Origin of the sequence: Pseudomonas sp. ENNP23, from assembly GCF_001728945.1 — a bacterium.
Lineage (GTDB): Bacteria > Pseudomonadota > Gammaproteobacteria > Pseudomonadales > Pseudomonadaceae > Metapseudomonas > Metapseudomonas otitidis.
The window spans coordinates 1-56,878 of record NZ_LYSP01000041.1; the positions used below are offsets into that span (position 1 = coordinate 1).

49 protein-coding genes (1 of these 49 cut by a window edge) are annotated in these 56,878 nt (G+C 68.0%); 33 read left to right on the forward strand and 16 right to left on the reverse strand.

The features are described 5' to 3' along the window. Window positions 1–40: 40 nt before the first annotated feature. Complete coding sequence (gene paaX, locus A9G05_RS20750) at window positions 41–964, reverse strand: phenylacetic acid degradation operon negative regulatory protein PaaX (protein ID WP_069562789.1); 924 nt, start codon at window positions 962–964, stop codon at window positions 41–43. 74 nt (window positions 965–1,038) lie between these two features. Further along, the gene (gene paaY, locus A9G05_RS20755; protein ID WP_069562750.1) at window positions 1,039–1,635 is read right to left on the reverse strand and encodes a phenylacetic acid degradation protein PaaY; all 597 of its coding nucleotides are present in this window, start codon (window positions 1,633–1,635) and stop codon (window positions 1,039–1,041) included. A gap of 335 nt (window positions 1,636–1,970) precedes the next feature. On the opposite strand from paaY, the gene paaF reads away from it, so the two are divergent. From paaF to paaK, 6 genes are all read left to right on the forward strand, one after another. Beyond that, window positions 1,971–2,744 carry a 2,3-dehydroadipyl-CoA hydratase PaaF gene (gene paaF / locus A9G05_RS20760; protein ID WP_069562751.1) on the forward strand — a complete coding sequence of 258 codons (774 nt, stop codon included), beginning with the start codon at window positions 1,971–1,973 and terminating at the stop codon, window positions 2,742–2,744. Window positions 2,745–2,785: 41 nt separating this feature from the next. Beyond that, window positions 2,786–3,577 (forward strand): 2-(1,2-epoxy-1,2-dihydrophenyl)acetyl-CoA isomerase PaaG, encoded by a 792-nt coding sequence (gene paaG, locus A9G05_RS20765; protein WP_044403980.1) that lies wholly within the window; start codon window positions 2,786–2,788, stop codon window positions 3,575–3,577. A 4-nt stretch (window positions 3,578–3,581) separates the two neighbouring features. Continuing rightward, a complete protein-coding gene (gene paaH, locus A9G05_RS20770) occupies window positions 3,582–5,105 on the forward strand; it encodes a 3-hydroxyacyl-CoA dehydrogenase PaaH (protein WP_069562752.1) in 1,524 nt (507 codons plus the stop codon). Further along, a complete protein-coding gene (paaI, locus tag A9G05_RS20775; RefSeq protein WP_069562753.1) occupies window positions 5,092–5,541 on the forward strand; it encodes a hydroxyphenylacetyl-CoA thioesterase PaaI in 450 nt (149 codons plus the stop codon). Before paaH ends, paaI begins: the two co-directional genes overlap by 14 nt. Before the next feature lie 7 nt (window positions 5,542–5,548). Next, window positions 5,549–6,754, forward strand: coding sequence for a 3-oxoadipyl-CoA thiolase (gene pcaF / locus A9G05_RS20780; RefSeq protein ID WP_218187204.1), 1,206 nt, complete (start codon window positions 5,549–5,551; stop codon window positions 6,752–6,754). A 104-nt stretch (window positions 6,755–6,858) separates the two neighbouring features. Next, window positions 6,859–8,172 (forward strand): phenylacetate--CoA ligase PaaK, encoded by a 1,314-nt coding sequence (gene paaK / locus A9G05_RS20785; protein ID WP_044404129.1) that lies wholly within the window; start codon window positions 6,859–6,861, stop codon window positions 8,170–8,172. A gap of 36 nt (window positions 8,173–8,208) precedes the next feature. Here paaK and A9G05_RS20790 read toward each other — a convergent pair whose 3' ends face one another. Beyond that, window positions 8,209–8,940 carry a hypothetical protein gene (locus A9G05_RS20790; RefSeq protein ID WP_069562755.1) on the reverse strand — a complete coding sequence of 244 codons (732 nt, stop codon included), beginning with the start codon at window positions 8,938–8,940 and terminating at the stop codon, window positions 8,209–8,211. Between the two features lies 1 nt (window position 8,941). Continuing rightward, the gene (locus A9G05_RS20795) at window positions 8,942–9,334 is read right to left on the reverse strand and encodes a VOC family protein (RefSeq protein WP_069562756.1); all 393 of its coding nucleotides are present in this window, start codon (window positions 9,332–9,334) and stop codon (window positions 8,942–8,944) included. A 165-nt stretch (window positions 9,335–9,499) separates the two neighbouring features. Here A9G05_RS20795 and A9G05_RS20800 point away from each other — a divergent pair, with 165 nt between their 5' ends. Beyond that, entirely contained in the window at window positions 9,500–9,856 is a 357-nt protein-coding gene (locus A9G05_RS20800; RefSeq protein WP_044403997.1) for a DUF1428 domain-containing protein, read from the forward strand. A gap of 8 nt (window positions 9,857–9,864) precedes the next feature. Here the strand turns inward: A9G05_RS20800 and tssA are convergent, their stop codons facing one another. From tssA to A9G05_RS20825, 5 genes are all read right to left on the reverse strand, one after another. Continuing rightward, window positions 9,865–10,941 carry a type VI secretion system protein TssA gene (gene tssA / locus A9G05_RS20805; RefSeq protein ID WP_069562757.1) on the reverse strand — a complete coding sequence of 359 codons (1,077 nt, stop codon included), beginning with the start codon at window positions 10,939–10,941 and terminating at the stop codon, window positions 9,865–9,867. Continuing rightward, window positions 10,938–14,759 (reverse strand): type VI secretion protein IcmF/TssM N-terminal domain-containing protein, encoded by a 3,822-nt coding sequence (locus tag A9G05_RS20810; RefSeq protein ID WP_069562758.1) that lies wholly within the window; start codon window positions 14,757–14,759, stop codon window positions 10,938–10,940. The genes tssA and A9G05_RS20810 overlap by 4 nt, the downstream gene beginning before the upstream one ends. Further along, entirely contained in the window at window positions 14,756–15,526 is a 771-nt protein-coding gene (locus tag A9G05_RS20815) for a DotU family type IV/VI secretion system protein (protein WP_069562759.1), read from the reverse strand. The genes A9G05_RS20810 and A9G05_RS20815 overlap by 4 nt, the downstream gene beginning before the upstream one ends. Before the next feature lie 18 nt (window positions 15,527–15,544). After that, a complete protein-coding gene (gene tssK / locus A9G05_RS20820) occupies window positions 15,545–16,879 on the reverse strand; it encodes a type VI secretion system baseplate subunit TssK (protein WP_069562760.1) in 1,335 nt (444 codons plus the stop codon). A 66-nt stretch (window positions 16,880–16,945) separates the two neighbouring features. Next, window positions 16,946–17,422, reverse strand: coding sequence for a type VI secretion protein (locus tag A9G05_RS20825; protein WP_069562761.1), 477 nt, complete (start codon window positions 17,420–17,422; stop codon window positions 16,946–16,948). A gap of 203 nt (window positions 17,423–17,625) precedes the next feature. On the opposite strand from A9G05_RS20825, the gene tssB reads away from it, so the two are divergent. The 12 genes from tssB (at window position 17,626) to A9G05_RS20870 (ending at window position 31,305) form a co-directional block, all read left to right on the forward strand. Next, window positions 17,626–18,183, forward strand: coding sequence for a type VI secretion system contractile sheath small subunit (tssB, locus tag A9G05_RS20830; protein ID WP_069562762.1), 558 nt, complete (start codon window positions 17,626–17,628; stop codon window positions 18,181–18,183). A 29-nt stretch (window positions 18,184–18,212) separates the two neighbouring features. Then, complete coding sequence (gene tssC, locus A9G05_RS20835) at window positions 18,213–19,691, forward strand: type VI secretion system contractile sheath large subunit (protein ID WP_069562763.1); 1,479 nt, start codon at window positions 18,213–18,215, stop codon at window positions 19,689–19,691. An 82-nt stretch (window positions 19,692–19,773) separates the two neighbouring features. Continuing rightward, on the forward strand, window positions 19,774–20,271 hold the full coding sequence (locus A9G05_RS20840; protein ID WP_069562764.1) for an Hcp family type VI secretion system effector: 498 nt from the start codon (window positions 19,774–19,776) through the stop codon (window positions 20,269–20,271). A 15-nt stretch (window positions 20,272–20,286) separates the two neighbouring features. Continuing rightward, window positions 20,287–20,727, forward strand: coding sequence for a type VI secretion system baseplate subunit TssE (gene tssE / locus A9G05_RS20845; RefSeq protein WP_069562765.1), 441 nt, complete (start codon window positions 20,287–20,289; stop codon window positions 20,725–20,727). Beyond that, a complete protein-coding gene (gene tssF, locus A9G05_RS20850) occupies window positions 20,711–22,498 on the forward strand; it encodes a type VI secretion system baseplate subunit TssF (protein WP_069562766.1) in 1,788 nt (595 codons plus the stop codon). Before tssE ends, tssF begins: the two co-directional genes overlap by 17 nt. Beyond that, the gene (gene tssG, locus A9G05_RS20855; protein ID WP_069562767.1) at window positions 22,462–23,502 is read left to right on the forward strand and encodes a type VI secretion system baseplate subunit TssG; all 1,041 of its coding nucleotides are present in this window, start codon (window positions 22,462–22,464) and stop codon (window positions 23,500–23,502) included. The genes tssF and tssG overlap by 37 nt, the downstream gene beginning before the upstream one ends. Continuing rightward, complete coding sequence (tssH, locus tag A9G05_RS20860; protein WP_069562768.1) at window positions 23,502–26,051, forward strand: type VI secretion system ATPase TssH; 2,550 nt, start codon at window positions 23,502–23,504, stop codon at window positions 26,049–26,051. Before tssG ends, tssH begins: the two co-directional genes overlap by 1 nt. Window positions 26,052–26,096: 45 nt before the next feature. After that, on the forward strand, window positions 26,097–26,585 hold the full coding sequence (locus A9G05_RS27405) for a hypothetical protein (protein ID WP_139131205.1): 489 nt from the start codon (window positions 26,097–26,099) through the stop codon (window positions 26,583–26,585). A gap of 269 nt (window positions 26,586–26,854) precedes the next feature. After that, window positions 26,855–27,502: a hypothetical protein gene (locus A9G05_RS27410; protein WP_139131206.1), complete on the forward strand. Its 648-nt coding sequence runs from the start codon at window positions 26,855–26,857 to the stop codon at window positions 27,500–27,502. A gap of 204 nt (window positions 27,503–27,706) precedes the next feature. Then, window positions 27,707–28,582 (forward strand): hypothetical protein, encoded by an 876-nt coding sequence (locus tag A9G05_RS27415; RefSeq protein ID WP_139131207.1) that lies wholly within the window; start codon window positions 27,707–27,709, stop codon window positions 28,580–28,582. Between the two features lie 166 nt (window positions 28,583–28,748). Further along, on the forward strand, window positions 28,749–30,755 hold the full coding sequence (gene tssI, locus A9G05_RS20865) for a type VI secretion system tip protein VgrG (protein WP_069562769.1): 2,007 nt from the start codon (window positions 28,749–28,751) through the stop codon (window positions 30,753–30,755). A gap of 7 nt (window positions 30,756–30,762) precedes the next feature. Further along, the gene (locus A9G05_RS20870) at window positions 30,763–31,305 is read left to right on the forward strand and encodes a toxin-antitoxin system YwqK family antitoxin (RefSeq protein ID WP_069562770.1); all 543 of its coding nucleotides are present in this window, start codon (window positions 30,763–30,765) and stop codon (window positions 31,303–31,305) included. Window positions 31,306–31,323: 18 nt separating this feature from the next. Here A9G05_RS20870 and A9G05_RS20875 read toward each other — a convergent pair whose 3' ends face one another. Continuing rightward, window positions 31,324–31,716, reverse strand: coding sequence for a DUF4280 domain-containing protein (locus A9G05_RS20875; protein WP_069562771.1), 393 nt, complete (start codon window positions 31,714–31,716; stop codon window positions 31,324–31,326). 369 nt (window positions 31,717–32,085) lie between these two features. Here A9G05_RS20875 and paaA point away from each other — a divergent pair, with 369 nt between their 5' ends. From paaA to paaZ, 8 genes are all read left to right on the forward strand, one after another. Continuing rightward, a complete protein-coding gene (gene paaA, locus A9G05_RS20880) occupies window positions 32,086–33,075 on the forward strand; it encodes a 1,2-phenylacetyl-CoA epoxidase subunit PaaA (RefSeq protein ID WP_044404043.1) in 990 nt (329 codons plus the stop codon). A 53-nt stretch (window positions 33,076–33,128) separates the two neighbouring features. Further along, entirely contained in the window at window positions 33,129–33,410 is a 282-nt protein-coding gene (gene paaB / locus A9G05_RS20885) for a 1,2-phenylacetyl-CoA epoxidase subunit PaaB (RefSeq protein WP_069562772.1), read from the forward strand. 10 nt (window positions 33,411–33,420) lie between these two features. Then, window positions 33,421–34,182 carry a 1,2-phenylacetyl-CoA epoxidase subunit PaaC gene (gene paaC, locus A9G05_RS20890; protein ID WP_069562773.1) on the forward strand — a complete coding sequence of 254 codons (762 nt, stop codon included), beginning with the start codon at window positions 33,421–33,423 and terminating at the stop codon, window positions 34,180–34,182. After that, window positions 34,169–34,693: a 1,2-phenylacetyl-CoA epoxidase subunit PaaD gene (gene paaD / locus A9G05_RS20895; RefSeq protein WP_069562774.1), complete on the forward strand. Its 525-nt coding sequence runs from the start codon at window positions 34,169–34,171 to the stop codon at window positions 34,691–34,693. The genes paaC and paaD overlap by 14 nt, the downstream gene beginning before the upstream one ends. A 64-nt stretch (window positions 34,694–34,757) precedes the next feature. After that, window positions 34,758–35,834, forward strand: a complete 1,077-nt coding sequence (paaE, locus tag A9G05_RS20900) for a 1,2-phenylacetyl-CoA epoxidase subunit PaaE (protein WP_069562775.1) — start codon at window positions 34,758–34,760, stop codon at window positions 35,832–35,834. A 143-nt stretch (window positions 35,835–35,977) separates the two neighbouring features. Continuing rightward, window positions 35,978–36,286 (forward strand): DUF485 domain-containing protein, encoded by a 309-nt coding sequence (locus tag A9G05_RS20905; RefSeq protein ID WP_069562776.1) that lies wholly within the window; start codon window positions 35,978–35,980, stop codon window positions 36,284–36,286. After that, window positions 36,283–37,926 (forward strand): cation acetate symporter, encoded by a 1,644-nt coding sequence (locus A9G05_RS20910; protein WP_069562777.1) that lies wholly within the window; start codon window positions 36,283–36,285, stop codon window positions 37,924–37,926. Before A9G05_RS20905 ends, A9G05_RS20910 begins: the two co-directional genes overlap by 4 nt. Before the next feature lie 140 nt (window positions 37,927–38,066). Beyond that, the gene (gene paaZ, locus A9G05_RS20915) at window positions 38,067–40,127 is read left to right on the forward strand and encodes a phenylacetic acid degradation bifunctional protein PaaZ (RefSeq protein ID WP_069562778.1); all 2,061 of its coding nucleotides are present in this window, start codon (window positions 38,067–38,069) and stop codon (window positions 40,125–40,127) included. 213 nt (window positions 40,128–40,340) lie between these two features. On the opposite strand, the gene zapE is transcribed toward paaZ, so the two are convergent. Then, window positions 40,341–41,444, reverse strand: a complete 1,104-nt coding sequence (gene zapE / locus A9G05_RS20920) for a cell division protein ZapE (RefSeq protein WP_069562779.1) — start codon at window positions 41,442–41,444, stop codon at window positions 40,341–40,343. Window positions 41,445–41,631: 187 nt separating this feature from the next. Between zapE and A9G05_RS20925 the strand changes: the two genes are divergently transcribed. From A9G05_RS20925 to A9G05_RS27720, 5 genes are all read left to right on the forward strand, one after another. Beyond that, window positions 41,632–42,189 carry a hypothetical protein gene (locus tag A9G05_RS20925; RefSeq protein WP_069562780.1) on the forward strand — a complete coding sequence of 186 codons (558 nt, stop codon included), beginning with the start codon at window positions 41,632–41,634 and terminating at the stop codon, window positions 42,187–42,189. Window positions 42,190–42,287: 98 nt separating this feature from the next. Next, entirely contained in the window at window positions 42,288–43,433 is a 1,146-nt protein-coding gene (locus tag A9G05_RS20930) for a tetratricopeptide repeat protein (RefSeq protein ID WP_069562781.1), read from the forward strand. A gap of 194 nt (window positions 43,434–43,627) precedes the next feature. After that, window positions 43,628–44,269 carry a response regulator gene (locus A9G05_RS20935; RefSeq protein WP_069562782.1) on the forward strand — a complete coding sequence of 214 codons (642 nt, stop codon included), beginning with the start codon at window positions 43,628–43,630 and terminating at the stop codon, window positions 44,267–44,269. Further along, entirely contained in the window at window positions 44,263–47,814 is a 3,552-nt protein-coding gene (locus tag A9G05_RS20940; RefSeq protein ID WP_083272625.1) for an ATP-binding protein, read from the forward strand. Before A9G05_RS20935 ends, A9G05_RS20940 begins: the two co-directional genes overlap by 7 nt. A gap of 106 nt (window positions 47,815–47,920) precedes the next feature. Then, window positions 47,921–49,558 (forward strand): hypothetical protein, encoded by a 1,638-nt coding sequence (locus A9G05_RS27720; RefSeq protein ID WP_083272626.1) that lies wholly within the window; start codon window positions 47,921–47,923, stop codon window positions 49,556–49,558. Between the two features lie 370 nt (window positions 49,559–49,928). Here the strand turns inward: A9G05_RS27720 and A9G05_RS20950 are convergent, their stop codons facing one another. From A9G05_RS20950 to A9G05_RS20960, 3 genes are all read right to left on the reverse strand, one after another. Next, window positions 49,929–50,216, reverse strand: a complete 288-nt coding sequence (locus A9G05_RS20950) for a hypothetical protein (protein ID WP_044404077.1) — start codon at window positions 50,214–50,216, stop codon at window positions 49,929–49,931. A 100-nt stretch (window positions 50,217–50,316) separates the two neighbouring features. Then, on the reverse strand, window positions 50,317–52,677 hold the full coding sequence (locus tag A9G05_RS20955; RefSeq protein ID WP_139131208.1) for a DNA polymerase II: 2,361 nt from the start codon (window positions 52,675–52,677) through the stop codon (window positions 50,317–50,319). A 57-nt stretch (window positions 52,678–52,734) separates the two neighbouring features. After that, window positions 52,735–52,989, reverse strand: coding sequence for a hypothetical protein (locus A9G05_RS20960; RefSeq protein WP_069562784.1), 255 nt, complete (start codon window positions 52,987–52,989; stop codon window positions 52,735–52,737). A gap of 307 nt (window positions 52,990–53,296) precedes the next feature. Here A9G05_RS20960 and ppnN point away from each other — a divergent pair, with 307 nt between their 5' ends. Further along, a complete protein-coding gene (gene ppnN, locus A9G05_RS20965; protein ID WP_069562785.1) occupies window positions 53,297–54,679 on the forward strand; it encodes a nucleotide 5'-monophosphate nucleosidase PpnN in 1,383 nt (460 codons plus the stop codon). A 289-nt stretch (window positions 54,680–54,968) separates the two neighbouring features. On the opposite strand, the gene A9G05_RS20970 is transcribed toward ppnN, so the two are convergent. Together A9G05_RS20970 and chrA are read right to left on the reverse strand one after the other, a co-directional pair. Beyond that, window positions 54,969–55,751, reverse strand: a complete 783-nt coding sequence (locus A9G05_RS20970; protein WP_069562786.1) for an APH(3') family aminoglycoside O-phosphotransferase — start codon at window positions 55,749–55,751, stop codon at window positions 54,969–54,971. 111 nt (window positions 55,752–55,862) lie between these two features. Next, window positions 55,863–56,878: the 3' portion of a chromate efflux transporter gene (gene chrA / locus A9G05_RS20975; RefSeq protein WP_069562792.1), read on the reverse strand. Its footprint extends 340 nt past the window's final position; 1,016 of the gene's 1,356 nt are visible here — the last part of the coding sequence; its start codon lies beyond the right edge, outside the window — the gene reads right to left on this strand; the stop codon is at window positions 55,863–55,865.

Consider the following 56,878-nt stretch of genomic DNA (forward strand, 5'->3'; position numbering starts at 1 on the left):
CGCTGTGAGCCAAATGCGAAAGCAGCCATGACCTATCCACTCAACGCAGACCGCCAAAGCGCCGGTAGAAGCCTTCGCTGGCGTCGGGCAGCGGGCCGTCGGCGGTTTCCAGGTTGGCGTTCAGCCACTCCTCGGCCTTGGCGTAGATCAGGCGGTAGATGTTGCGGCACAGCTGGCGGGCCGAGCGGCCTTCCCAGTCGCTGGGCAGCAGTTCGTCCGGCAGTTGCGGGTCGCGTAGCAGCAGGCGGCGGTATTCGTGGATCAGCAGCGTGCGGGCCAGCAGGCAGTCCTCCGGGTCCAGGCTTTCCTGCTCGCGCAGGGCCTGCCAGAGCGGGCGGAACAACTGGATGAACTCGCGGTAGTGCTCGCCCAGCTCGTCCAGCCGCCAGCTTTCGCGCACCTGCATGCGCAGGGCCTTGGAGGCCAGCACATCCTGGGCACTGGTCTCGAAGACGATGCTGTCCTCCAGAGCGTCCAGCTCCTGCAGGGTGGTGGTGAGGTCAACGCGGTCGCAGCGGGGGTTGGCCAGCACGGTCGGCGCGATGGCGCCGAAACCCTGCCATTCCAGCTCCTCGCGCACCTGCTTGCGCTTCTCCTGGGGCAGTTGCGACAGCACCACCAGGTGCCAGGAGCCATCCCAGGCCGGGATGCCGGAGCTGTAGACACGCTTGAAGGCCTTCTCGAAACGCCGGCGGCCGGTGCCGGTGAGGCTGTAGTAGCTGCGCCGCCCGACCTTCTCGGCACTCAGCCAGCCGTCCTTGGTGAGGCGGAAGATCGAGGTGCGGATCAACCGTTCGTTGATGCCGATGGGCTCCAGCATCTGGATCAGGCTGCCCAGCCAGACGGTGCCGCCGTGGGGTTCGATGGCATCCCCGTAGAGGGTCATGATCAGCGAGCTGGCGCGAATGGGAGTCTGCTGCTGGAAGCGGGTGATGAGCTGGTCCAGGGGCACGAGGGAGGTCATGGGCATACGGGGTCGTGAAGGGATGCCGACTATACCCGCACGCCTCACGATGGGGCCACAGGCGTCCGAGCCCATCAGCGCGCCTCGCCCTTGGGCCGCAGTCCCGGGTCGCTCATGCGCGGCCGGCCGGGTTCTACCTCGGCCAGCGGTTCGCAGGGTTCGAGCGCCGCCAGGCAGCGCTGGGCCAGGCGCTGGTACTCGCGGGTGCCGGCCTGCTTCCAGGCCACCTCGTCATCGCTCAGCACACGGCGCACCTGGGCGGGCGAGCCCATCACCAGGGACTGCGCATCGCAGGTGAAACCCGCCTTGACGAAGGCCGTGGCGGAAACGAAGGAACGTGCGCCGATATGCGCGCCATCCATCACCACCGCATTCATGCCCACCAGGGCGTCTTCGCCGATCTGGCAGCCATGCAACACCGCGCCGTGGCCGATGTGGCCGTTGCGCGCCACCACCGTGTCGCTGCCGGGGAAGCCATGCATCACGCAGGTGTCCTGGATGTTGGCGCCCTCCTCCAGAACGACGCGCCCGAAGTCGCCGCGCAGGCTGGCCAGCGGACCGACATAGCAGCGCGGGCCGATGATCACGTCACCGATCAGCACCGCGCTCGGGTGCACATAGGCAGTGGGGTGCACCACCGGAACCAGTCCATCCAGGCTGTAACAGGCCATGGGCGTTTCTCCTTCTCAGGCTCAAGCCTTATTCGATTCAAAAATACGTAGCTCTTGTATCACATGGAAACACCTTCAAAAAAGCGCTGGAATCACGATCAATCCGCCAATCAACGATCAATAAAGGCAGACAAGCCCTGTAGAAGGGTTTTCACGACAACCAAGCACGATCTTTTAAGACACGCTTTCTATTTTTTGATTTGTTGTTTTGTATCGCGTTATGCCTATACTGCCGCCGCAACGGATGGCGACCCGTCGCGAACGCCCGGGTCACACGCCATCTCACCAACAAAAGCGGCATGCCTGAGCCGCGCGTGCACCAGAGGACGTTCGTCATGCCTCGTACCCTTGCTGTCCTGCCGCCCGAACTGGGTGTCCGCCTGATCACCCTGCAGCGCCCCGAGGCGCTGAATGCGCTGAACACCGAGCTGCTCGGCGAGCTGGCTGCCGAACTGGACCAGGCCGAGCAGGACGCCGACACCCGCGCGGTGGTGATCACCGGCAGCCGCAGGGCCTTCGCCGCCGGTGCCGACATCCAGGAGATGGCCGAGCGCGACCTGGTGGGCATCCTCAACGACCCGCGCCAGGCCCACTGGCAACGCATCGCCCGCTTCGGCAAACCGCTGGTGGCCGCCGTCAACGGCTTCTGCCTCGGTGGTGGCTGCGAGCTGGCCATGCACGCCGACATCCTCATCGCCGGTGAAGACGCCCGCTTCGGCCAGCCGGAAATCAACCTCGGGATCATGCCCGGCGCCGGCGGTACCCAGCGCCTGCTGCGCGCCGTGGGCAAGTCCCTGGCCATGCAGATGGTGCTCACCGGAGAAGCCATCGACGCCCGCCACGCCCTGCGCGCCGGGCTGGTCAGCGAAGTGACCCAACCCGAGTTCACCGTCGAGCGCGCCCTCGCCATCGCCCGGCTGATCGCCCAGAAGGCGCCGCTGGCCGTGCGCCTGGCCAAGGAGGCCGTGCTCAAGGCCGAGGACACCGACCTCGCCAGTGGCCTGCGCTTCGAGCGCCATGCCTTCACCCTGCTGGCCGGCACACGCGACCGCGACGAAGGCATCCGTGCCTTCCAGGAAAAGCGCCGTCCCGACTTCACCGGCCAGTAACCGCTGGCCGCCCTCTCCCGCCGCCCTGGAGCGCCCGAGACATGACCTTCGAACACATCCTCTTTTCCATCGAGGCGGGTGTCGCCACCCTCAGCCTCAACCGACCCGAGCAACTCAACAGCTTCAACGCCCAGATGCACGGCGAAGTCCGCGAGGCCCTCAAGCAGGTGCGCCAGGACCCAGCGGTGCGCGTGCTGCTGCTGACCGGAGAAGGCCGTGGCTTCTGCGCCGGCCAGGACCTGGCCGACCGCAACGTCGCCCCCGGCAGCGAGGCACCGGACCTGGGGGCCTCCATCGAGCAGTTCTACAACCCGCTGATCCGCACCCTGCGCGACCTGCCCATGCCGGTGGTCTGCGCCGTCAACGGCGTCGCCGCCGGGGCCGGGGCCAACATCCCCCTGGCCTGCGACCTGGTCCTGGCCGCCCGCTCCGCCAGCTTCATCCAGGCCTTCTGCAAGATCGGCCTGATCCCCGATTCCGGCGGCACCTGGACCCTGCCGCGCCTGGTGGGCATGGCCCGTGCCAAGGCCCTGGCCCTGCTGGGCGAGCGCCTGAGCGCCGAGCAGGCCGAGCAGTGGGGGCTGATCCACCGCGTGGTGGACGATGCCGCCCTGCGTGACGAGGCCCTCAAGCTCGCCCGTCACCTGGCCACCCAGCCGACCTACGGCCTGGCGCTGATCAAGCGCAGCCTCAATGCCAGCCTGGACAACAGCTTCGACCAGCAACTGGAACTGGAGCGCGACCTGCAGCGCCTGGCCGGTCGCAGCGAGGACTACCGCGAAGGCGTCAGCGCCTTCATGGCCAAACGCACCCCGGTCTTCAAAGGACGCTGAACCCATGCCCGCCCTGCCCCAAACGTCCCTCGTCGCCGTGATCGGCACCGGTGCCATGGGCGCCGGCATCGCCCAGGTGGCGGCCCAGGCCGGCCACCCGGTGCGGCTCTACGACAACCGCCCCGGTGCCGCCGCCCAAGCCGTGGACGGTATCGACCGCCAGCTCGGCCGCCTGGTGGAGAAAGGCAAGCTGGATGCCGCCGAGCGCCAGGCCATCGTCGCCCGCCTGCAACCGGCGGAGACGCTGGAGGCCCTGGCCGACGCACGCCTGGTGATCGAAGCCATCGTCGAGAACCTGGAGATCAAGCGCGCCCTGCTGCTGCAGCTGGAGGCGCTGTGCAGCCCCACCTGCATCCTCGCCAGCAACACCTCCTCGCTGTCCATCACCGCCCTGGCCGCCGGGCTCGCCCACCCGGGAAGGATGATCGGCCTGCACTTCTTCAACCCGGCACCGCTGATGGCCCTGGTGGAAGTCGTCTCGGGCCTGGCCAGCGACCCGGCCCTGGCCGACGCCCTGTACGCCACCGCGCGTGCCTGGGGCAAGCAGCCGGTGCACACCCGCTCCACCCCCGGCTTCATCGTCAACCGCGTGGCCCGGCCCTTCTATGCGGAAAGCCTGCGCCTGCTGCAGGAAGGCGCCGCCGACTGCGCCACCCTCGACGCCCTGATGCGCGAGGCCGGCGGCTTCCGCATGGGTGCCTTCGAACTCACCGACCTGATCGGCCACGACGTCAACTACGCCGTCACCTGCTCGGTGTTCGAGGCCTACTACGGCGACTTCCGTTTCCAGCCCTCGCTGATCCAGAAGGAGCTGGTGGACGCCGGCCGCCTCGGGCGCAAGAGCGGCCGTGGTTTCTACGACTACACCGAAGGCGCCCAGCGCCCGACGCCGGCCGCGCTCTCCAGCGAGCGGACCGTGGACGGCTGCGTGGTGGAAGGCCACCTGGGCGTGGCCGAGCCGCTGGTGGCGCGCCTGCAGGCCGCCGGCCTGGCGGTGACCCGCCGCGACGGCGCCGGCCTGCTGCGGGTCGGCGATGCCGTGCTGGCCCTCTCCGACGGCCGCCTGGCCAGCCAGCGCGCCCACGAGGACGGCCTGGCCAACCTGATGCTGCTGGACCTGGCGCTGGACTACGCCGAGGCCAGCCGCCTGGGCATCACCTGGGCCGCCAGCACCTCCGCCCTCGCCCGCGACCAGGCCGTGGCGCTGCTGCAGCGCGCCGGCATCACCGCCACGCCGTTGGCCGACATCCCCGGTCTGGCCGTGCTGCGCACCGTCGCCATGCTGGCCAACGAAGGCGCCGATGCGGTGCTGCACGGCGTCGGCTCGGCAGCGGACATCGACCTGGCCATGCGCGCCGGCGTCAATTACCCCAAGGGCCCGCTGGCCTGGGCCGACGCCATCGGCCTGGCGGCGCTGCTGCGCACCCTGGACAACCTGCAGGCGGCCTACGGCGAGGCGCGCTATCGCCCATCGCTGCTGCTGCGCCGCCACGTCGCCGAAGGGAGGACCTTCCATGACCAACCATGAAGCCCTGTCCCTGGCGGAGGCCTGCGGCAGCGCCCTGTTCGAGCGCGACAGCGCCAGCCAGGCCATGGGCATGCGCCTGCTCTCCGTCGCACCCGGCCGGGCGCAGATGGGCATGACCGTGCGCGCCGACATGGTCCAGGGCCACGGCACCTGCCACGGCGGCTACCTCTTCGCCCTGGCCGACTCGGCCTTCGCCTTCGCCTGCAACAGCTACAACGAAGCCACCGTGGCCATCGGCTGCAGCATCGACTACGTGGCCCCGGCGCGCCTGGGCGACACCCTCACCGCCCAGGCCAGCGAGCAGAGCCGCAGCGGGCGCACCGGCAACTACGACGTGCGCATCGAGAACCAGAACGGGCAACTGATCGCCCTGTTCCACGGCAAGTCCTACAAAGTGCGCGGCACGGTGCTCGCGCAGGAGACCCCTGATGAGTGATGTCCAGATGAACGTGGCCCTGATCATCGACGCCGTGCGCACCCCCATCGGCCGCTACGCCGGGGCGCTGTCCGGCGTGCGTGCCGACGACCTCGGCGCGGTGCCGATCCGCGCCCTGATGGCGCGCCACCCGGAGCTGGACTGGAGCGCCATCGACGACGTGATCTACGGCTGCGCCAACCAGGCCGGCGAAGACAACCGCAACGTCGCCCGCATGGCCGCCCTGCTCGCCGGCCTGCCGCAGAGCGTGCCCGGCACCACCCTCAACCGTCTCTGCGGCTCCGGCCTCGACGCCGTGGGCAGCGCCGCCCGCGCCCTGCGCTGCGGCGAAGCCGGGCTGATGATCGCCGGCGGGGTGGAGTCCATGTCCCGCGCGCCCTTCGTCATGGGCAAGGCCGACACCGCCTTCTCCCGCCAGGCGGAGATCTTCGACACCACCATCGGCTGGCGCTTCGTCAACCCGCTGATGCAGGCCGGATTCGGCATCGACTCCATGCCGGAGACCGCGGAGAACGTCGCCGAGCAGTTCGGCATCTCCCGCGCCGACCAGGACGCCTTCGCCCTGCGCAGCCAGCAGCGCGCCGCCGAGGCCCAGGCCAGCGGGCGCCTGGGCAAAGAGATCGTCCCCGTGGAAATCCCCCAGCGCAAAGGCCCGCCCAAGGTGGTGAGCCAGGACGAGCACCCGCGCGGCGACACCACCCTGGAGCAACTGGCCAAACTGGGCACGCCCTTCCGCCCGGGCGGTTCGGTCACCGCCGGCAACGCCTCGGGCGTCAACGACGGCGCCTGTGCCCTGCTGCTGGCCAGCCCCGCCGCCGCCCGGCGCCACGGCCTCAAGGCCCGCGCCCGGGTGGTCGGCATGGCCACTGCCGGGGTGGAGCCGCGCATCATGGGCATCGGCCCGGTCCCGGCGACCCGCAAGGTGCTGGAACTGACCGGGCTGTCCCTGGCCGACATGGACGTGATCGAACTCAACGAAGCCTTCGCCGCCCAGGGCCTGGCCGTGCTGCGGGAGCTGGGCGTGGCCGACGACGACCCCCGGGTCAATCCCAACGGCGGCGCCATCGCCCTCGGCCACCCGCTGGGCATGAGCGGCGCGCGCCTGGTGACCACCGCCCTCCACGAACTGGAAGAACGCCAGGGCCGCTATGCCCTCTGCACCATGTGCATCGGCGTCGGCCAGGGCATCGCCCTGGTCATCGAAAGGCGCTGAAACGCTACGCCCGAGCCCGGGCGAACAGCGCGGAGTATGCTGCTCGCCTGCACTCGCAGCCCCTCACCGGCTGTCGACTACAACAACAATTCGAGTGACCCATGATGAACACGATCGCCTCCACCGCCTTGCTCGATCCCATGGAAACCGCCAGCGTCGACGAACTGCGCCAGCACCAGCTGGATCGCCTGCGCTGGAGCCTGAAGCACGCCTACGACAACGTCCCGCTGTACCGCCGCCGCTTCGACGAGGCGGGCGTCCACCCGGACGACCTGCAGTCCCTGGAAGACCTGGCGCGCTTCCCCTTCACCGGCAAGAACGACCTGCGCGACAACTACCCCTACGGCATGTTCGCCGTGCCCCAGAGCGAGGTGGTGCGCCTGCACGCCTCCAGCGGCACCACCGGCAAGCCGACGGTGGTGGGCTACACCCGCAACGACATCGACACCTGGGCCGGCGTGGTGGCGCGTTCCATCCGTGCGGCCGGGGGGCGCAAGGGTGACAAGGTGCATGTGTCCTACGGCTACGGCCTGTTCACCGGCGGCCTGGGCGCCCACTACGGCGCCGAGCGCTTGGGCTGCACGGTGATCCCCATGTCCGGCGGCCAGACCGAGAAGCAGGTGCAACTGATCCGCGACTTCCAGCCCGACATCATCATGGTCACCCCGTCCTACATGCTGAACCTGGCGGACGAGATCGAACGCCAGGGCATCGATCCCCATGACCTGCCCCTGCGCCTGGGCATCTTCGGTGCCGAACCCTGGACGGCCGAGCTGCGCCGCGCCATCGAGGAACGCATGGGCATCACCGCGCTGGACATCTACGGCCTCTCGGAAATCATGGGCCCGGGCGTGGCCATGGAATGCGCCGAGACCAAGGACGGCCCGACCATCTGGGAGGACCACTTCTACCCCGAGATCATCGACCCGGTGACCGGCCAGGTGCTGCCGGACGGCGAGTACGGCGAGCTGGTGTTCACCTCCCTGTCCAAGGAGGCGCTGCCGATGATCCGCTACCGCACCCGCGACCTCACCCGCCTGCTGCCCGGCACCGCGCGGCCGATGCGGCGCATGGACAAGATCACCGGGCGCAGCGACGACATGCTGATCATCCGCGGCGTGAACGTGTTCCCCACCCAGGTGGAGGAACTGGTGCTGAAGGTGCGCGCCCTGTCGGAGAACTACGAGATCCACCTCTACCGCGACGGCAACCTCGACGGCATCGAGATCCACGTCGAGCCGCGCCCGGGCCAGGAGCCGGCCAACACGGCCCAGGAGCTGGCCCTGTGCAGCGAGCTGGGCAAGCTGATCAAGACCTACATCGGCATCAGCGCGCGGGTGGTGCTGCGCCCGCCCTTCTCGCTGAAGCGCTCCGAGGGCAAGGCCTGCCACGTCTACGATCGGCGCAAGGCCGGCTGAGCCACGCCGCCGCCGGGAACGGGCCTGCGCCCGTTCTCAGCGGGGCGCGGGCTCGATCACGAAGCGATAGGGGTTGTCCGGCTCACTGAAGCGCAGGCGATAGGTTTCGGCCGAGGCGGCTCCGTCACTGCGCCGGTAATCCATCTGCACGCCCGGCGGCAGGTCGCCCGGGCCTTCCAGGTAGTGGGTGTCGGGATAGAAGAAGACGCCATTGCCCCCTTCGCGCACCGCCCCGCAGGCGGCGAACAGCGGCGGCAGCACATGCAGGTTCCCGCCCCTCACCACCAGCACGCCGCTGTAGCGGGCCATGCGTCCGCTGCCGTTGTAGTGCAGCTCCAGGCACAGGTCCGTGCCCTGTTGCCAGGCGGTGACCGAGGCCAGCGATTCCGGGTCCTGGGGCGAGATGCCGCCCCAGTCCGCCGGGGCGAGGTTCACTGCGTCCGCCAGCGACAAGGTGCGCCCGGCCACCGCCAGGGTGCTGCCATCGAACACCAGCGCCGGCCAGCCGGCCGGCGCCTCGCTACCCAGCGCCCCGGGCGCGCTCCACAGCGCATCCGGGTAGCGCTCGGCCGCCACGCCGAGGGCGTTGGTCCACAGGCAATGACGGGGCTCGTCGGTGCAGGCCTGCTGCAACTCGAGCCCCTTACCCGGGAACAGGTTCCTGCCGAGGCCGGCATAGAACCCCTCATAGCCCTCGTAGGGCGCTGCCAGCAGCGGGCCGGCGGCCAGCCCCAGCAGCGCCCCCAGTGCCAGCTGCCGTGTGCGCACGTCAGCCGCCGACCGGGGTGCACAGTTCCACCAGCAGGCCGTCCGGGCAGCGCAGGTAGGACACCACCTGGCCCCAGGGCCGTGCCACTGGCGGGGCCAGCTCGCGAGCACCTGCCGACAGCGCGCGCTGGTGCGCGGCGGCCACATCGTCGGTGACCAGGCCGATCTCCATGCCCAGCGGCTGGGCGGAAGCGTCGGCACGCACGTGGCCGCCGGGGAAGTTGTAGTCGCCCAGGGCATGGTTGGCGAAGGCCAGGGTGGTGGCGCCGGTCTCCACCTCGCCGTAGTCGCCGGACTCGTGGAGGAAGCGCGTCGGCAGCCCGAAGGCCGCTTCGAAGAAGGCCAGGGAAGCGGGTACGTCGCTGACGTAGAGGATGGTGTAGCCGAGTTTCATGGTCGTACGTCCGTGTTGGCTAAGAGACCCGGCATCTTCCTCGCTCACCGCCGCGCCCACAAGCGGCCCATTGGTCGGCACGCTTTGGCAGGGTGACGAAACCCGTGTCGAATGAATCCAGGCACGCCGTACCGCCTGTCCATGAGTCCACCCAGGAGATCGACCATGACCCTCTACGTCGACGGCTATGTACTGGCCGTGCCAACCGCCTCCCGCGAGGCCTACCGCGAACTGGCCGAGCAGGCCGCCACCGTGTTCAAGGACTGCGGCGCCCTCAGCGTCTGCGAATGCTGGGGCGATGACGTCCCGGAAGGGACTCTGACGTCCTTCCCCATGGCCGTGCAGTGCAAACCGGAGGAAACCGTGGTGTTCTCCTGGATCACCTGGCCCTCGAAGGCCGTGCGCGACAGTGGCATGCAACGGGCCATGGAAGACCCGCGCCTGAAGACCGACCCCGCCGGAATGCCCTTCGACGGCAAGCGGATGATCTTCGGCGGGTTCGAGGTGCTGGTGAGCGCCTGACCGCTTCGCTACCTCAGCACCCCCAGCAACTGCCACAGGCGCCGCGACTCGGCGTCGGCGTTGAGCAGCTCGTCCAGCAGGCTGCTCAGCGGCTGGTGGCCCCACTCCACCGCGCGGCGGATCACATAGGGCACCGGGCTGTGGGGCTCGGTACGGGCCAGGAAGTCGGCAATCTGCGCCAGTTGCCGGTAGGCCTCCTCGCGGCTGCTGGGCGCACCGACGGGCAAGGCGGCAACGGCGGCAGTGGCCGGTGCGGCCTCGTGCTCGGGGGTGGAAACGGGCGACGGCATGGGCGGCACCTCGGGGACATAGGGAAGACGTTCGTGGATGAAGGCATGCAGGGTTTCCAGGGCACCGCGCAACGTGCCGAAGCCTGGTGCCAACTCGCCCAGCCACGCGTCGCAGCCGCGCTCGAGGCGTGCCAGCTCGGCCAGCGCCTGGCCCAGCTCGGCGTCCAGGGTGACGAACTGCTCGACGGGCAGGCGCCGCAGTGCCTCATCCAGCTTGCTCTGCTCAAGCCGCGCGGCTTCGGCAGCGGCCTTGGCCGCCTTGCTGTCGCCGGCCTGGACCTGGCGCTGCTTGAGGCGCTGCCAACTGGCCAGGGTGACCTCGGCCAGGTCGCCCTCCACCACGCCCAGCATCGGACAGCGGGTCAGCAGCAACTCGCTGTAGCGCCGCGCCACCCACTCCAGGGGCGCCACCCGCCAGGAGCGGTCGTCATCCTCGGCGCGCGGGTGCAGGTCGTCCGGGTAGCGCGCCCAGAGCCCGGCCAGCAGGCCCAGGGCCGGGGCAGCGCCATGCAGGCCATGGCGCATCAGCCAGGCCTCGCCGAGCCAGGCGGCGAGCATCAGGTCCTTGCTGCGGCGACACAGCAGCTCACCGGCCAGCGCCTCAACGCCACCCCAGTCACCGCGCTTGAGTTCCGCCTGCCAGACGCCCTCGGGCAGCGAGGGGTCGTCCTCGCGACGCATCTGCCGCAGACGGTCCATCTCGGGGGCGTGACGCAGGTTCTCACCGCAGGGTTCGCCGTCGGAAATCGGCGCCAGCAGGTCGTCGAGGCTGGGGCCGGTGGGTTGCCAACTCATGGGGTTACCTGGGAACTGACGAAGGAATCGGGCCGCCAGCCGTCGAACGGCGAGCGCGGCGCGCGCACCGGCAAGGGCTGCAGCGACAGGGGCTGCTTGCCGCCCTGGGCCATCAGCGACAGGCGCAGGAACATCAGCGCCTCCGGCTCGCCCTGGGTCACGCCGCGCACGGGCACGCGCAGGGTCAGCGGGAAGTCGGTGTAGTCCGGGCTGGGCTGGCGCTGCGCGACCACATGGGTGCGCAGCAAGCGCATCAGCGCCCAGGGCCCGCGGTACTCCCAGCCGACCTCCAGGTCGTTGACCGCCATGCTCGGTTGCAGCGGGTCGATGCCCGGCCGCTGGCCGCTGTCCTTGGCCCAGCGCAGCAGCAGGTGCAGCGGCTCGCCGGCATTCCACAGCAGCCGGCCGGGCTCGCCCGGGAAGGCGATGCTGCGATCTGCAGCGTGCAGGGACCAGGCGATCACCTGGTCGGCCCCGCGTTCACTTTCACGGTCGCTGCGCCAGCGCACCTCCATGTCCAGCCCCAGGGCGCCGGACTTGTCGCGCTGCAGCAGCGGCCCGAGCCAGGCCCGCGCCTGTTCCAGACGGGTGAGGAAGTCCTCGGCGGCAGGCCGGTCGGCGGCCTGACCCCACTTGAGCCCCTCGCGGGCGGCGGCCAGGTGGGTGTCGATCAGCTCCACCAGGTGCTGCACCCGGGCCGGATCGGCGTCTTCGGTCCGCAGGCTGTAGGCGAAGGGGAAACGCCCCGCCAGGTACTGGTTGAAGTAGACGGCCAGGGCGTCCCAGGCCTGGGCGGCCTGCTGCCGCTGCAGATCGCTGCAACGCTGGGCGGCCTGCTCGCGCAGCGCCTGGGAGCGGCGCGCCAGGTCACCGGCACCGGTGGACAGGGTGGCGGTGGTGAGCACCTGCTGGCAGGAGCCACGGTCCATCTCGACGAAGTCGCGGGCCACCAGTTGCTCGAACAGGGCCGGCGAGCTGGTGGGGTTCTGCGCCTTGTACTTGACCATCTCCTCGCTGAGGGCGGCGAGGCGGTGCACCCGGTCCTGCTCGGCGACGCTCAGCTCGGGCAGGTCCTGCAGCCAGGCCAGGGCCGGGGCAGCGCCCTCACAACTGCCCTGGATGGCACCGAATTGCTGGGCGAGGCTGGTCTTCAGGTCCTGCACATCGCTGGCGCGGAACAGGCGCAGGCCCAGCTCGCGGGAGCCGTCCCACTGGGCAATGTCGTAGCGCTGGGTGAACAGCGGCATGGTGTCGATGCTGGCCAGCGCGCCGTTGACGTCGGCCATGGCCATCCGCGTGAGCTGCCCGCGCAGGCTCCCGGCGAGGTCGTGACGGCCCACTTCCCGCAGCGCCTGGAGCACCTGCTGCGCCTGGTCCACCGGCACGTCGAAGAGCCGCCCGGTGGCACCCGGTGCTCGCTCCGGCGAGGCCACCAGGCTGGCCCACACGGCGCGGGCCACCGCTTCGCCGGCGGCGTGGCGCATGCCTTCGCGGTAGTCCGAGGGGATCGGCGCCATGGCGCTGGCGACGAAGGCACGGTAGCTCTCCACGTAGCTGAAGGCCTGGGTCAGGGCGCGGGCATCGACGTTGCGCAGGCTGCGCGGGTTGGCATCGCCCGAGTCCTTGCGCAGGGCCGCCACCGTGAAGTCCCGCCGCAGCAGGTCGTCGATGGCGCGGTCCAGGGCCACCACATGGTCCTGCAGGGCCAGGGTGTTGCCGGCCTGGCGCTGCAGCAGGGTCAGGTCGTTTCCGCTACCGGCGATCCACTGCCCATGGAAGCTGCGGCGCAGCTTGTTGGCCTCATCGTTGAGGCCCTGCTCGACGCTGCTCCCCAGCAGGCTGCTCTGGCGCACGGTCTGCATCAGGTTGCCGTAGCCGGGCACCAGTTCCTCGCCATTGGTGTGGCTCCAGGCGGAGTTGGTCAGGGCGAGGATGTCCTGCAGGCGCGCGATGCGGGCACGGATGGTTTCCAGGTCCGCCAGCGAACTGCCCTGCCCCCGGCGCAGACTCTCCAGGTGGATGCGCAGGTAGGCCGCCGGCTCGACGAAGTTCTCCGCCAGGAAGTACTGGGTCAGCCAGAGCTTCATCAGGGTCTGGAAGTTTTCCGTCAGCGGCTCGCGCGCATTGCGCAGGTCCAGCGGTGCCAGCCCGGCCCCACCCAGGTTGCGCAGCACCTGGTCGTAGTAGGCGCGGCGATGAAGGCTGGCGCTGTTCAGCTCCATGCCCAGCGTGGTGTTGGCCAGTTGTGCCAGGGGTTCGAGCACGCCCTTGTCACCGGACAGCGCATCGGCCAGCCAGCGGTTCTGTTGCTCCAGGGCGGCGGCGCCGTTGGCCAGGTTCCGTGCCTTGACGTAGTTGGGCCAGTCTTCCGGTACCTCGCCCTCGACATTGGTGCGGCGCTCCGTCGGGCGGATCGCCAGCAGGCGCTCCAGCTCCACCTGCTCCAGTTGCAGCACGGGCGACAGGGCCTCGCTGCGGGCCAGGGTGCGCAGCATCTCGTCCATGCGCGCGTTCTGGCTGGAGAACCAGGAGGTGGGATAGACCAGCGCGGAAAAATGCCAGCGCGGCGCCTCGCGCAGCAGGTTCCAGAAGCCCTGGATATTGCGCCGCGCCTGCTCCTGGCTGCGGGCCGGGTCCTTGAGCTGCACATGGGCGTTCTGCGTGACCTGCACCAGGCGGGTCAGCTCACGGGCATCCTCCCGCCCGTCATTCCAGACCCAGACCATGCCCAGCAGCCAGCACACACCGACCACCCCGGCGACCACCGCCGTCACCCGCTGCCAGCGCTGGCGCAGGTAGAGGATGCGCGGAACGGCCTGGGCCAGCCCCTGTTCGGCGAGGAAGCGCTGGCGCCACAGACCGGCGGCGAAGGCCGGCTGCTGCGGTTGGGCCTCGCCCGTGCCGACCGCCCACGGATCGGCCGGGCCGCCCAGGGCACGCGCGCCACTGAAATAGATGCCCCGCAGACGCGGCGCCTCGCCCTGGGTGTTGCCCTGGAACACCGGCTCCAGCAGCGCTCGCAAGTGGGGGCGCAGGCTGTCCAACTGACCCGGCAGGCCGTACAGGTCCTCCCCCAATTCGCCGCGCAGGGCGCCCACTTCCATCACCGTGGCCTGCAGGGCCTGCATCACCTGGTCGAGGCCGTCATCCAGCCAGTAGCCCTGCCAGCCGGCGTCCAGGCTATGGGGCGAGGCCCAGCCCAGCAGGCGCTCGCGGGCCTCCTCGGGCAGGGCATCGAGCAGTTCGAGGAAGCCGGGCATGTCCTCCATGCAGGTGACCATCACCTGCACCGGCAGGCTCAGGCCCAAGCGCTGCATCAGCTCGCTGAAACGGCGACGCGCGGTGATGGCGTCCGACGCCAGTTGCGCCTCGTTCATCAGGCGCGACAGCGGCACCACCCAGATCACCCCATCCAGCGGGCGCTGGCCGCGCAGGCGCAGCAACATGCCGAGCAGGCGGCGCCAGACGAAGGCCGGGGCGGTGCCACCCTCCTCCGGCAGGAACAGGCTCTGCGGCACCACCAGCAGGCTGCCGTCCGGGTCGGCCCACCAGCGGCCGAACCAGGCCGGGCGGCCCACCGGGGCCAATTGCCAGTCCGGGGCCAGCAGCGCGCCCTCGCGGGGGTCGCCCACCAGCATCAGCCAGGGCGTCTGGTAGCGGTCCTGGGTGCCCTGGTCGTGCTCCATCTTGCGCACGGCGTTGTAGAAGGTGCGGATCGCCGCGCCGGACTGGGTACGCAGCCACCAGTAGAGGGCGCCGAGGGCCACCAGCGCGAGGATCACCAGGAAGACGGTCAGGGCGATGGCGAAGCCGCTCATTCGGCGCCTTCCTTTTCATCGATCAGTTGGCCCAGGTGCATCACCGGCTCCAGTTCGGACTGGATGTCGCGCCAGAACCCATGGCCCACGGCGGTCAGCAGCAGGAAACCGGCGATGACCGCCAGGGTCAGGCGGAAACCGTCAGGCAATGTGCGCCGCAGCGGCAAGCGCAGCGGCGCCGCCTGGGTCGGCCGCGCCAGGCTCTGCAGGGCCCCCTGAGGATCGGGCTCGCGCTGCCAGGCGAAGGTGAACAGCGCCCGCCGCCAGCGTTCGTGGAGCACCCGCCCCCGCTCCCCGCGCAGTTGCCCCTGGAAGCCCAGCACCAGGCATTGCAGGTAGACGTTGGCCAGGTCGCGGGTGGACGGCGCGCGGGTCTGCAACAGGGTACGGATGGCCCCCGGCAGGCGCTCGCCGGCGTTGCGCGAGTTGTAGAGGCGCATCTCCAGTGGACGTTCCTGCCAGGTGGACTGACCGCGCCAGGAGGTGAACAGGAGGCTTTCATCCAGCAGCGCGACGAAGGCGTAGACCGAGGCCTTGACCTGGTCCGCGGCGGAATCACCGACCCGGGAGAAACCGCTGCGCCACAGCCGGCGGACGATGCGCGTGGCGGCCTCGGCCACTTTCTCCACCAGCTGCGGCTCGGGGTCGTCGAGGTCTTCCAGCAGGTCCCAGGCCCCTCGCCATTCCAGCCAGGCTTCGCGGAAGGCGAGGCTCAGAGGGGCCTCGCCGAACTCGGGCGGATAAAGGGCCAGACTCCTTTCGGGCATGTGCGCGTCCTTGGCTGATCAGGCGGTCTCAGTGTCCTGGTTGACGAACAGCACCACCTGCCAGGGACCGACCTGGGCCGCCTGGCCGGGGACGATCAGGCAGAAGCGCTGCTCCGGGTCGAACCACTCCCCCGCGGCCTGGACCACGAACAGCCGGGTGTCCTCGCCCACGCCGTAGGCCAGTTGCTCGGCGCGGCTCATGCTCTGGTGGCCCAGGCCGCTCATGCGCTGGCGGGCCAGGGTGGCGACCTTCGATTGCGAGGCGATGATGGCCTGGCCGAGCCAGTCCAGCGCACCCTGCTCGCCTGCCCCCGCCGGCATGCGCAGGCCGATCACCAGGCGCTGGCGGGAGGAACGGGCGTCGGGCAGCTGAATGGCGAAACCCTGCTCCAGGCTCTGGAACGGCAGGCAGCGGTAGCCGACGCGGATGCGCGCCAGGACGACGTCCAGCCAGTCGAGCACCTCGTCATAGCCTCGCTTGAGGTCCAGGTAGTCCAGGGGAGCGAACGCGGGCACGCCGGCCACCGGGTCCAGCGCGCACCAGGCGCCGGCCATGCCCACCAGCAGGCCGTGGAGGCGATCCGGGGTGGCGACGCGGCTGTTCAGCGCCGCTTCCACTTCCGGCAGGCGTGCCCACAACGCGGTGAGCTGGCGGCCGATCTCGGCGCGGTCGTCGTCCTGCCCGGCCTGCTCGGCCTGGCGCAGGCGCCCGCCGAGGAACAGGCACTTCTCCCGCGCCCGGGCGCAGAGTTCGGCCACCGCGCGGCCGAGGTCGGACTCGGGGAGGATGCGCGGCGTCGGCGCGACATAGGGCTGGCGCACGAAGCCACCGCCCTCCTTGGCAATGCGCAACAGCGGCAGGCACACCGAGTCGGCCCGGCCGCTGTCGGTGACCAGGCGCGCGGCAGGCCGCCAGACCAGGATAGGTTCGGGGTGCTCGCCACTGGCCAGGTCCGGCACCGCCTCGCCCACCTGGGACTGCAGGCGACCGCGCAGCGGCAGCACCTGGCCGCTGCGGCCGAGGGGGTTGATGGCGAGGTAGACGGTGGTGCTGGCAGTGGGTGATTCGGCGATGGCGGGACCGACATCCAGCTCCAGGGTGGCACCGTCGCCGGGCTGCAGGCTCACCGGCAGGCCGTCGGGGAGGATGGCCTCCAGGGCCAACACACGGATGAGGCCGGCACTGAGCGCGGCGGGGTCGAGTTCGAGTTGGCCGAGTCCCCAGAACCAGGGGTTGGCGGCGTGACCGAAACGGGCGGCGAGGACTTCGGCGCGCAATCCCTGCAGCTGGAAATGCTGAGGCAGCAACTGCATGCCCTCATGCCAGCAGACCGCGTCAGGCAACACGTTCATACCACTCCCCTTCGACATCCTTGACCATCCCACAGTGCGGTTTCCCGCTGTTTCAGGGGCTCGGGTTCACCGCCCGTCATCACCCATCAGGCGCATCTCTCGGCTGTCGAACCTGAGCCACACACGGCTCTGCTCATCCAGCCGCAGGCGGTGAGCACCGGGTGTGTTATAGCCGGCGAAGACCAAAAGTCCAGCCGAGCGGCGGCCGGAAAACGGAAAGTCCTGAACCTGCATCAACTGCCCCGGAACCAGCTCCAGGCTCCACACGGAAAACTGCGTGCGGTAGTCGCGGCGGTACTGTTCGCGGTCGCTGAACCACTGCCGCGCGTTGACGCTGGAGAGCAGCTTGAACAGGTCCGGGTCGTCCACCGCCACGAAATCCACCGCCAGGGGGGTGTCGTCGTTGGCACGGGGGGCGACATCGAGGGTGACTTCGTCGAGCTGGACGCGCGGCGCGAACAGCCAGGCGCAGCCGGCCAGGGGCGATACGGCGAGGGCGAGCAGGAGGATGCGGAGGCGGGAGTTGAAACGTCCGTGCTTCATGGGGGTCCGTTCTTGGCTGCGTTTGCAAATTTATAAACCTGTTCTAGCGTGTCTGGATAGTTCGTCTGACAGACGAATCGCAGGACCGCCACGGACAGGCACCGGCTCCAGGCCGCGTCTTTCCGGCGGCCTCGCAAGGGAGTGCAATGACAGGCAGCGTCCGAGGCATTGCGCTCGAAGCATTGCATCGGAGCCCCCTCACCATGGCAGAAAGCACGCAGCACAAGCTGGACCGGATTCGCCCGCCCCGCGTCCAGATCACCTACGACGTCGAGATCGGCAACGCCATCGAGAAGAAGGAGCTGCCCCTCGTGGTCGGCATCCTCGCCGACCTCTCCGGAAAACCCGACACCCCCCTGCCCAAGCTGATCGAACGTCGCTTCACCGAGATCGATCGCGACAACTTCAACGAGGTGCTCGCCTCCATCGAGCCACGCAGCACCCTGCAGGTGGAGAACACCATCAGCGGCGACGGCAGCAAGCTCAACGTCGAACTGCGCTTCCGTCATTTCGACGACTTCGACCCGGTCAACATCGTCAAGCAGATCACCCCGCTGCGCCGTCTCTACGAGGCCCGCCAGCGCCTGCGCGACCTGCTCACCAAGCTCGACGGCAACGACGACCTCGACAAGCTGCTGCAGGAGGTGGTGAGCAACACCGAAGGCCTGCAGGAGATCAAGTCCGCACGCCCCGAAGGCGAAGCGCCGGCTGCTGAAGGCAGCGCCGCAGCCGATGGCGAAGCACCGGCCGAACCGGCCTGACCGACCCCCGAATTTCCGGAGACAACGCAATGGCAACCGAAGCCGGTGCATCCAGCGAGAGCACGACCCAGACCCTGACCCTGCTCGACCGCATCATCGCCGAGGGCCGCATGGCCCACGACGAGAGCCAGCAGGGCTATGCCCGCGACATGCTCGCGGAGTTCGCCACCCAGGTCCTCGACGAAGGCATGGCCATCGACAAGGACACCGTGGCCATGATCAACGACCGCATCAGCCAGATCGACAAGCTGATCAGCGACCAGCTCAACGAAGTCCTGCACCACCCCGAGCTGCAGAAACTGGAAGCCTCCTGGCGCGGCCTGCACATGCTGGTGGACCAGACAGAGACCAGCAGCCGCCTGAAGCTGCGCCTGCTCAACGTCACCCAGAAGGAGCTGCAGAACGACCTGGAGAAAGCCGTCGAGTTCGACCAGAGCGCGCTGTTCAAGAAGATCTACGAAGAGGAGTACGGCACCTTCGGCGGGCATCCATTCAGCCTGCTGGTGGGCGATTACGCCTTCGGCCGCCACCCCCAGGACGTGGCCCTGCTGGAGAAGCTCTCCAACGTCGCCGCCGCGGCCCATGCGCCTTTCATCGCCGCCGCCAACCCCAAGCTGTTCGACATGAACAGCTTCACCGAGCTGGCCGTGCCCCGTGACCTCAGTAAGATCTTCGAGAGCCTGGAACTGATCAAGTGGCGCAGCTTCCGCGAGAGCGAGGACTCGCGCTACGTCTCCCTGGTGCTGCCAAACTTCCTCCTGCGCCTGCCCTACGGCCCGGACACCAAGCCGGTGGAAGGCATGGACTACGTCGAGGACGTCAACGGCACCGACCACTCCAAATACCTCTGGGGCAACGCCGCCTGGCTGCTGGCCGTGCGCATCACCAGCGCTTTCGCCAAGTACGGCTGGTGCGCGGCGATCCGTGGGGCCGAAGGCGGTGGCGCGGTGGAAGGCCTGCCGGCCCACACCTTCCGCACCCTGTCCGGCGACCTGTCGCTGAAGTGTCCGACCGAAGTGGCGATCACCGACCGCCGCGAGAAGGAGCTGAACGACCTCGGCTTCATCTCCCTCTGCCACAAGAAGAACACCGACATGGCAGTGTTCTTCGGCGGCCAGACCACCAACAAGGCCAAGGTCTACAACACCAACGAGGCCAACGCCAACGCACGCATCTCGGCCATGTTGCCTTACGTGCTGGCCGCCTCGCGCTTCGCCCACTACCTGAAGGTGATCATGCGCGACAAGGTGGGCAGCTTCATGACCCGCGACAACGTGCAGACCTACCTCAACAACTGGATCGCGGACTACGTGCTGATCAACGACAACGCACCCCAGGAGATCAAGGCCCAGTACCCGCTGCGCGAAGCCCGCGTGGACGTCTCGGAAGTCGCCGGCAAGCCGGGCGTCTACCGCGCCACCGTGTTCCTGCGCCCGCACTTCCAACTGGAGGAGCTGACCGCCTCGATCCGCCTGGTGGCCAGCCTGCCGCCGCCGGTAGCGGCCTGACCCGACGCCCCTGCCGGCCGCTCCGGCGGGGGCTCGCCTCTCTCATGATCCACCCCGTTTCCAGACCCAGGAGTTATCCGCGATGGATGCCATCATTCTCGACCTCGGCGACGACATCAAAGGCGACAGTCTGCTCGAGGGCTACACCGACAAGATCGAGTTGATGTCCTACAGCCACAACGTGGCGATGCAGGTCACCAACGACGTCAGCAACTCGGAACGCACCTCCGGCAAGCCGCACATCGGCGAGTTCACCGTCACCAAGTTCGTCGACACCGCCACCCCTTCGCTCAACGAATACTGCTGCGCCGGCAAGCCCATCACCAAAGCCACCATTACCATCGGCCGCAACGCATCCGAAAGCGACGGCAAGCTGCTGCCCTTCATCGTCTACACCCTCGACAACGTGGTGCTTTCCAACGTCAGTGTCAGCGGCGGTGCCGGCGGCAAGCCGGTGGAAACCCTCTCGCTGAACTTCACCAAGATCAAATGGGAGCTCACCGCGCAGAAGGACGACGGCACCAAGGAAGGCACCGCCGCCTCCACCTGGGACCTGGCCGCCAACAAGCTCGTCAAGTAAGGACGCCGCCGCTCCATGCCGTACAGCGGACTGCTGCCCCCCCTGTTCGAGCGCCTCTCCGCCCAGGCGGACGAGGCGCCGGACTTCGACCGCGACGCCCTGGCCGAGTCCGTCCGCCTGGAGCTGGCGCGCCTGCTCAACACCCGTCGCCCACCCCGCGCACCCGGCCGGCCACTGACCGTGCTGGACTACGGCATCGCCGACTGGAGCGCCCTGCAAGCCCTGCGGGTGGATGATCGGCGCCTGCTGCTACGGGAACTGCGCGCCGCCGTGCAGCACTTCGAACCCCGCCTGCAACTGAGCGAGATCGAGGTCGAGGCCCTGCCCGACCAGCCCCAGCGCCTCGGCATCCGCCTGGCTGGGCACCTGCGCTGCGGTCGCCGCAGTTGGCCGGTGCTGTTCCTCCTCGCCCCCGGCGACGACGGCCTGGAGGTGCGCCATGAGCGACTCGATTGATGCCGACCTGCTGGACTACTACCAGCGCGAACTCACCTGGCTGCGCCACGCCGGCAACAGCTTCGCCCAGCGCTACCCGAAGGTGGCGCGGCGCCTGGAACTGGCCCCTGGCGAATGCCCGGATCCCCACGTCGAACGGCTGCTGGAAGGCTTCGCCCTGCTCAGCGCGCGGCTGCACCGGCGCCTCGACGATGACTACGCCGAATTCAGCGACGCCCTGCTGGAGCAGCTCTACCCCCTGGTGCTGAGGCCCCTGCCCTCTTGTGCCATCGTGCAGTTCGAGCCCGACCCGACCCAGGGCAGCCTCGCCGAAGGCTACCGCCTGCCCCGCGACACGCCGCTGTTCGTCACCACCCGCGACGGTGCCAGCGTGCACCTGCGCACCAGCGCCGAAGCCGTGCTCTGGCCGCTGCGCATCCGCGAAGCGACCCTGCTGGACGGCGACGCCGCCGTGGCCTTCTCCGGCCACCCGCGCGCGCGCTCGGCCCTGCGCCTGACCCTGGAATGCCTGGGCGAATTCGACTGGCCGCAACTGCCGGTACGCCACCTGCGGGTGCACCTGGCCGCCTCGCCAATGACCAACGCCACCCTCTACGACCTGCTCGGCGCCCACAGCCTCGGGGTGTGGAGCGGCGCCCCGGACAGCCCGCTGCAGCCGGTGCCCGGCGAGATCGCCCCGGTGGGATTCGCCGACGACCAGGCGCTGCTGCCCGACGAAGACGGCCAGCACCCCGGCCTGCGCCTGCTGGCGGAGTACTTCGCCTTCCCCGACAAGTTCGCCTTCTTCGACCTGCCGCTGCTGCCACCGGCCAGCGGCGGGCGCGACTGCCAGGTGCTGATCGCCTTCGACCGCGCCCCAACGGGCCGACCGCACCTGCAGGCCAGTGAACTGCGCCTGGGCTGCGCCCCGGCCATCAACCTGTTCCCGCGCACCTCCGAGCCCCTGCGCCCGGACGGTACCCGCAGCGAATATCGCCTGGTGGCCGACGCCCACCGCGAGCGCAGCGTGGAGATCCACAGCATCCGTAGCGTCCGCGCCGCCACGCCCCAGGGCGTGCGCCGCGTGCCGGCCTACTACGGCCACAGCCATGCCGGCTCCGGCCTCTACTGGCACGCCCGGCGCGTCCAGGGCCTGAACCCGGCACGCCCCGGCAGCGACCTGCTGCTGAGCCTGGTGGACACCGCCTTCGACCCGCTGCACGACGCCCCCGAATACAGCCTCACCGCCGAGCTGCTGTGCACCAACCGGCACCTGGCCGAGAACCTGCCCGCCGGCACCCGCCTGGGCTTCGAGCGCCCCGGCCCGGTGGCCCTGGCCAGCCTGCTGGCACCGCCCACGCCACAAAGCCTGCCGCGCCTCGCCGGCCCCTCGCGCTGGCGCCTGGTGTCCCAGCTCAGCCTCAACCATCTGTCTCTGGTGGAAGGCCCCGAGGCCCTGGACGCCCTGCGCGAACTGCTGCACCTGCACAACCTGCGGGACGAAGCCGGACCCCGGCGCCAGGTGGATGGCCTCGTGGAACTCACCAGCGAACGGGTGGTGGCGCGGGTCGGCGAGGACGCCTGGCGCGGCTGGCGCAACGGCCTGGAGGTACGCATCCGCCTCGACCCACAGCACTTCGCCGGCAGCAGCGCCGTACTGTTCTCCGCCGTGCTGGCGCAGTTCTTCTCCCTCTACGCCACGCCCAACCGTTTCGTGCGCACGGTGCTGGTGGATCACGACAAGGAGGTGCGGACATGGCAGCCCCAGGCCGGCAAGCCCCTCAGCCTCTGAGCCAGCGCCTGCGCGACCGGCCCCAGGCCTTCGAATTCCTCCAGGCCCTGTTGCTGCTGGAGCGCGAACGCCCCGACGCCACGCCGCTGGGCCAGGGCAGCAGCCCGGACGACGAGGCCCTGCGCCTGCGCGGGCCACTCACGCCAACCTTCGCCGCCAGCCAGGTGGAACGCCTGGAGGAAAGGCCGGGGCAGCCCCCTGTGCTGAGCACCGCCGTATTCGGCCTCGGCGGCCCCGACGGCCCGCTGCCCTACGCCTATCAGGAATGGCTGCAACAGCGGGCCCGCCACAAAGACCACGCCCCGGCGGAATTCCTCGACCTGTTCCAGAACCGCCTGCTCGCCCAGCTCTACCGCGTGCTGGGCCGGCATCGCCTGGCCCTCGGCTTCCAGCCGCCCGAACAAGCCCCCGTGCAGCCGCCGCTGCTGGCCCTGGCCGGCCTGCTGCCGCGCAGCCTGCAACAGCGCATGGACCTGCCGGACGCCGCCATCACCGCCCGCGCCGCACTGTTCAACGGCCCGCGCCGCTCCCTGGCCGGCTTCGCCGTGCTGGTGCGCCACCAGTTCGGCGTGGCGGTGGACTACGAGGCCTACCAGGGCGCCTGGCGGGAGATCCCCCCGGCCAGCCGCAGCCGCCTGCAACGCGGCGGCCGCAACCTCGGCCTGGGCCGCAACGCCATCGCCGGCACCCGGGTGTGGGACGAGCACGCGGGCATCCGCCTCACCCTCGGCCCGCTGGGCACCGAACAGGCCAATGCCTACCTGCCCGGCGGCGCCCAGCACCGACGCCTTGCCGACCTCGCCGGCCTCTACCTCGGCCCCGACCTGGATTGCCACCTGCGCTTGCTGGTGCGCCCCGGCGCGCCGTTGCGCCTGGACCGCCAGCAACCGCCGCGCCTGCGCTGGAGCGGCGGCCTGCACCTGGCCGCCGCAAGCACCCTGCAACGCATCGATACCCGCCTGCGCCACAGCGATAGCGGCCTGCCACACAAGGAGACGCCCTGATGGAACTCGCCGCGCTCATCGGCCGCCTCAACGCCGACAGCCGCCGCGCCCTGGAACGGGCCGCCCAGCGTTGCCTGCAACGCACCCACCACTACGTGGAGATCGAGCACCTGCTGCTGGAGCTGCTGGATATAGAAGGCGGCGACCTCGCCTGGCTGCTGCCGCGCTTCGGCCTGGAGCGCGACGCCGTCGCCACCGAGATCAACCGCGCCCTGGAGCTGTTCAAGGCCGGCAGCACCCGCACCCCAGCCCTCTCCGCCCAGACCATCGGCCTGCTGGAAGATGCCGTGGTGCAGGCCAGCGTGCAGGGCCAGGCGAGCATCCGCTCCGGCCTGCTGCTGCTGGCCCTGCTGGACCGCGACGAACGCCGCAGCCTGCTGCTCAACAGCGCCTCCTCGCTGCTGCGCATCCCCCGCGAAGCCCTGCGCGCCAACCTGCTGGAATGGACCCAGACCTCCCGCGAGCACAGCGGCGGCCCCGGCCCGGCCGGCAAGGCCCGCCCCGCCCAGGAAGCGCCCCAGGACAGCGTGCTCGACCAGTACACCCAGGACCTTACCGCCGACGCCCGCGCCGGACGCATCGACCCCATCGTCGGGCGCGACGGGGAGATCCGCCAGAGCATCGACATCCTCCTGCGCCGGCGGCAGAACAACCCCATCCTCGTCGGCGCCCCCGGCGTCGGCAAAACGGCCGTGGTCGAGGGCCTGGCCCTGCGCATCGCCGCCGGTGACGTGCCGCCGCCCTTGCAGAACGTCATCCTGCGGGTGCTCGACCTCGGCCTGCTGCAGGCCGGCGCCGGGGTCAAGGGCGAGTTCGAGCAGCGCCTCAAGGGCGTGATCGACGCCGTGCGCAACAGCGAGCAGCCGATCATCCTGTTCATCGACGAGGCCCACACCCTCATCGGTGCCGGCGGCAGCGAGGGCGGCAGCGACGCCGCCAACCTGCTCAAGCCGGCCCTGGCTCGGGGCGAGCTGCGCACCCTGGCCGCCACCACCTGGCTGGAATACAAGAAGTACTTCGAGAAGGACCCGGCCCTGGCCCGCCGCTTCCAACTGGTGCAGGTGGAGGAGCCCGACGAGGCCACCGCCGTGGAGATGCTGCGCGGCGTCGCTGCCAAGCTGGAGCAGCACCACGGCGTGCAGGTGCTCGACAGCGCCATCCATGACGCAGTCAAGCTCTCCCACCGCTACATCTCCGGTCGCCAGTTGCCGGACAAGGCCATCAGCGTGCTCGACACCGCCTGCGCCCGGGTCTCCCTCGGCCAGCACGACGTGCCGCCACCGCTGGAAAGCCTGCGCCACCGTCAGCAGGCCCTGGGCGAGGAACTGCAGCGCCTGCGCCGGGAACAGGCCACCGGGCTCGACCACCGCGAACGCATCACCGCCCTGGAGCAGGAGTCCACCGGCAACCAGGCGGCCATCCGCGAGCTGGAAACCCGTTGGGGCGAAGAGCGCGAAGCCGTGCGCGAGCTGCTGGAAGCCCGCCGCGAACTGCTGGCCCTGAGCGAGAGCGCCGACGCCAGCCACCCCGACGAAGCCCTCGACGAGCGCATCGACCACCTCGCTGCCGAACTCACCCGGCTGGAGGCCGGCCTCGACGCCATCCGCCAGGACGACCCCCTGGTGCCCGAGCAGGTGGACTCACGCACCGTGGCCGCCGTGATCGCCGGCTGGACCGGCATCCCCATCGGCAAGATGCTTGCCGACGAAGCCTACGCCGTGCGCACCCTCGGCCAGCGCCTGGGCCAGCGGGTCATGGGCCAGGACAGCGCCCTGGGCACCATCGCCCAGCGCATCCAGGCCTACCGCGCCGGCCTCACCGACCCGGCCAAACCGGTGGGCGTGTTCCTGCTGGTGGGCCCCACCGGCGTCGGCAAGACCGAAACCGCCTACGCCCTGGCCGACGCCCTCTACGGTGGCGAACGCAACCTCATCAGCATCAACCTCTCCGAGTACCAGGAAGCCCACACCGTCAGCCAGCTCAAGGGCGCCCCGCCCGGCTACGTCGGCTACGGCACCGGCGGCGTACTCACCGAAGCGGTGCGCCGCCGCCCCTACTCCGTGGTGCTGCTGGACGAAATCGAAAAGGCCCACCCCGACGTGCTGGAAGCCTTCTACAACGTCTTCGACAAGGGCGTGATGGAAGACGGCACCGGCCTGGTGGTGGATTTCAAGAACACCGTAATGCTCGCCACCAGCAACGTCGGCGCCGAACTGGTGCTGGACACCCCCACCGACCAGCTCGGCAGCGACGCCTTCAACGAACGCCTGCGCAAGGTGCTGCTACAGGCCTTCCGCCCCGCCTTCCTCGCCCGTATGACCGTCGTGCCCTACCGCCCGCTGGATGAAGCGACGCTGGAAGGCATCGTCCTGGCCAAGCTGGAAAAACTGCGGGAACGCTACAAGGCCGCTACCGGCAAACAGTTCGACTTCGACCCCGCCATCGTGAAAGCGGTGCTCGCCAAGTGCAGCGCAGCCGGCGCGCGGGATATCGAGAATGTGCTGATGGCGCAGGTGACGGGGAAGTTGGCGGAGTGGGTGTTGGAATAAGGTATGCAAAACAAAAATACATAAATGGGATGAGGTATTACAAATATGGCAGGAGACTTGATACTCCCCTATGTCACTGACGAGACGCTGACCACATTGACGGATGCGGGCGGTTCTGTTGGCAGCGAGGTACATCACGCCGATAAATACTCTAAAACTGCATGGGACGTACTGGAAGCTAGGCTCCACGAATCCAAATCAGGAATAACAACCAACAACAGAGTCGGCCTTCCTCCGCATTTCTATATTTCCTTCAGCCTGTCCAACTACAAAGGCAGCGGCCAAGTGGAGTTCAAGAAATTGATAAAACAGGCCACTCGACCACTAACGATCGTTACCAGCCACCCCGGCCTGGGTGACTGGAACACAAAGAGAATCGACGAAGTTTCGGCAGAAAAGTGCTTCCACGAAGCGCTACAGAGAGCCTCCATCACACTGGAAATATATGGATATGACAACAAGCCACTAATAAACAGAACAACAGGCACCATCAACGGAAGCATAAGCTACATGAAAAAAATAAATGAACACTAAAAATCAATCTAACCATTCAACCCAAACAGGCCAGCACAACTGACACCCCCATAAAACAGGAAGGGAAAAATACAATTGGCACGCCCATTAAAAAACCCTTCAACCTAGGGTAACTCTTGATAGACCAGACATGGTCAAGCCTGTGCTCACCACCAACGGCGCACCTAGAAAATTTAGAGGAGATATCAAGGCAAAACAATGAAGGCAAAAACTCAAACCCGGATGTTATGTATCGCAACAATCACTAAAGACTCATGGAGAACGAATAGATGCCAAAAGTTGATCCAGCCCCACTTGACATCATCGGATATCGAGGAGTCTCCCTGAACGGCATTGATTATCGATATATTTTTAGCCGCGGCTTCGAACAAAAAAGGGATGCTTTTACCGACGACCCTTACGACATGTATTACATCAGTCGCCTAGACGACCCTTCACCACGCAGCGGCGATATGGCATCCATCTCGGCAAACTGTGTATCCACCAAAATTAGCGCAGCTGCGCTTTTTCCGAACAATACAGATATAGAGTGGACGTGGATCTTCGCAGTATATGTAGCCCAAGGCTTCAATACCTATGAGCAACAGCAACTCGACGCATGGGAAATAATCAATAGAAAGCCGGAAATATACGGGACCTACTTAATGGACCGTGTCACTTGGCCTATTCACGCTGAAGAATTTGCTGCAGTCTCTATTCCAGGCAGGCATGTACTGGGATGTGTCAGGTGCCAGAGAATCTGGCTAGGTAACGACTGGAAACTAGGCGGGCAATACATATTGGATGACACTCTCTACTGGAACACAGCGAACATTGATACTGCGCTAGACGCGGACCGAGTTGGCAGGGTGAAAAATTTTATAAAACAGGAGATCAGGACTCACAGAGTCGGACAACTCCCCATGACAAACGAATAGCACGTTAGCTTGTAGCGGGAAATCAACTTCGAGCGATTGAAAATGATGAACCTCACATCACTTGCCGAAGAAACCAATCACATAGAATCAGGCACTGCACAAGCAATATACTAATATTTTCACCATTCACCACCCAAGAAAAACCTACCTCATGGATAACATCTACAAAGTTTCCAATCACAAAAATCACAGCAGAAATTACACATGAACATCATGAGCTGGAACATTAAGCAGTTCAACTACAACCCTCAGAAAGATGAAAACGAACAAATAGCTCGAATATACCAAATAGCCGAAATAGTACGCAGTCGAGATATTGACATCCTCGCAGTACTAGAAGTTCGGCCATCGATAAAAAGCCCTCTATTCGGCGAATCATATGACAATAGCCAAGGAGCATTAGCAATCACCCAACTAAAAGAAATACTTGGCGGGCAATGGCGCTATGCCTTGTCTGGAGGAAATGCGCACAAGGAGAGCAATAAGGGCGAACTGTATGCTTTCCTGTGGCGCTCCGACCGAGTAACCCCCTTAAATGAACCATCACTTATAAATACAGATGCGCAACAAAATATACTCCCATTCAAGAACCGTGTTCCAGCGATGATGCTATTTGGAGAGAACAACTCTAAACAGGTTTTTGCCATCATGGTCTATCACGCCCCTAACCCAAGCGAAATGAGCAGCAAGGAAATTGGCTATATAAAGAAACTTGCTCACATCCAAGAATTCCCAACAGTCCTTTGCGGAGATTTCAATATGGACACCAAGAATGTGTCCACCATTCTGCAGCCAGAGTTCAATCTAGCGGTCACCAATGAAACCAGCCTCCGCATCAAACCCACCGGTACTGATAATCCCTATGACGCTATCTTCTATCACGGACTAACCCTGCAATCAGCTGGCGGGGACAACCTCTTAGTTACAATAGAGAACACTCTGAATATGACCATTACCACGGCCCAAGAAATAAAATCTATCAAGCACTATACATCCGACCACGCACCGGTATGGGCCCAATTCTCACTCACCCAAAGAAAATCAGAACATAATGCACTTATCAACCAACCAGCGGGATAGAGAGTTTTAACCCAAAAAAATCGCTCTAACTCCGAGGAAGTACCGACAAAAAGGGGAAATATCTATTAAGGCCCTAACTGCTCCAAAATAATTCTGCCCCTGGGGGATTTGCCCCTTTTGACGTCGGGCGTATGCATGTCTTTAACCGTATTTATTGGAAGTAAAAATGCCCCGCCCCACTGACACAACCACCAGCCTCTCCCTCAGCGCCTCCGCCCTGACGGATCTCTACCCCCAGACGCTTTCCGGGGACGAGGCGTTGAACGAGTTGGGCAGCCTGACCCTCAATGGCGACAGCGCCACCGCGCTGACGTTGAGCAGTGCCGTGGCCACGCATATCACCGCCACCCTCCACAACGACGCCAACCAGCGCCCCCTCGACGCCCTGGCCGCAGAAATCCGCCAGCTCCCCGCCGATGCCACCGCCGACCGTTACCAGGTGGTGCTGCGCCCCTGGCTCTGGTGGCTGACCCTGGCCAGCAACAACCGGGTGTTCCAGAACCTGTCCACCAGCGACATCGTCACCACCATCTTCAAGGCCCATGGCTTCACCGATTTCAAGCTGTCGCTCTCCGGCAGCTACGAGCCGCGCGAGTATTGCGTGCAGTACGGGGAGACGGATTTCGCCTTCGTTTCGCGGCTGCTGGAGGAGGAAGGGATCTTCTGGTTCTTCACCCACGAGGACGGCAAGCACACGCTGGTGTTGGGCGACAGCAGTGATGCCTTCGTGCCGATTCCCAACGGGCCGAAGGTGCCCTACCTGGGCCAGGGCATCGGCGTGCGCGAGCTGCATGGCATCCGCTCGGCGCAGTACAGCGTGCAGGCGGTGAGCGGGGTATACAGCGCCACGGACTACGCCTTCACCACCCCCACCACCTCGCTCTACAGCAAGGCCGAGGCGGTGGCCGGGCCGTTGTCGATGTACGAGCACCCGGGCGGCTACATCGCCAAGGCGCGTGGCGATGCGCTGACCAAGCAGCGCGTGGACGGGCTGCGCAGCCAGGAGAAGCGCCTGATCGGCGAGAGCGACTGCCGCTGGCTGGTGCCCGGCCACTGGTTCACCCTCACCGGGCATGACGACGCCAGCCTTAATATCGACTGGGTGGTGACCGCCGTCACCCATGACGCCAGCCACGCGCACTACCGCAACCGCTTCGAAGCCATACCCAAGGCCACTGCCTACCGCCCGCCCCGGCTCACGCCCAAGCCGCGCATGCACACCCAGACCGCGCAGGTGGTGGGCAAGGCCGGCGAGGAGATCTGGACCGATCAGTACGGCCGTATCAAGATCCAGTTCCCCTGGGACCGCGACGGCAAGAATGACGAAACCTCGTCCTGCTGGGTGCGCGTGGTGCTGCCCTGGAGCGGCAAGGGCTTCGGCATGCAGTTCATCCCACGCATTGGCCAGGAGGTGATCGTCACCTTCATCGATGGCGACCCGGATCGCCCGCTGGTCACCGGCTGCGTCTACAACGGCGACAACACCCTGCCCTACGCCCTGCCCGACAACCAGACCCAGTCCGGTATCAAGACCAACTCCTCCAAGGGCGGTGGCGGCTTCAACGAGCTGCGCTTCGAGGACAAGAAAGACGCCGAGGAAGTCTTCCTCCAGGCGCAGAAGGACATGACCGTCAACGTGCTCAACGACAGCACTGCCACCATCGGCCATGACGAAACCCTCACGGTGCAGAACGCCCGCACCCGCACGGTGAAGGAAGGCGACGAGACCATCACCCTGGAGAAGGGCAAGCGCACGGTGACCATCCAGACCGGCAGCGACAGCCTCGATGTGAAGGACAGCCGCACCGTCAGCGTCGGCGCCGACCAGACCCACAGCACCGGCGGCAACTACAGCCACAAGGTGAGCGGCAACTACGAACTGACCGTGGACGGCAACCTCACCATCAAGGTGACCGGCACCCTCACCCTGCAGAGCAGCGGCGACTTCACCGCCAAGAGCGACAAGAACCTCACCACCCAGGCCGGCATGGCGCTCACCGACAAGGCCGGCACCTCGCTCACCAACCAGGCCGGCACCTCCCTGGACAACAAGGCCGGTACCACCCTCACCAACGACGCCGGCGTCAGCCTCACCAACAAGGCCGCCGCCGAACAGACCGTGGACGGCGGCGGCATGCTGACCATCAAGGGCGGACTGGTAAAGGTCAACTGAGGCGCCCATGGCCAACGGCAATCTCGACCTCACCCGTGGCGACAGCCGCCTCCAGGGCCGCCTGGAAGAGGGCGCCCTCGACGGCCCGGTGCGCATCCAGGAAGCCGGCCGCCCCCAGGCCCAGCTTCTCTATGCCAACGGCGTACTGCACGGCACCAGCACCCTCTACCACCCCAACGGCCAGGTGTCGGCGCTGCTGCCCTACGTGGACGGCCGCCTGCAGGGCGTGGCCCAGTACTTCGCCGCCGAAGGCGGGCTGCAACGCAAGGTCGGCTACCGCCAGGGGCTGATGCACGGCGAAGCCAGCAGCTACTACCCGGACGGCAGCCTGGCCGAACTGGAGCAGTACCGCGATGGCGTGCGCGACGGCCTCTACCAGCGCTTCCACGGCAACGGTCAGGTGGCCCAGCGCAGCCGCTACCTCAACGGCAAGCCGCTGGACGAAGGCCAGGGCTTCGCCGAGGACGGCCGGCCGCTGGACGCCGAGGGCAAGCCGATCTCGCGGCTGCGCTGGTGGTGGAGGCGCTGGAGCGAATCGAGCGAGGTCTGATCCGACCTTGAGCGGTACCTAGGGGATCAGCATCTGCATCTGGCCCGGCATGGCGACCTTGATCACCCCCGCCCAGTTGCACATCAGCATGCAGTTGGCATCCAGCGAAGGCATGTTGCCCAGCAGCATCGTCGGCGCCCCCGGTATCCAGGGCGACATCGTCGCGGGGATGCACGGCATCGGCGTCAGCACGCCCAGTGCGGCAGCGGTGGCGGCGGCCACCATGGGGTTGGCCAGACTCTGGCACATGCCGAAGGGCATGATGTTCACCAGCGGAATGTGATCCATGATGTTCGCCGCCGGCATGTTGTTGGTGAGCGTCCGGTTGACCGGCAGCACGTTCAGCACCGACGGCGCCACCCCGAAACTGCATTGCAGCGTCGCACCGCTGCACACCTGCGGACATCCCATCGCACACCCTCCTTTTGCTGGTCGGCAAAGACTCTAGACCAGCGCCCCGACCTCCACCAGAGCCCCCATGCCGCTTTTTCGCCGACAAACCGGCGCAGCATTCCGTATCGCAAAATACGATACAGAATCTGGAACAAGACACCTCCTTCGCCCCCAACCCAACGACCAAAACCTTCGCCCCAGAGCGTCACACCACGCTCAAGATCCAGGAAATACGAAGCATGCACGGCTCAGGCATTGGAGCCAGCCATCCGCAAAGCGATACACGACCATTACGCGATACATATTTTTATGTTTGATATTTGATTTAGTATCATTTAAAAAGAGCGCCATGGCCCTCCCACGAACCCTGCATGGCTGGAGAACGGCATGTACGCACAATTGGTAGAAACCGGCGCCAAGCGCGTGAAGGCGCTGGACGAGATGTCGCCCGAGGAGCGCGCCTTCCAGGAGCGGATCGACGCCGAGATCAAGATCGAGCCGAAGAACTGGATGCCCGACGGCTACCGCCAGACGCTGATCCGGCAGATTTCCCAGCACGCCCACTCCGAGATCGTCGGCATGTTGCCGGAAGGCAACTGGGTCACCCGCGCGCCGACCCTCAAGCGCAAACTGCAACTGATGGCGAAGATCCAGGACGAGGCCGGACACGGCCTGTACCTCTACAGCGCCATGGAGACCCTCGGCGCCTGCCGCGACGAGGAAGTCGCCAAGCTGCACGCCGGCAAGGTGAAGTACTCCAGCATCTTCAACTACCCGACACTGAACTGGGCCGACATGGGCGCCATCGGCTGGCTGGTGGACGGCGCCGCGATCGTCAACCAGGTGGTGCTGCAGCGCACCTCCTACGGCCCCTACTCCCGCGCCATGGTGCGCATCTGCAAGGAAGAGTCCTTCCACCAGCGCCAGGGCTACGAAATCCTCCTGCACATGATGCGCCACGGTAACCAGGCCCAGCGGGACATGGTCCAGGACGCCATCAACCGCCTCTGGTGGCCGGCACTGATGATGTTCGGCCCGAGCGACGCCGACTCCCCCAACAGCGCCCAGTCCATGGCCTGGAAGATCAAGCGCCAGAGCAACGACGAGCTGCGCCAGCGCTTCATCGACCAGACCGTGCCGCAACTGGAGTTCCTCGGCTGCACCGCCCCCGACCCGGACCTGAAGTGGAACGAAGCGCGCGGCCACTACGACTTCGGCGAAATCGACTGGAGCGAGTTCTACGAAGTGCTCAAGGGCAACGGCCCCTGCAACCACGAGCGCCTCGCCACCCGCCGCAAGGCCATCGAGGATGGCGCCTGGGTACGCGAAGCCGCCGTGGCCCATGCCCGCAAGCAGCGCGAACGCAGCGCCGCCTGACCTGACGACAAGAAGGGCGCCGGCACGACCCGGCCCCATGAGGAGATAGCCCCATGAGTGAGTGGACCCTGTTTGAAGTGTTCGTGCGCAGCAAGCACGGCCTCAACCACAAGCATGTCGGCAGCGTGCACGCCGCCGATGCCCGCATGGCCATCGACAACGCCCGCGAGCTGTACACCCGCCGCAACGAGGGCGTGAGCCTGTGGGTGGTGCCCTCCGCACTGATCACCGCCTCCGCCCCGGACGAGAAGGAGCCGCTGTTCGACCCGTCCCAGGACAAGGTCTACCGCCACGCCAGCTTCTACGAGCTGCCGGCCGAAGTCGGTCACATGTGAGGCGCCTGCCATGACTGCCAAGCACGATCTCATCGACCTCCTGCTGCGCCTCGGCGACAGCGCCCTGATCCAGGGCCAGCGCCTGTGCGAATGGTGCGGCCGCGCCCCGGCCCTGGAAGAAGAACTGGCACTGATGAACGTCGGCCTCGACCTGGTGGGCCAGGCCCGCAACTGGCTGGACTACGCCGCCGAGCTGCTGGACGACGGCCGCGACGCCGACCACCTGGCCTACCGCCGGGACGAACGCGCCTACCGCAACCTGCTGCTGGTGGAGCAGCCCAACGGCGACTTCGCCGTCACCATGACCAAGCAGTTCCTCTTTGATGCCTGGTACTTCCAGGTGCTGCACGGCCTCTCCACCTCCGCTGACGAGCGGGTCGCCGGCATCGCCGCCAAGGCGCTGAAGGAAGTCACCTACCACCTGCGCCGCTCCAGCGAATGGGTGCAGCGCCTGGGCGACGGCACCGAGGAAAGCCACCGGCGCATGCTCGCTGCCGTGAGCGCGCTGTGGCGCTTCAGCGTCGAACTGGTGAATGCCGACGAGGTGGAGCAGCGCCTGTTCGAGGCCGGCATCGCGCCGAATCCGCAGGACATCGCCGACGGCTGGCAGGCCAAGGTCGCCGACGTATTCGCCCTTGCCACCCTGCCGTTGCCGGCGCCGGCCAGCCCCTTCTACCTCTCCGGTCGCAAGGGCCTGCACACCGAGCACCTGGGCCTGCTGCTGGCCGAGATGCAGTTCCTCCAGCGGGCCTACCCCGATGCAAGCTGGTGAGCTGATCGCCAGCGACCGCGCGCCCCTGGGTGCCGGCGACATCACCCGTGCCTGGCAGGTGCTGGACGCGGTGATGGACCCGGAAGTCCCGGTGGTCAGCGTGGTCGACCTCGGCATCGTGCGGGCGCTGGAGCGCGACGGCGGCCTGCTGCATGTAGTGGTCACGCCCACCTATTCCGGCTGCCCGGCCACCGAGGTGATCGAGCGGGACATCGAGCAGGCGCTGCTGCAGGCGGGCTTCGTCCCGCGTCTGGAGCGCCGCCTGACGCCCGCCTGGACCACCGACTGGATCAGCGCCGAAGGCCGCGAACGGCTGCGCGCCTACGGCATCGCCCCGCCCGAAGGCAGCGCCAGCAAACGCAGCCTGCTCGGGGAGGCGCCGGAGATCCGCTGCCCGCAATGCGGCAGCGCCCACACCGAACAGCTCAGCGAATTCGGCTCCACCGCCTGCAAGGCCCTGCACCGCTGCAGGGACTGCCTGGAGCCGTTCGATTACTTCAAGTGCATCTAGGCGGGCGAGCACGAACGGCGGCGCTCGCCTTCGTCCCCCGCGCGGCCAAGCCGCAGGAGAGAACATGAGCCAATTCCATAGCCTGACCATCAAGGACGTGCGCCCGGAAACCCGCGACGCCGTGTCCATCGCCTTCGACATCCCCGAGAGCCTGGCCGAAGCCTTCCACTTCACCCAGGGCCAGTACCTGGTGCTGCGCACCGAGCTGGATGGCGAGGAGGTACGCCGCTCCTACTCCATCTGCACCGGCACCGGCGACGGCGAACTGCGCGTGGCCATCAAGCGCGTGGCCGGGGGGCGCTTCTCCACCTTCGCCAACGAGCGCCTGCAACCCGGCCAGCGCCTGGACGTGATGCCGCCGGACGGGCGCTTCTTCGTGCCCCTCGACCCGGCCCGCCACGGCCAGTACCTCGCCGTGGCGGCCGGCAGCGGCATCACGCCGATCCTGTCGATCATCAAGACCACCCTCGAGCGCGAGCCCCGCAGCCGCTTCACCCTGCTCTACGGCAACCGCTCCAGCGCCTCCGCGCTGTTCCGCGAACAACTGGAGGACCTGAAGAACCGCTTCCTCCAGCGCCTCAACCTGATCTTCGTGTTCAGCCGCGAGCAGCAGGACGTGGACCTCTACAACGGCCGCATCGACGCCGACAAATGCGGCCAACTGTTCGCCCGCTGGATCGACGTGAAGGCCCTGGATGCCGCCTTCATCTGCGGTCCGCAGGCCATGACCGAGACCGTCCGCGACCAGTTGCAGGGCCACGGCCTGGCGGCCGAACGCATCCATTTCGAACTCTTCGCCAGCGAAGGCGCCGCCGCCCGCCGCCAGGCCCGCGAAGCCGCCCGTGCCGCCAACAGCGCCAGCAGCCAGGTCACCGTCATCAGCGACGGCCGCGCCCTGAGCTTCGACCTGCCGCGCAACACCCAGAGCCTGCTCGAAGCCGGCAACGCCCAGGGCCTGGAGTTGCCCTACTCCTGCAAGGCCGGGGTGTGCTCCACCTGCAAGTGCAAGGTCATCGAAGGCGAGGTGGAGATGGACAGCAACTTCGCCCTGGAGGACTACGAAGTGGCCGCCGGCTACGTGCTCTCGTGCCAGTCCTACCCGGTGAGCGACAGGGTCGTCCTCGACTTCGACCAGCCCTGAACCGACTCGCTCCGTAGGGTGGGCTTCAGCCCACCACGTCCCGTGCAGCCATCGGTGGGCTGAAGCCCACCCTACGAAGAGACAGCTCCACCCGCTTCACCTGCGTTGCACCGCCTCTACAACCACAACAAGAGAGAGCACCCATGACCCCGCACGACCTCGAACGCATCCGGCAGCACCCGGATTTCATTCAGTTGGTCCGGCGCAAGCAGCGCCTGACCTGGTCCCTCACCGGCGCCATGCTGGTCATCTACTACGGCTTCGTGCTGCTGGTGGCCTTCGCCCCCGGCGTGCTCGGCCAGTCCCTCAGTGGCGGCGTCACCAGCGTCGGCATGCTGGTGGGCGTCGGCGTGATCCTGCTGTCGTTCGCCCTCACCGGCATCTACGTCTCGAAGACCAATAGCGTCATCGACCCGCTCAACGACAAGGTCAAAAAGGTGCTCGCCCCATGAAAGCGCTCGCCTCCCTGCTGCTCGGCGCCGGCCTGCTGGCCTCGCCGCTGGCCTTCGCCGCCGATGCCAGCCGCCCGCTGAACTGGACGGCCATCTACATGTTCCTGGCCTTCGTCGTGTTCACCCTCGGCATCACCCGCTGGGCCGCCCTGCGCACCCGCTCCACCGCCGACTTCTACACCGCCGGTGGCGGCCTCACCGGCTTCCAGAATGGCCTGGCGATCGCCGGCGACATGATCAGCGCGGCGTCCTTCCTCGGCATCTCCGCGATGATGTTCATGAACGGCTACGACGGCCTGCTCTACGCCCTGGGCGTGCTCGCCGGCTGGCCGATCATCCTCTTCCTGATCGCCGAACGCCTGCGCAACCTGGGCAAGTTCACCTTCGCCGACGTGGTGTCCTACCGCCTGGAACAGAGCCCGATCCGCATCACCGCGGCCTTCGGCACCCTCACCGTGGCGCTGATGTACCTGGTGGCGCAGATGGTCGGCGCCGGCAAGCTGATCGAACTGCTGTTCGGCCTCAGCTACCTGCAGGCGGTATTGCTGGTGGGCGCGCTGATGGTCTGCTACGTCACCTTCGGCGGCATGCTGGCCACCACCTGGGTGCAGATCATCAAGGCGGTGCTGCTGCTCTCCGGCACCAGCTTCATGGCCTTCATGGTGCTCCGGCACTTCGGCTTCAGCACCGAGGCGATGTTCGCTGCCGCCACCGAGGTGCACGCCAAGGGCACCGCGATCATGGCGCCGGGCGGGCTGCTGTCGAACCCCGTCGACGCCATCTCCCTGGGGCTCGGCATGATGTTCGGCACCGCCGGCCTGCCGCACATCCTCATGCGCTTCTTCACCGTCAGCGACGCCAGGGAAGCCCGCAAGAGCGTGTTCTACGCCACCGGCTTCATCGGCTACTTCTACCTGCTGCTGATCGTGGTGGGCTTCGGCTCCATCGTCATGGTGGGCACCAACCCCGAGTTCCGTGATGCGGCCGGCGCCATCATCGGCGGCGGCAACATGGTGGCGGTGCACCTGTCCCACGCGGTGGGCGGCAGCCTGTTCCTCGGCTTCATCTCCGCCGTGGCCTTCGCCACCATCCTCGCGGTGGTGGCCGGGCTGGCGCTGTCCGGCGCCTCCGCCGTGTCCCACGACCTGTATGCCTGCGTGGTGCGCAAGGGCAAGGCCAGCGAGCGTGAGGAAATGCGCGTCTCGCGCATCGCCACCCTCGGCATCGGCGTGCTGGCGGTGATCCTCGGGCTGCTCTTCGAATCACAGAACATCGCCTTCCTCTCCGGCCTGGTGCTGGCCATCGCCGCCTCGGTCAACTTCCCGGTGTTGTTCCTTTCCATGTTCTGGAAGGGCCTGACCACCCGTGGCGCGGTCGCCGGCAGCGTCGCCGGGCTGCTCTCGGCCATCGTCCTGCTGGTGCTCAGCCCGGCGGTGTGGGTCAACGTGCTGCACCACGAAACGCCGCTGTTCCCCTACTCCAACCCGGCGCTGTTCTCCATGGGCCTGGCCTTCTTCAGTGCCTGGGCGTTCTCGGTGACGGACGCCTCCGAGCGCGCCCGGCAGGAACGCGGCCGCTACCTGGCGCAGTTCATCCGCTCCATGACCGGCATCGGCGCCGCCGCTGCCAGCCGCCACTGACCCGACGGCTTGACGGACACAACAACAATGAAACGCCTCAACCGGACCACACCGCTGCTCGCCACCCTGGCCCTCTGGTTGCGCCACCCACGAGACCCAGCCGGCACCCGGAGTGCCGGCCTTTTTCACGGAGAATCCCCATGAGCAACGCCCCCACCCTGCAGAGCTTCATCGGCGGCCGCTGGATCGGCCAGCACGGTGCCCAAGTGCTGCGCAGCGCCCTCAACGGGCAACCGCTGTTCCGCACCCATGAAGAAACGCCGGACTTCGCCGAAGCCGTGGACTTCGGCCGCACCCGCGGCGTCCCGGCGCTCATGGCCCTGGACTTCCAACAGCGCGCCGCGCGCCTCAAGGCCCTGGCGCTGTACCTCAACGAGCGCAAGGAGCAGCTCTACGCCCTCTCCCACCACAGCGGCGCCACCCGTACCGACAGCTGGATCGACATCGAGGGCGGCACCGGCACCCTGTTCGCCTATGCCGGTGTCGGCGCCCGCGAGCTGCCCTCCGGCAACCTCGTCCACGAAGGCCCGGCCCTGCCCCTGGGCAAGCACAACCAGTTCGCCGGCACCCATATCCTGGTGCCGCGCGGCGGCGTGGCGGTGCACATCAACGCCTTCAACTTCCCCATCTGGGGGATGCTGGAAAAGTTCGCCCCCACCTTCCTCGCCGGTATGCCCTGCATCGTCAAACCGGCCAGCGCCACCAGCTACCTGACCGAGGCCACCGTGCGCCTGATGCACGAGTCCGGCCTGCTCCCGGAAGGCAGCCTGCAACTGGTGATCGGCAGTACCGGCGACCTGCTGGACCGCCTCCAGGGCCAGGACGTGGTGACCTTCACCGGCTCCGCCGACACCGCTGCCAAGCTGCGAGTGAACGCCAACCTGGTGCGCCACTCCATCCCCTTCAATGCCGAGGCGGATTCGCTGAACTGCGCCATCCTCGCCCCGGAGATCAACCCGGACGACCCGGAGTTCGACCTCTTCGTCAAGGAAGTGGCCCGCGAGATGACCGTCAAGGCCGGGCAGAAATGCACCGCCATCCGCCGCGCCATCGTCCCGGCGAAGCACATCGACGCCGTGGCCGAACGCCTGCGCGAGCGCCTGGCCAAGGTAGTGGTGGGTGACCCGTCGGTGGAGGGCGTGAAGATGGGCGCCCTCGCCTCCCATGCCCAGCAGGCGGACGTCGCCGAGCGGGTGAGCGCCCTGCTGACCGGCAGCGAGCTGCTGTTCGGCGCCCGCGACGGCTTCACCCCCCGTGGCGAGGGCGTGGCCGAAGGCGCCTTCTTCGCCCCCACCCTGCTGCGCGCCCGCGACCCGCACGCCGAGGGCGGCGCCCACGACATCGAGGCCTTCGGCCCGGTGAGCACCCTGATGGCCTACGAGGACCTGGACGAGGCCGTCGCCCTGGCCGCCCGAGGCAAGGGCAGCCTGGTGGCCAGCCTGGTCACCAAGGACCCGGCCGTCGCCGCCCGCGTGGGGCCGATGATGGGCGCCCTGCACGGCCGCGTGCACATCCTCGACCGCGAGGCCGCCGCCGAATCCACCGGCCACGGCTCGCCGCTGCCGATGCTCAAGCACGGCGGCCCCGGCCGCGCCGGCGGCGGTGAGGAGCTGGGCGGCCTGCGCGCGGTGAAGCACTACCTGCAACGCACCGCCGTGCAGGGCTCGCCGAGCATGCTGGCCGCCGTCACCCGCGAGCACGTGCGCGGCGCCCGGGTGATCGAGACCGAGGTGCACCCGTTCCGCCGCTGGTTCGACGAGCTGCAGATCGGCGAGTCGCTGCTGACCCACCGCCGCACCGTGACCGAGGCGGACATCGTCAACTTCGGCTGCCTCTCGGGCGACCACTTCTACATGCACTTCGACGAACTGGCGGCCCGGGACTCCCAATTCGGCAAGCGCATCGCCCATGGCTACTTCGTGCTCTCCGCTGCCGCCGGCCTGTTCGTCTCCCCCGCACCCGGCCCGGTGCTGGCCAACTACGGCCTGGACACCCTGCGCTTCATCGAGCCGGTGGGTATCGGCGACACCCTCCAGGCGCGCCTGACCTGCAAACGCAAGATCGACCAGGGCAAGAAGAGCCCCAAAGGCGAACCCCAGGGTGTGGTCGCCTGGGACGTGGAGGTCACCAACCAGCACGGCGAGCTGGTGGCCAGCTACGACATCCTCACCCTGGTGCTCAAGCGCCCGGAAGGCGCCTGATCAGCCTCGATTCTCCGTGAGCGATTCGACCGGCCCTGTGGCCGGTCTTTTTTGGCTGGCTCCAGCGCCGTTGTTATGGGGTCAAGTCGATTACCGACTCCGTCTCGCCTTCCCGGGCGAGCCCCATTTGACGAAAGACAAGCCCTGGGATCGCGGACCAAGGATCGGGACCGGAACGATGCGGTTCGCGAGCTCACCACATCCTACGGGGGCTCATGCGAATCGCGTCATCTGCATCTCCCGCAGACGGCTCAGGGTACGGCGGAAGGGGAAGGCCAGCCCGCCCTCGGTGTAGAGCGCCTCCAGCGGCACGGCAGCCTCCAGGTAGAGCGGCACCCGGCGGTCGTAGCACTCATCCACCAGGGCGATGAAGCGGCGCACGCCGTCGTCCTTGGGCGACAGGCGCGGCAACTGGCGGTCGCCGGCGGCGACCTTCTCGGCAGCGTCCTCGGTGCCACGGGCGATGCGCCCTTCCCGCTCGGCTGCACCCAGCACCGGCACCGCGCCGAGGAGGATGGCCGGGAAGCGGTCGCACAGCTCGATGAAATCCAGCGCCGCCAGGGGTGCCTCGCACAGGTGGGCATAGTCACACCAGAGCACGCCCTCGCCGCGCAGGCGCACCGTCACCTCGCGGTGGGCCAGTTGCAGCGGCGCATCGGTGGCCGGTGCATCGCCATTCAGGGTGCGGAACACCCCGGCCAGGGCGTCCGGCTCGGCCACCCAATAGCGCTGGGTCACGGCGCCCGGGTGCAGGCGGTGGTCCTGACCGCCGTCCACTTCCACGACGTCGGTGTGTCGCTCCAGGGCGGCGATGGCGGGCAGGAAGCGGTCACGGTTGAAGCCGTCGGCATACAACTGCGAAGGCAGCTGGTTGGAGGTGGCCACCAGGGTCACGCCCTCGTCGAACATCGCCTGCAGCAGCCGCCCGAGGATCAGCGCATCGCCGATGTCGCTGACAAACAGCTCGTCGAAGCACAGCACCCGCACCTCGGTGGCCAGCTCACGGGCCAGGGCGAGCAGCGGGTCCGGCGTGCCGGTCAGGGCGAACAGCCGCTGGTGCACCCAGCGCATGAAGTGGTGGAAGTGCTGGCGCCGGGCGGACACCGACAGGCTGGCGTGGAAGCGGTCCATCAGCCAGGTCTTGCCGCGCCCCACCGGCCCCCACAGGTACACGCCCCGCACCCTCGGCTCGCCGGCCTGCAGGGCCTGCTGGCAAACCTCCAGCAGCGTGGCGGCGCGGCGTTGCGCCGGGTCCTCGGCAAAGCCCTGACGGGCCAGTGCGTCTTCGTAGGCCGCCAGCGGCGACAGCGCATCCATGATGGGACTCCTCCCGGGAATTCGCGGCGCAGTCTACCCGAGCGGCAAGGCCACGGTCGCCTGCGGCAGGCCGTTGCCGCCCGATCCTCTCTGCGGAGTGGGTGAAGGCCCTGGAACGGGCGCTCCAGCCCATGGCACAGCGCTTGCTACCCGGCCCCCGACAAGGAATTTTCCGGAGGGAATCACCATGGGCCTGTTCTCCGTCGACCCCACCCGCTCGCGCGATGTCACCGCCAGCGCACGGCTCGTCAGCCGCGGCCAGGCAGCCGCAACCAGCGATCCCGCACCGGCGCCAACCGCCCGTACCCTGCGCCAGAACACCCCAGCCCCCGACACGCGAGCAGCCCAGCGCGATGCGGCCTACGACGAAGCCTTCGCCCGCCTCAAGGTGGACCTGCAGAACAACGGCGAGCGCGTCCGCGACGAGGTCTACCCCGACGCCGAGCGCGCGGCGGCCAGCGTCGAGAAACCCGTCGCCAGCAAGGCCTCCCAGGAGTTCCATGCCTACATGGAGAAGACCGACTCGGAGAAGATCCGCGACAAGATCCTCAAGCAGATGGGACTGACCGAGGAGGATCTGGAAAAAATGCCACCGGAGAAGCGCGAGCAGGTGGAGAAGATGATCGCCCAGCGCATGACCGAGCTGAACGCCCTGCAGCAGCAACAGCAGAAGGAAGAGAAGGAGCCGGGGTCGATCCCCCTCAGCTTCCAGGACATCCGCCTGCGCAACCTGATCAACGGCTGACGCCCCCGGCCGCCGGGGGACGATGACGGCTCCCCCGCGCACGGAATGCGAACCGGCGGCACAGACGCCTTGGAAGGCGCGCCACAGTCTGGAATGCTATGCGCCTTTCGAGCCGTATCCCCTTCTGTCACGCCATGAATCCGCGCCTTTCCCTGCTGTTCGCCGCCCTGTTCATCGCCGGCTGCAGCTCCGGTTTCCAACCGCTCCACTCCAAACCCGCCATTCTCAGCGGCAACCGCCCCCTGCCACCGGAAGACCCGGTCTACGGCGTGCCCAGCTATGAGGCACCGCTGGTATGGGTGGTGGAGGCCCCCGCCACCGAGATCAAGGGCCGTACCCGTCTGGTCAGGCCCCGTGTCGAGCCGGCCGCCGAAACCCTGGCCCAGGCCGTGCTCACCGACCAGCAGGGCGACAAGGAAACCGCCCTGCAACTGCTGCTGCAGGCCGCCGACGCCGGCAACGGCCGCGCCCATTACGAACTGGCCCATCACTACCTGGTGGGTAACGGCGTGCCCGCCGACCCGGCCCAGGCCCTCAACCACCTCAGCCAGGCCGATGCCCTGGGCAACGCCGAGGCCAGCCGGGTGCTGGCCTGGAACTACCTGCGTGGCACCGGCGTACCGCTGGACCTGGACTACGGCAAGCGCCTGCTGGAGAAGGCCGCGCGCACCAACGACCGGGCCCTGCGCGAGTTGAGCCTGCTCTACCTCGGCACCTGCCAGCCCGACCTGGCCGACCGCGAACGCGGGTTGGCCCAGTTGAAGGTGGCCAGCGCCGCCGGCGACCGCATCGCCACCGCGCTGTACCAGATGGCTCAGCAGCAGGACGCCGGCCAGCCGCTGCCGGCCAGCGCCGAGCAACCGGGGCTGCCCTGCCTGGCCAGCGACCCGGTGGCCCCTGCCGAACGCGACGCCACCGCCATCGCCCTCGACGCGGAACCGGTCACCCGCGAGGCCGAGGCGGAAGCCACCAAGCGCCAGGCCCTCGCCGGTGACCCGCAGGCGATGTACGACTACGGCCAGCGCCTGCTCGACGGCACCTACCCGTCCCTGCAACCCGAGCTGGAGGCCTACGCCTGGTTCGCCGTGGCCGCCGACCACGGCCACCCCGAGGCACCGGCCCGGGTGGCCGGCCTGGCTCCGGTACGCGATGCCAGCGAACAGCAGCAGCCGGGCCTGGTGGAATCGATGATCGCTGCGCTGGACAGCGCCATCGTGGCCAACCCGAGCGGCCAGCCGGAGTGACGGGCGGGGTGGAATGCTGCCCGGCAGCTACCCCGAACTCAACGAGATTTTTCCGATTAAGACTGTAAATGTAGGGTTTTTCCTACGAAATAGAAGGGCATTACTTAATCCGGCCCAATGACGGGCTCCGCCCCTTTTCTGAACGCCGCGAGTCACTAACATGCGCCCCGCCCCCATCCGAGCCGAGGCCATGCATGACTCTGAGAACCGTCATAGTCGATGACCACCCGATCACCCTGATCGGCCTGCGCGCCCTTCTGGCCGACGAACCCAACCTTGCCATCGTCGGCGAGGCCCATGACGTCGACGGCCTCTACCAACTCCTGGACCGGCAGGCCTGCGACCTGCTGATCACCGACCTGATGATGCCGGACAGCCGCCAGGCCGACGGCCTGCGCCTGGTGCAACACCTGCGCAACCGCTATCCGCAGATGGCCATCATCGTCGTCACCATGCTCGGCAACGCCGCCCTGGCCAGCTCCCTGCTGCGCCTGGGCATCCAGGGCCTGGTGAGCAAGCGCGGCCTGCTGGCCGACCTGCCCCGTGCGCTGCGCGCCAGCCTGCGCCGCCCGTTCCTTTCCGAGTCGATCCGCCGTCAGTTGGGCGAAAGCGAAGCCGAGCACGGCAAGCCCCTGGCCAGCGCCGAGGAGCTTTCCCCGCGTGAGGCGGAAGTGTTGCGCCTGTACGGCAGCGGCATGGCCATCGGCGAGATCGCCCTGCACCTCAATCGCAGCAAGCAGACCATCAGCGCGCAGAAGAGCAGCGCCATGCGCAAGCTGGGCATCGACACCAATGCCGGGCTGTTCCACTACATCCAGGAAGCCGGGCTGTGCTGAAGCGGCGCGCGCTGGCGCTGCTCGCCCTGCTGGCGTTGCTGGCAGGCCCGGGCTGGCACGCCCCTGCCGGCGCCTCGCCACCGCTGGACCTGGCCCAGCTCGCCGCACTGGGCGCCGGCCTGCCCGAGCACCCGGTGCGCGTGGCGGTGGTGCGGCCCATCAGCCAGTGGCCGCAGTACCCCGGCAGCGCCATGCTGCGCGGCATCACCCACGACTACCTGGCGCGGATCGGCGCCTTCGTCGGGCGCAGCATCGAGGAAGTCCCCTTTCCCAGCGTCGAGGCCGCCATCCGGGGCCTCAAGGCCGGCGAAGTCGATCTGCTGACCCGCGTCACCGGGTACGAGCGGCGCGAGCCCGGGCTGGCCTACAGCCGCCCCTACCTGGACGACACCCCGATCATCCTCGGCCGCCGCGACGACCCCTGCCTGCCGCCGGACCTGGCCGACAAGCGCGTGCTGGTGCTGTCCCAGTACCTGAACCCCGAGCAGGTGCGCAACGCCTACCCCGCCGCCCACCTGGAGACTGTGCGCAGCACCGCCGAAGGCTTTGACCAGGTGCTCAGTGGCAAAGCCGATGCCTTCATCGGCGACAAGCTGCGGGTGGACCACCACATGCGCGCCCGGCCCGGTGTAGCCCTGCAGAACAAGTTCGCCGCCAACCTCTCCAGTGGTGGCTTCAGCTTCGCCAGCCGCGCCGAAGACACTCGCCTGCTGACGCTGGTGGATTACGTGCTCGGCACCCTCGACGAACACCAGCGCGAAATCATCCTCGCCCACTGGACCGAAGCGCCGCGTCTGTTCTCGCCCACCGGTGCCTTCGCCCTGGACAGCGCCCAGGAAGGCTGGCTGGACCGGCAACCCCGCCTGCGGCTGATCCTCGACGAGGCGCCGCCCTACTTCTTCCGCGACGCCCGGGGCAAATGGTCGGGCCTGGGCCTGGAGCTGCTGAAGCAACTGGGCGACACCTACCAGCTCAAGCTGGAACTGCTCGACAGCGAAGGTGCAGCCCGCGACCGACAACGCCTGGCACGGGGCGAGGCCGACCTGGCCAGCACCCTCGACGGCAGCGCGAGCCCCGGCGTGCTCTACACCGAGCCCTTCGGCGCACGCGGCTGGGCCTTCGTGGTCCGCCAGGACGCCAGTTCCCCCAGCTCCCTGGAAGCCATGACCGGCCGCCGCCTGGCCCTGCCCCGGCACCATCCGCTGATCGACTACCTGGAAAAGCGCTACCCCGCGATCATCCTGGTGCGTACCGAGAACGCACCCCAGGCCATGGAGCGGGTGCGCCTGGGCGAGGTCGACGCCAGCCTGGACAACCTCGGCGGCAGCCCCAGCCACCAGCAGTGGCTGGAGCGCCAGGGATTGCGCCTGGGCCAGCGCGTGGAAGCGGCAGCCCCGCCGCAGATGCTGGCGGTCAGCGGACAAGTGCCGGAGCTGCGCGGCATTCTCGACAAGCTGCTCGGCTCCCTGGCCCAGAGCGGCGAATTCGGTGACGGCATCAAGCTGCTCGCCGCGCCGGCCGGCAACTGGCTGGAGCGCCTGCCGGAGGACTTCTGGCACCTGTCGATCCTGGCCCTGGTGGTGGTGGCCCTGTCACTGCTGTGGAACTGGCGCCTGCGCCGGGAAATCCAACAGCGCCGCGAGGCCCAGGGACAACTCAGCGACCAGTTGGCCTTCCAGTTCTCCCTGCTCAACGGCCTGCCGACGCCGCTCTACGTGCGTGACCTGCAGGGGCGCCTGAGCACCTGCAACCGCGCCTACGAGCAGTTCTTCGGCTGCGACCTCGAGCAACTGCGCGGCACCACCGTGCGCCAGCAGGGCATCACCCCGGCGAGCCTGGCCCAGGCCATGGAGGCGGAGTACCAACTGCTGCAACAGAACCGCCAGCCGCGTTTCTTCGACGGTCGCATCGAGATCGACGGCCGCGAGCACGATCTCTACCAGTGGGTGGTGCCCTTCTACAGCGCCGGCGGTCAATTGCAAGGGCTGCTTGGCGGCTGGATCGACATCAGCGACCGCAAGGCCCTGGAGACCGAGCTGCGCGAGGCCCGCCGTGACGCGCTGCAGGCCAGCGCTGCCAAGGGGCGCTTCCTCGCCACCATGAGCCACGAGCTGCGCACCCCGCTCAACGCCCTGGTCGGCCTGCTGGAACTGGAGGCCCGCGCCCAGGCCACACCGTCCGAGAACCTGCGCATCGCCCAGCAGTCGGCGACCTCGATGATCGCCCTGATCGGCAACATCCTCGACCTGGACCGCATCGAGAACGGCAGCATGCAACTGGCCTTCGAACCGGTGGCGCCGCTGCCGCTGCTGCGTGGCGCGCTCGACCTGTTCGGCGCCCAGGCGCGCAGCAAGGGCCTGGAGCTGGAACTGGACTGCAAACTGCCGGCCGATCGCCGCTACCGGCTCGATCCACTGCGCCTGCGTCAGGTGCTGTTCAACCTGCTGGGCAATGCCGTGAAGTTCACTGCCCACGGCCGGGTGCGCCTGGTGGCCCGGGTCGAAGACACCGCGCCGGGACAATCGCGCCTGGTGCTGATGGTCAGCGACACCGGCATCGGCATTCCCCGCCACATGCAGGACCGCATCCTCGAGCCCTACCAGCAGGGCGGCGCTCAAACCGCTCGCCACTACGGCGGCTCCGGGCTGGGGCTGAGCATCTGCCGCCACCTGGTGGGCCTGATGGGTGGCCGCCTGTGGCTGGAAAGCGAGCCCGGCCAGGGCTGCGAAGTGGGTGTGGAACTCCCCGCTGCCTGGGAGGCCGCCGCCGAGCCACTGGAAGCCCCGGTGGTGGAGGCCGCCGGCGCTACGCGCGCGCTGCGCGCCCTGGTGGTGGACGACCTGTCGATCAACGGGCTGGTACTGGTGCAGCAACTGGAAGCCCTGGGTCACCAGGCGCGCTTCGTTGGCGACGGCGACAGCGCTCTGGCTGCCCTGGAGGAAGAAGCCTTCGACCTGCTGATCACCGACTGCAACATGCCGGACATGGACGGCTACGCCCTCACCGGTGCAGTGCGTGACCGCGAGGCTCAGGACCAGCGCCCCCGGCTGCGCATCGTCGGCTACACCGCCAGCGCCCTGGCCGACGAGGCCCAACGCTGCCGCGAAGCCGGCATGGACGATCTGATGGTCAAGCCGGTGACCCTCGGCCGCCTGGCCGAAGCCCTGGCCTGCCAGGCCCAGGCCGAACCCGATGCCGAGGCCACGGCAGAACAGCCGGGCGCACTGTTCGATCTCGGTCACCTGGAAGGCATCCGCGGCGCCGACCCGACCCTGCTGGCGACCCTGATGGAAGAGTTGCGGCGCAACCTGGGGGACGAACTGGAACGCCTGGGCCAGATCCCCGACGGCACCAGCACCGAGCGCTACGTGGCGCAGACCGCCCACCGCCTCGGCGGGCTGGCCTGCACCATCGATTCGCCAGCCCTGATGAAGGCCTGCGAGGGCCTGCGCCGTGCGGAGGACGAGCACCGGCCAGCGGCCCTGGACGCCCTGCGCGGGGTGCTGCAGGCCTTGCTGGAGCAGGTTCGCCAGCGCACCGCCTGACGCTCGTCGGTGGGGTTGTGGATTGCGTCGGGCTCCCGGCACGTGGCGATTGCCCGCGCCGGGGGCTTCAGGTAAGAGGAGTGGTTTGCCACCACGCCCCTTCCCGATGAAAAACTGGATCGCCTCCTTCTTCCGCATCGTCCGCGACGACAAGGGCCAGACCCAGGGCTACCCCATCCCCTGGGACCCGGCCCGGCCCAGCCTGTACAGCGTCCTCCGGCCCTATGCCGAGGCCGCCGAAGGCCTGCCCGCCGGCGGCCTCGAACTGCCCGACGAAGACGCCGGGGACGGTGACGGGCTGAGCTGGGCACCCGGCGCATTGGACGGCGTACTCGGCCACCACGCCGCCGGCGATGACCTGCAGGCCGCCCAGGCCATCCACGACCTGCTGCTGGCCACGCTGGACGACCCGACGCCGAACCTGCCTCGGCTCTACCAGCAGGTGGCCGATGGCAGCGTGCTGGCCTTCATCGACCCACTCATCGAACGCCTGCTGGCCCGCCCCGGCCTGCCCCGCGCTCGGCTGCACGCGCTGGCCCTGTGGCTGGCGCGCAGCAGCCCGGATCGCGGCGCCGTGAAGTTCGCCCTGGCCCTGCTCGGCGCGCTGGACAGCGGCAGCCAGCGCGAGCTTTTCCTCACCTTCGGCCTGCACGAGGAATTCACCCTGTACGCCGCCGTGGCCCTGGGCTGCAGCCTGGCGCCACCGGAACGCGAACGCGCCTGGTGGAGCCTGGCGCGCAAGGTCCATGGCTGGGGCCGCATCCACCTGGTGGAACGCCTGGCACTGGCGCCCTCGCCCGAGGTGCAGGAATGGTTGCTGCGCGAGGGTTACCGCAACGCGATCATGGTGGAATACCTCGCCTACCCCTGCGCGGTGGGTGGCAACCTGCTGGCGGTGCTGAGCGGGCAGGACGTCGACGACGGCCTGCTGGATGCCGCCAACGAACTGGTGGGTGCCCTGCTGGCCGGCGGCCCGGCACGGGACATTTATGACTACGCCGACGGCGCCGAGGTGGTGCTCCTGCTGCTCGACCACCTGGCCCGCCGCCCGCCACGGGCCCTGGCCCATCTGATCGTTGCCGCCCAGATCGCCGACTTCATCGAGAGCCCCCATACCGACTGGAACCTGCTGCATGTGCATGGCTGGAGCGAGGCGCTGCGCGAGGAAATCCTCCGACGTGCGCGGGAGCTGTGCCAGCCGGAACGCTGGGCGGCCCTGGTGAACCAGGGCCTGGACGAGGCCGATGACAGACGCTTCCACGAAGCGGCCCAGGCCGCCGGCCTCCTCGGCATCGACTGCTGGGAACGCTGGCTGACCCGCCAGCGCGAAGGCCGCTCCAGCGCCTGGTACCACCTGATGCAGAGCGACGACCCGGCCCGTATCGCCCAGGTGCTGGACCTGGCCCGCGAACGCCTGGACCTGGCGGCCATCGCCAGCGGGCCGGGCACGGCCCTGGGGCTGGGCCTGGCGTACCAGGCCCACGGTGACCTGGACTTCATCGTCCAGCGCCTGGGCGCCTTCCCCGGCCAGGGCTGGGACCTGCTGGATACGGCCCTGGGCAGCCCTGTGGTGCGCAACCGCCACATGGCCCTCAATGCACTGGAAGCCTGGGGCCGCGAAGGCTGGCCGGCGGAGGCGGTGCAACGCCTGCGCCGTGCTCATGACCAGGAGCCGGTGGAGGACCTTAAAAGACGCTTCGGCGAACTGCTGCAACCGCAACTGGTGGAACGCCCCGCGCCCTGACGGCGCCCTGTCACCAGGGCGCCAGCATTGCGCGGCAACGGCATTCTGATACGGCTCCCGCCTTTGGTCAGGGCGCGGGCCGTTGCAGGGGACTGCGAACGGATGGAATGGCTTGTCGGGGTGAAACCCGGTACATGCGCATGAACACGCGAGGCCTGCCGAACATCAAGGCCATCGCCTTCTCGATACTCTCCCTGGAACAACCCGGCCTACCCGCACCTTCCCGCCCGATCGACCGCATCGAGGGGTGGCTGGAGGCGCGCTGGGCTACGTCATCACCGACATCCGCCCGTCGCGCCAGCGCCCGGGGCAGGCGCCGGTCGGGCCCTACAGCGAACTGCTCAGCCTCCGGCGCAACGAGGAGTGAGGCTCAACCCAGCTGGGAGGGGTCGATCATGTCGCATTCGAAGGTGAGCCAGCCGCCTTCGGCGTTGGCTTCGCCGCCGGCGATGGGGCCGTAGTAGGTCAGCCCGTTGCCCAGGGTGATGCAGACGTGGGTGGGCTCGTCGGGGGCGTCCAGCTGGCCGTTGAAGTGAACGCGCATCAGCCCGGGGGAAATGGACTCCAGGCCGATGTCGACGCCGGTGTTGTCCACCGCCTCGGTTTCGCGGCCCCGGTGTTCCGCGCTGACGGTCAGGGTGACGGTTTCCTGGTACATGCTCTGGCTCCTTGAGTGCAAATGCCCGCCAGAGTACGCGAGGCCCGTAAGCGCCGCCATAGGCGGCTTGCACGGGTCGCGAGGTGCGTCCCGTTTGCCCTCAGAACAGCTCCAACTGACCGTCCAGCAGCTTGTCGAAGTCGCCGCCGACGAAGGGCAGGATGGCATCCGCCACCGGCTTGAGCTGGCGACTGACGTAGTGTTCGTAGTCGATGGGCGTGCGCCGGGCCTCCAGCGGCTCGGGCCCGGCGAGGGCGATGACGTAGCTGATCCAGCCGCCACTCTGGTACTGCCGTGGACGCCCCAGGGCCTGGTTGTGCTCGTCCGCCAGGCGCGCGGCGCGCACATGGGGCGGGACGTTGCGCTGGTAGTCGGAGAGCCGGCGGCGCAGGCGCTTGCGGTACACCAGCAGGTCGTCCAGCTCGCCGGCGAGGGTGCGCTGCACGTAGTCACGCACCCAGGCCTGCCAGGGCTCGCCGCGGAACACCCGCAGGTACAGCTCCTGCTGGAAACGCTGAGCCAGGGGCGACCAGTCGGTGCGCACCGTCTCCAGGCCCTTGAACACCATGTCCTCGCGGCCATCACGGCGCACCAGGCCGGCGTAGCGCTTCTTGCTGCCCTCCTCCGCGCCACGGATGCGGGGCATGAGGAAGCGCTGGTAGTGGGTTTCGAACTGCAGCTCCAGGGCGCTGGTGAGCCCGAACTCGCGGGCCAGGTGCTCGCGCCACCACTGGTTCACCCCGGCCACCAGGGCCTTGCCGATGGCCACCGCCTCGGCTTCCTCATGGGCGCGGCCAAGCCAGACGAAGGTGGAGTCGGTGTCGCCGTAGATCACCTGGTGCCCCTGGGCTTCGATCAGTTCGCGGGTGCGCCGCATGATCGCGTGGCCGCGCAGGGTGATGGACGAGGCCAGGCGGGTGTCGAAGAAGCGACAGCCGCTGGAGCCGAGCACGCCGTAGAAGGCGTTCATGATGATCTTCAGCGCCTGGGACAGCGGCGCATTGCCCTCGCGCTTGGCCGCCTCGCGTCCCTGCCAGACGCGCTCGACGATGGCCGGCAGGCAATGCTGGGTGCGGGAGAAACGGGCCCCGCGAAAGCCCTCCACCGAGGCCTCGTCACGGGGGTCGTGCAGCCCTTCCACCAGGCCGATCGGGTCGATCAGGAAGGTGCGGATGATCGAGGGGTAGAGGCTCTTGTAGTCCAGCACCAGCACCGAGTCGTAGAGGCCCGGGCGGGAATCCATGACGAAGCCGCCAGGGCTGGCCTCGGGCTGCTTCTCCCCCAGGTTCGGCGCGACGAAGCCCTGGCGGTGCATGGGCGGCAGGTACAGGTGGGTGAAGGCCGCCACCGAGCCGCCGCTGCGGTCGGCCGGTAGGCCGGTGACGCTGGCCCGCTCCAGCAGGAAGTCCAGCAGCCGGGTGTGCTCGAAGATGCGCGTGACCAGCTCGCAGTCCTTGAGGTTGTAGCGGGCCAGGGCCGGCTTGTCCTCGGCGAACATGCGGTTGATCTCGTCCATGCGGTGATAGGGGTCGTCGATGGCCTTGCCCTCCCCCAGCAGCTCCTGGGCGACGTTCTCCAGGCTGAAGGAGGCGAAGTTCCAGGTGGCCGAGCGCAGGGCCTCGATGCCGTCGATGATCAGGCGCCCGGCGGCGTCGGCGAAGTAGTGGTTGCTGCGGCTGCCGTGCTCGCGCCAGCCCATGACGTCGCCGCCGCGCCCGAGGCGCATCGGCACCTTGAGCCTGCGGGCGTGGTCGTTGAGTACGCGCAGGTCGAACTGCACCAGGTTCCAGCCGATGATGGCGTCCGGGTCGTGCTCGGCCAGCCAGCGGTTGAGGCACTCCAGCAGCTCGGCACGGCTGTCGCACCAGGCGAGGTCGAAGTCCACGCCGCTTGCGTCGCCGTTGGGTGGGCCAAGCATGTACACCTGGCGCTGGCCGCAGCCTTCCAGGGCGATGGAGTACAGCTCGCCGTACTCGGTGGTCTCGATGTCCAGGGACACCAGGCGCAGGCGCGGGCGGTAGTCGGGGGCGGGCTTGAGCTGGGCGTCCAGCAGCAGGCCCTGGCCGTCGTCGCGACCGCCGAACAGCACCGGCGCGGTAATGAAGCGCTCCATCAGGTAGCGCTCCGGCGGGCGGATATCGGCTTCGTAGACGTCGACGCCGGCCTGGCGCAGTGCCCTGTCCAGGGCGATCAACTGGCGGTGCTGGGTGCAGTAGAGGCCCAGCACCGGGCGTCGGTGGAAGTCACGCAGGGCCAGGGGGCGCAGCTCGACGCCCCGCTCCTCGCGCAACAGGGCTTCGGCGGCCTGGCGTTGCTCGGCGGGGATGAAGGCCACCGACACCTGGGGCGCCACGCGCACGCGGCGCGGACCGGCGTCGGTGGCCAGCCAGAACTCCACTTCGGTGCCGGACGGCGTGTCGCGCCAGTGTCGGGTCAGCACGAACCCCTGTTGCAGCTCCACCATCCGCCCTCATTGCGATCAGGGCGGTGATTCTACAGGGCCGGGGCCGGCTTGCCTTCAGGCGAGGCGGAAGGCCAGGTGGCTGCGGGCGGCGGCGGCGAACTCCTCGGCCAGGCCGAGACTGAGGCGCTTTATGAGTCCGGCCGAGGCCAACTGACTGGCCGCCAGGCCGGGGACGGTGAGCACGTCGTGGCGGCTGCGGTGGGTGAACTGCAGGGTGAAGGCACCGTCCTCCTGGCGGGTGACGCTGCAGGCATGGTCGGGCAGGTAGAGCTCGAACAGCCGCGCGATGTCGTCGGGCGTGAGGGTCATGGGAGGGGTCCGCAAGGGTCGAATGAATGGCGCCAGAATAATCGCAGCGCAGCGGCTGTCCACTGCCGTGCGGGGCAACACGGACGGGCGGTGCGACCGTGCATCGGCGTTCCTCGCCCTGCAACCAAAGGCTGTCCAGGCTTGTCACAGGGGATGCCCGTTGCGCGGGTACCGCACAGGTTGCGTAGAATCCCCCTCCCGGCCCGTCCTCGCCCGGCAGCGAGCGGTGGCCGACTGCGCCAGCGCGGGAAAGCGCTCGGCGACTTTCACCCCCGGATGCCCTCGCATCCCAGCCATGGAATCTGAAATGCCGCAAAGACACGTGATCAATGCCTCGGTAAGCCCCAAGGGCAGTCTCGAGACCCTCTCCCAACGTGAAGTGCAACAGCTGAGCCAGGCCGGCTCCGGCAGCGTCTACACCCTCTTCCGCCAGTGCGCCCTGGCCATCCTCAATACCGGCGCCCAAATCGACAACGCCAAGACCATCCTCGATGCCTACAAGGATTTCGAGGTGCGCATCCACCAGCAGGACCGTGGCGTGCGCCTGGAGCTGTTGAACGCCCCGGCCGATGCCTTCGTCGATGGCGAGATGATCGCCAGCACCCGCGAGATGCTGTTCAGCGCCCTGCGCGACATCGTCTACGCCGCCAGCGAGCTGGACAGCCTGCGCATCGATCTGGAGAGCTCCCAGGGCATCACCGACTACGTCTTCCACCTGCTGCGCAACGCCCGCACCCTGCGCCCGGGCGTGGAGCCGCGCATCGTCGTGTGCTGGGGCGGCCACTCCATCAGCACCGATGAATACAAGTACACCAAGCGCGTCGGCCACGAGCTGGGCCTGCGCAACCTGGACGTCTGCACCGGCTGCGGCCCCGGCGTGATGAAGGGCCCGATGAAGGGTGCCACCATCGGCCACGCCAAGCAGCGGGTGGCCGGCGGCCGCTACCTGGGCCTGACCGAGCCGGGCATCATCGCCGCCGAGGCGCCGAACCCCATCGTCAACGAGCTGGTGATCCTGCCGGACATCGAGAAGCGTCTGGAGGCCTTCGTCCGTGTCGGCCACGGCATCATCATCTTCCCCGGTGGCGTGGGCACGGCGGAGGAGTTCCTCTACCTGCTGGGCATCCTCATGCACCCGGACAACCGCGAGCTGCCCTTCCCGGTGGTACTCACCGGGCCGAAGAGCGCCGCTGCCTACATGGAACAGTTGCACGCCTTCGTCGGCGCCACCCTCGGGGCCGAGGCCCAGGCGCGCTACCGCATCATCATCAACGACCCCGCCGAGGTGGCCCGTACCCTCTCGGCCGGGCTGAAGGAGGTGAAGCAGTTCCGCCGCGAGCGCAACGACGCCTTCCACTTCAACTGGCTGCTGAAGATCGACGAGCGCTACCAGCACCCGTTCGACCCCACCCACGCCAACATGGCGGCACTGGACCTGAGCCGCGACCTGCCGCCCCACGAGCTGGCCGCCAACCTGCGGCGGGCGTTCTCCGGCATCGTTGCCGGCAACGTCAAGGCCACCGGCATCCGCCTGATCGAGGAACACGGCCCGTATGAGATCCACGGTGACCCCGCGATCATGGACCCGCTGGACCGGCTGCTGCAGGCCTTCGTCGAGCAGCACCGCATGAAGCTGCCCGGCGGTGCCGCCTACGAGCCGTGCTACCGCGTGGTGCCGCGCCACGCCTGACCGACGCCGCCCGCCCGGGCACTGCACCCGGGCGGGCGGCGTAGAGTCCGCATCACGTCGTATCCCCCTCCATACCTGCAACAAGCCTGCCGCTTCCCTTCCTGGCCATCCGTGCCGGGTGGCGAAGCCGTCACCGGGTCCTGCCGCCGAGAGGCGTGACTCCACCTGAACGAGACGCCCCCACCGATGCCCCCTACCCCGGTCACCCGCCAGGGCGGCTGGCCGTGATGGCTCTGGCGGCGTTCGCCTGCTGGCGCTACGCCGCGCAACTGGGGCTGCGGTCGGGCGCCTAGAAGAGTTCGTCGAGCTGCTGGAAGTAACGCCGCCGCTCCGGCTGGTCCGGGTAGGGCAGCTCCGCCAGCAGGCGGTCGGCAAAGGCCGGGGAAATTTCCTCGCCCAGGTTGCGGTGGGCGAAGGCGATGTCCATCCAGGGGTCGGCCACGCCGCCGCGCCCCAGGTCGAGGAAGTACAGGCGGTCACGCTCGTCGATGAACAGGTTGCTGTCACCCAGGTCGCCATGGGCGAACACCCGGCCCTCGTCGGGCAGCCCCTGGTGCAGCAGCGCCAGCAGGTCACCGGTGTTTTCCAGGTCAGGCCACTGGCTGAGGTCGACGTCGTCGGCCAGCAGCCCGTTGGCCAGCAGGTAATCCAGCTCCCGCAGACGCTCGGTGATACCGGCACGCAGTGGGCAGCGGTCCACCGCTACACCCTGCAGTTGCCGCAGCGCGTCCAGGAAGGCCGCCAGCACGCGCTCGTGCTGGCCGTCGTCCACCAGGTCGTACAGGGGCACGCCGGGCACGGCGCGGGTGATCATGCAGGCATGCTTCTGGCCCTCTTCCACCAGCACGAGCTCCGGCACCGGCAGTCGTCCGGCCAGCCAGTCGAGCACGGCGGCCTCGCGCACCACGCTGTAGGTGGTGGGGGCGTAGATGGCCGGTGACAGCTTGAGGAAGAAGCGCTCGCCGCGCTGTTCGAAGGTGTAGACGGGACAGGGCGATTGCCCAGCGTCGTCACGTTCGAGGGGTGCGTCGCCAATGAAGCGAAGGGTCTGGGGCGGAAGAGTCAGGTTCATGTCGGAGTCCTTTGCCGAACCAATGGGTGCAAGCCAGGCTTGCGAAGCGGCAGCGAGCCTACTGCCGGGCCACTCGTCGGAAAAGCTACAGGTGGCCGCAGTCTGGGCGGATCAGATCCCCACCCACTGCAGCAACAGCCCGAGCCCGCCGGCGCAGGCGAGCACTTCGATCACCCCGCGCCGCCAGCGCAGCAGCGCCAGTGCGGCGAGCCCGGCCAGCACGGCCGAGGTCCAGTCGAAGCGCCCGTCGAAGCCCAAGGGCCAGAACACGTGATAGCCGAAGAACAGCGCGAGGTCGAGGATCACCCCCACCAGGGCCGCGCTGATGGCCGTCAATGGCGCGGTGAAGCGCAGTTCGCCGTGGGTGGACTCCACCAGCGGCCCGCCGGCGAGGATGAACAGGAACGACGGCAGGAAGGTGAACCAGGTGACCAGCACGGCAGCGACGGCGCCAGCGAGAAAGGCCTGCTCGGGGCCGAATACCTGCTGCGTGTAGCCGCCGATGAAGGCGACGAAGGCCACCACCATGATCAGCGGGCCCGGTGTGCTCTCGCCGAGGGCCAGGCCGTCGATCATCTGGGTGGCGCTGACCCAGCCGTAGTGCTCGACCGCGCCCTGGAACACATAGGGCAGCACCGCGTAGGCGCCGCCGAACGTCAGCAGCGCAGCCTTGGTGAAGAACCAGCCCATCTGGGTGAAGGTGCCTTCGGGACCGAAGGCCGCCAGCAGCAACCCCATGGGCAGCGCCCACAGCAAACCGCCCACCAGCAGCAGGACTGCCAGCCGCCGTGGGTTGAAACGCGCATGGGGCGGTGGGGGCGTGTCGTCGTCGATCAGGGCCGGCCCGTGGCGGGTCACGCTGCCGGTATGGCCGCCCGGCTGGAAGCGCGAGGGCGCCAGACGCCAGCCGATCCAGCCGGCCAGGCCGGCGCCCAGCACCACCAGGGGGAACGGCGCATCCAGGGCGAAGACAGCAAGGAAGGCGACCACGGCCAGCAGCTTGAGGCCCGGGTCATGCAGGGTGCGCGAGCCGATGCGCCAGGCGGCGTGCAGCACCAGCGCGGTGACGGCCGGCTTGATGCCCCGGAACACCCCGGCCACCAGGGGCTGCTCGCCATACACCAGGT

Excerpts from the sequence above, each read along its gene's own strand:
- paaA (WP_044404043.1), top strand. The coding sequence starts at position 32,086 with ATGTACGCACAATTGGTAGAAACCGGCGCCAAGCGCGTGAAGGCGCTG.
- tssH (WP_069562768.1), top strand. The coding sequence starts at position 23,502 with ATGGAACTCGCCGCGCTCATCGGCCGCCTCAACGCCGACAGCCGCCGC.
- paaD (WP_069562774.1), top strand. The coding sequence starts at position 34,169 with ATGCAAGCTGGTGAGCTGATCGCCAGCGACCGCGCGCCCCTGGGTGCC.
- tssA (WP_069562757.1), bottom strand. The coding sequence starts at position 10,941 with ATGAGTTGGCAACCCACCGGCCCCAGCCTCGACGACCTGCTGGCGCCG.
- A9G05_RS20875 (WP_069562771.1), bottom strand. The coding sequence starts at position 31,716 with ATGGGATGTCCGCAGGTGTGCAGCGGTGCGACGCTGCAATGCAGTTTC.
- tssC (WP_069562763.1), top strand. The coding sequence starts at position 18,213 with ATGGCAACCGAAGCCGGTGCATCCAGCGAGAGCACGACCCAGACCCTG.
- A9G05_RS20840 (WP_069562764.1), top strand. The coding sequence starts at position 19,774 with ATGGATGCCATCATTCTCGACCTCGGCGACGACATCAAAGGCGACAGT.
- tssB (WP_069562762.1), top strand. The coding sequence starts at position 17,626 with ATGGCAGAAAGCACGCAGCACAAGCTGGACCGGATTCGCCCGCCCCGC.
- A9G05_RS20815 (WP_069562759.1), bottom strand. The coding sequence starts at position 15,526 with ATGCCCGAAAGGAGTCTGGCCCTTTATCCGCCCGAGTTCGGCGAGGCC.
- ppnN (WP_069562785.1), top strand. The coding sequence starts at position 53,297 with ATGCCGCAAAGACACGTGATCAATGCCTCGGTAAGCCCCAAGGGCAGT.
- A9G05_RS20825 (WP_069562761.1), bottom strand. The coding sequence starts at position 17,422 with ATGAAGCACGGACGTTTCAACTCCCGCCTCCGCATCCTCCTGCTCGCC.
- paaB (WP_069562772.1), top strand. The coding sequence starts at position 33,129 with ATGAGTGAGTGGACCCTGTTTGAAGTGTTCGTGCGCAGCAAGCACGGC.
- paaG (WP_044403980.1), top strand. The coding sequence starts at position 2,786 with ATGACCTTCGAACACATCCTCTTTTCCATCGAGGCGGGTGTCGCCACC.
- A9G05_RS20925 (WP_069562780.1), top strand. The coding sequence starts at position 41,632 with ATGGGCCTGTTCTCCGTCGACCCCACCCGCTCGCGCGATGTCACCGCC.
- paaF (WP_069562751.1), top strand. The coding sequence starts at position 1,971 with ATGCCTCGTACCCTTGCTGTCCTGCCGCCCGAACTGGGTGTCCGCCTG.
- paaK (WP_044404129.1), top strand. The coding sequence starts at position 6,859 with ATGAACACGATCGCCTCCACCGCCTTGCTCGATCCCATGGAAACCGCC.
- A9G05_RS27405 (WP_139131205.1), top strand. The coding sequence starts at position 26,097 with ATGGCAGGAGACTTGATACTCCCCTATGTCACTGACGAGACGCTGACC.
- A9G05_RS20910 (WP_069562777.1), top strand. The coding sequence starts at position 36,283 with ATGAAAGCGCTCGCCTCCCTGCTGCTCGGCGCCGGCCTGCTGGCCTCG.
- A9G05_RS20870 (WP_069562770.1), top strand. The coding sequence starts at position 30,763 with ATGGCCAACGGCAATCTCGACCTCACCCGTGGCGACAGCCGCCTCCAG.
- paaE (WP_069562775.1), top strand. The coding sequence starts at position 34,758 with ATGAGCCAATTCCATAGCCTGACCATCAAGGACGTGCGCCCGGAAACC.
- A9G05_RS20950 (WP_044404077.1), bottom strand. The coding sequence starts at position 50,216 with ATGTACCAGGAAACCGTCACCCTGACCGTCAGCGCGGAACACCGGGGC.
- tssF (WP_069562766.1), top strand. The coding sequence starts at position 20,711 with ATGAGCGACTCGATTGATGCCGACCTGCTGGACTACTACCAGCGCGAA.
- tssI (WP_069562769.1), top strand. The coding sequence starts at position 28,749 with ATGCCCCGCCCCACTGACACAACCACCAGCCTCTCCCTCAGCGCCTCC.
- zapE (WP_069562779.1), bottom strand. The coding sequence starts at position 41,444 with ATGGATGCGCTGTCGCCGCTGGCGGCCTACGAAGACGCACTGGCCCGT.
- tssG (WP_069562767.1), top strand. The coding sequence starts at position 22,462 with ATGGCAGCCCCAGGCCGGCAAGCCCCTCAGCCTCTGAGCCAGCGCCTG.
- A9G05_RS20960 (WP_069562784.1), bottom strand. The coding sequence starts at position 52,989 with ATGACCCTCACGCCCGACGACATCGCGCGGCTGTTCGAGCTCTACCTG.
- tssK (WP_069562760.1), bottom strand. The coding sequence starts at position 16,879 with ATGAACGTGTTGCCTGACGCGGTCTGCTGGCATGAGGGCATGCAGTTG.
- tssE (WP_069562765.1), top strand. The coding sequence starts at position 20,287 with ATGCCGTACAGCGGACTGCTGCCCCCCCTGTTCGAGCGCCTCTCCGCC.
- A9G05_RS20930 (WP_069562781.1), top strand. The coding sequence starts at position 42,288 with ATGCGCCTTTCGAGCCGTATCCCCTTCTGTCACGCCATGAATCCGCGC.
- paaX (WP_069562789.1), bottom strand. The coding sequence starts at position 964 with ATGACCTCCCTCGTGCCCCTGGACCAGCTCATCACCCGCTTCCAGCAG.
- pcaF (WP_218187204.1), top strand. The coding sequence starts at position 5,549 with ATGAACGTGGCCCTGATCATCGACGCCGTGCGCACCCCCATCGGCCGC.
- paaC (WP_069562773.1), top strand. The coding sequence starts at position 33,421 with ATGACTGCCAAGCACGATCTCATCGACCTCCTGCTGCGCCTCGGCGAC.
- paaZ (WP_069562778.1), top strand. The coding sequence starts at position 38,067 with ATGAGCAACGCCCCCACCCTGCAGAGCTTCATCGGCGGCCGCTGGATC.
- A9G05_RS20795 (WP_069562756.1), bottom strand. The coding sequence starts at position 9,334 with ATGAAACTCGGCTACACCATCCTCTACGTCAGCGACGTACCCGCTTCC.
- A9G05_RS20800 (WP_044403997.1), top strand. The coding sequence starts at position 9,500 with ATGACCCTCTACGTCGACGGCTATGTACTGGCCGTGCCAACCGCCTCC.
- A9G05_RS20905 (WP_069562776.1), top strand. The coding sequence starts at position 35,978 with ATGACCCCGCACGACCTCGAACGCATCCGGCAGCACCCGGATTTCATT.
- paaI (WP_069562753.1), top strand. The coding sequence starts at position 5,092 with ATGACCAACCATGAAGCCCTGTCCCTGGCGGAGGCCTGCGGCAGCGCC.
- paaH (WP_069562752.1), top strand. The coding sequence starts at position 3,582 with ATGCCCGCCCTGCCCCAAACGTCCCTCGTCGCCGTGATCGGCACCGGT.
- paaY (WP_069562750.1), bottom strand. The coding sequence starts at position 1,635 with ATGGCCTGTTACAGCCTGGATGGACTGGTTCCGGTGGTGCACCCCACT.
- A9G05_RS20935 (WP_069562782.1), top strand. The coding sequence starts at position 43,628 with ATGACTCTGAGAACCGTCATAGTCGATGACCACCCGATCACCCTGATC.
- A9G05_RS27720 (WP_083272626.1), top strand. The coding sequence starts at position 47,921 with ATGAAAAACTGGATCGCCTCCTTCTTCCGCATCGTCCGCGACGACAAG.
- A9G05_RS27415 (WP_139131207.1), top strand. The coding sequence starts at position 27,707 with ATGAACATCATGAGCTGGAACATTAAGCAGTTCAACTACAACCCTCAG.
- A9G05_RS27410 (WP_139131206.1), top strand. The coding sequence starts at position 26,855 with ATGCCAAAAGTTGATCCAGCCCCACTTGACATCATCGGATATCGAGGA.
- A9G05_RS20970 (WP_069562786.1), bottom strand. The coding sequence starts at position 55,751 with ATGAACCTGACTCTTCCGCCCCAGACCCTTCGCTTCATTGGCGACGCA.
- A9G05_RS20810 (WP_069562758.1), bottom strand. The coding sequence starts at position 14,759 with ATGAGCGGCTTCGCCATCGCCCTGACCGTCTTCCTGGTGATCCTCGCG.